This is a genomic window from Deltaproteobacteria bacterium (assembly GCA_019310525.1).
Taxonomy (GTDB): Bacteria; Desulfobacterota; DSM-4660; order Desulfatiglandales; family HGW-15; genus JAFDEE01.
This window is the reverse complement of the sequence record JAFDEE010000038.1, coordinates 1-45,832: the sequence shown is the minus strand read 5'-3', so window position 1 is coordinate 45,832 and position 45,832 is coordinate 1. Positions and strand designations below refer to the sequence as shown.

General features: G+C 56.0%; 38 protein-coding genes and 2 riboswitches. Of the genes, 20 read left to right on the top strand and 18 right to left on the bottom strand.

Annotated elements, in window-relative coordinates; all coding sequences use genetic code 11:
• Positions 1-404: 404 nt before the first annotated feature.
• The gene (locus tag JRF57_09060; GenBank protein MBW2303847.1) at positions 405-3,947 is read left to right on the top strand and encodes a DNA polymerase III subunit alpha; all 3,543 of its coding nucleotides are present in this window, start codon (positions 405-407) and stop codon (positions 3,945-3,947) included.
• Positions 3,904-4,434: an NUDIX hydrolase gene (locus JRF57_09055; GenBank protein ID MBW2303846.1), complete on the top strand. Its 531-nt coding sequence runs from the start codon at positions 3,904-3,906 to the stop codon at positions 4,432-4,434. Before JRF57_09060 ends, JRF57_09055 begins: the two co-directional genes overlap by 44 nt.
• A gap of 14 nt (positions 4,435-4,448) precedes the next feature.
• Here the strand turns inward: JRF57_09055 and JRF57_09050 are convergent, their stop codons facing one another.
• The 3 genes from JRF57_09050 to JRF57_09040 form a co-directional block, all read right to left on the bottom strand.
• Complete coding sequence (locus tag JRF57_09050) at positions 4,449-4,637, bottom strand: hypothetical protein (GenBank protein ID MBW2303845.1); 189 nt, start codon at positions 4,635-4,637, stop codon at positions 4,449-4,451.
• Between the two features lie 31 nt (positions 4,638-4,668).
• Positions 4,669-5,175 carry a hypothetical protein gene (locus tag JRF57_09045; protein ID MBW2303844.1) on the bottom strand — a complete coding sequence of 169 codons (507 nt, stop codon included), beginning with the start codon at positions 5,173-5,175 and terminating at the stop codon, positions 4,669-4,671.
• Positions 5,176-5,600: 425 nt separating this feature from the next.
• Entirely contained in the window at positions 5,601-7,505 is a 1,905-nt protein-coding gene (locus JRF57_09040) for a DUF4445 domain-containing protein (GenBank protein MBW2303843.1), read from the bottom strand.
• A 466-nt stretch (positions 7,506-7,971) separates the two neighbouring features.
• Between JRF57_09040 and JRF57_09035 the strand changes: the two genes are divergently transcribed.
• Positions 7,972-10,470 (top strand): vitamin B12-dependent ribonucleotide reductase, encoded by a 2,499-nt coding sequence (locus tag JRF57_09035; protein ID MBW2303842.1) that lies wholly within the window; start codon positions 7,972-7,974, stop codon positions 10,468-10,470.
• Between the two features lie 35 nt (positions 10,471-10,505).
• Here the strand turns inward: JRF57_09035 and JRF57_09030 are convergent, their stop codons facing one another.
• The 5 genes from JRF57_09030 to JRF57_09010 all read right to left on the bottom strand — a co-directional run bounded on the left by JRF57_09030 (position 10,506) and on the right by JRF57_09010 (position 14,144).
• Entirely contained in the window at positions 10,506-11,252 is a 747-nt protein-coding gene (locus JRF57_09030; GenBank protein ID MBW2303841.1) for a ubiquinone/menaquinone biosynthesis methyltransferase, read from the bottom strand.
• Between the two features lie 111 nt (positions 11,253-11,363).
• Positions 11,364-11,648: a hypothetical protein gene (locus JRF57_09025; GenBank protein MBW2303840.1), complete on the bottom strand. Its 285-nt coding sequence runs from the start codon at positions 11,646-11,648 to the stop codon at positions 11,364-11,366.
• A gap of 2 nt (positions 11,649-11,650) precedes the next feature.
• Positions 11,651-12,763 carry an AI-2E family transporter gene (locus tag JRF57_09020; protein ID MBW2303839.1) on the bottom strand — a complete coding sequence of 371 codons (1,113 nt, stop codon included), beginning with the start codon at positions 12,761-12,763 and terminating at the stop codon, positions 11,651-11,653.
• A gap of 85 nt (positions 12,764-12,848) precedes the next feature.
• Positions 12,849-13,199 (bottom strand): hypothetical protein, encoded by a 351-nt coding sequence (locus tag JRF57_09015; protein ID MBW2303838.1) that lies wholly within the window; start codon positions 13,197-13,199, stop codon positions 12,849-12,851.
• 261 nt (positions 13,200-13,460) lie between these two features.
• On the bottom strand, positions 13,461-14,144 hold the full coding sequence (locus JRF57_09010; protein ID MBW2303837.1) for a metal-dependent hydrolase: 684 nt from the start codon (positions 14,142-14,144) through the stop codon (positions 13,461-13,463).
• 339 nt (positions 14,145-14,483) lie between these two features.
• Positions 14,484-14,863: riboswitch (cobalamin riboswitch) on the top strand.
• Positions 14,864-14,996: 133 nt separating this feature from the next.
• Between JRF57_09010 and cobT the strand changes: the two genes are divergently transcribed.
• The 15 genes from cobT to cobJ all read left to right on the top strand — a co-directional run bounded on the left by cobT (position 14,997) and on the right by cobJ (position 30,930).
• Positions 14,997-16,058 (top strand): nicotinate-nucleotide--dimethylbenzimidazole phosphoribosyltransferase, encoded by a 1,062-nt coding sequence (gene cobT, locus JRF57_09005; GenBank protein ID MBW2303836.1) that lies wholly within the window; start codon positions 14,997-14,999, stop codon positions 16,056-16,058.
• An 86-nt stretch (positions 16,059-16,144) separates the two neighbouring features.
• Positions 16,145-16,363: riboswitch (cobalamin riboswitch) on the top strand.
• A gap of 315 nt (positions 16,364-16,678) precedes the next feature.
• A complete protein-coding gene (locus tag JRF57_09000) occupies positions 16,679-17,656 on the top strand; it encodes a sirohydrochlorin cobaltochelatase (protein ID MBW2303835.1) in 978 nt (325 codons plus the stop codon).
• 56 nt (positions 17,657-17,712) lie between these two features.
• On the top strand, positions 17,713-18,714 hold the full coding sequence (locus JRF57_08995) for an iron ABC transporter permease (protein ID MBW2303834.1): 1,002 nt from the start codon (positions 17,713-17,715) through the stop codon (positions 18,712-18,714).
• On the top strand, positions 18,707-19,504 hold the full coding sequence (locus JRF57_08990) for an ABC transporter ATP-binding protein (GenBank protein MBW2303833.1): 798 nt from the start codon (positions 18,707-18,709) through the stop codon (positions 19,502-19,504). Before JRF57_08995 ends, JRF57_08990 begins: the two co-directional genes overlap by 8 nt.
• Positions 19,501-20,469 (top strand): ABC transporter substrate-binding protein, encoded by a 969-nt coding sequence (locus JRF57_08985; protein ID MBW2303832.1) that lies wholly within the window; start codon positions 19,501-19,503, stop codon positions 20,467-20,469. The genes JRF57_08990 and JRF57_08985 overlap by 4 nt, the downstream gene beginning before the upstream one ends.
• Positions 20,466-21,182, top strand: a complete 717-nt coding sequence (cobI, locus tag JRF57_08980) for a precorrin-2 C(20)-methyltransferase (GenBank protein MBW2303831.1) — start codon at positions 20,466-20,468, stop codon at positions 21,180-21,182. Before JRF57_08985 ends, cobI begins: the two co-directional genes overlap by 4 nt.
• Complete coding sequence (locus JRF57_08975) at positions 21,179-22,252, top strand: nucleoside recognition protein (protein MBW2303830.1); 1,074 nt, start codon at positions 21,179-21,181, stop codon at positions 22,250-22,252. The genes cobI and JRF57_08975 overlap by 4 nt, the downstream gene beginning before the upstream one ends.
• A 40-nt stretch (positions 22,253-22,292) precedes the next feature.
• Positions 22,293-23,792, top strand: coding sequence for a cobyric acid synthase (locus JRF57_08970; protein ID MBW2303829.1), 1,500 nt, complete (start codon positions 22,293-22,295; stop codon positions 23,790-23,792).
• A 20-nt stretch (positions 23,793-23,812) separates the two neighbouring features.
• A complete protein-coding gene (locus tag JRF57_08965; GenBank protein ID MBW2303828.1) occupies positions 23,813-25,255 on the top strand; it encodes a cobyrinate a,c-diamide synthase in 1,443 nt (480 codons plus the stop codon).
• Positions 25,200-25,853, top strand: coding sequence for a precorrin-8X methylmutase (locus JRF57_08960; protein MBW2303827.1), 654 nt, complete (start codon positions 25,200-25,202; stop codon positions 25,851-25,853). The genes JRF57_08965 and JRF57_08960 overlap by 56 nt, the downstream gene beginning before the upstream one ends.
• A gap of 3 nt (positions 25,854-25,856) precedes the next feature.
• Positions 25,857-26,966, top strand: coding sequence for a cobalt-precorrin-5B (C(1))-methyltransferase (locus tag JRF57_08955; GenBank protein ID MBW2303826.1), 1,110 nt, complete (start codon positions 25,857-25,859; stop codon positions 26,964-26,966).
• 20 nt (positions 26,967-26,986) lie between these two features.
• Entirely contained in the window at positions 26,987-28,180 is a 1,194-nt protein-coding gene (cbiE, locus tag JRF57_08950; protein ID MBW2303825.1) for a precorrin-6y C5,15-methyltransferase (decarboxylating) subunit CbiE, read from the top strand.
• A gap of 21 nt (positions 28,181-28,201) precedes the next feature.
• The gene (gene cobM / locus JRF57_08945; GenBank protein ID MBW2303824.1) at positions 28,202-28,966 is read left to right on the top strand and encodes a precorrin-4 C(11)-methyltransferase; all 765 of its coding nucleotides are present in this window, start codon (positions 28,202-28,204) and stop codon (positions 28,964-28,966) included.
• 156 nt (positions 28,967-29,122) lie between these two features.
• A complete protein-coding gene (locus JRF57_08940; GenBank protein ID MBW2303823.1) occupies positions 29,123-30,175 on the top strand; it encodes a cobalamin biosynthesis protein in 1,053 nt (350 codons plus the stop codon).
• A complete protein-coding gene (cobJ, locus tag JRF57_08935; protein ID MBW2303822.1) occupies positions 30,076-30,930 on the top strand; it encodes a precorrin-3B C(17)-methyltransferase in 855 nt (284 codons plus the stop codon). Before JRF57_08940 ends, cobJ begins: the two co-directional genes overlap by 100 nt.
• Before the next feature lie 128 nt (positions 30,931-31,058).
• Here cobJ and JRF57_08930 read toward each other — a convergent pair whose 3' ends face one another.
• Positions 31,059-32,366 carry an ATP-binding protein gene (locus tag JRF57_08930; protein MBW2303821.1) on the bottom strand — a complete coding sequence of 436 codons (1,308 nt, stop codon included), beginning with the start codon at positions 32,364-32,366 and terminating at the stop codon, positions 31,059-31,061.
• 283 nt (positions 32,367-32,649) lie between these two features.
• The gene (locus JRF57_08925; GenBank protein MBW2303820.1) at positions 32,650-34,431 is read right to left on the bottom strand and encodes a motility associated factor glycosyltransferase family protein; all 1,782 of its coding nucleotides are present in this window, start codon (positions 34,429-34,431) and stop codon (positions 32,650-32,652) included.
• A 357-nt stretch (positions 34,432-34,788) separates the two neighbouring features.
• Between JRF57_08925 and JRF57_08920 the strand changes: the two genes are divergently transcribed.
• Entirely contained in the window at positions 34,789-35,277 is a 489-nt protein-coding gene (locus JRF57_08920) for a CBS domain-containing protein (protein ID MBW2303819.1), read from the top strand.
• A gap of 16 nt (positions 35,278-35,293) precedes the next feature.
• Positions 35,294-35,863, top strand: a complete 570-nt coding sequence (locus tag JRF57_08915; GenBank protein MBW2303818.1) for a bifunctional (p)ppGpp synthetase/guanosine-3',5'-bis(diphosphate) 3'-pyrophosphohydrolase — start codon at positions 35,294-35,296, stop codon at positions 35,861-35,863.
• Between the two features lie 6 nt (positions 35,864-35,869).
• Here the strand turns inward: JRF57_08915 and hisF are convergent, their stop codons facing one another.
• The 8 genes from hisF to JRF57_08875 form a co-directional block, all read right to left on the bottom strand.
• Positions 35,870-37,441 carry an imidazole glycerol phosphate synthase subunit HisF gene (gene hisF / locus JRF57_08910; protein ID MBW2303817.1) on the bottom strand — a complete coding sequence of 524 codons (1,572 nt, stop codon included), beginning with the start codon at positions 37,439-37,441 and terminating at the stop codon, positions 35,870-35,872.
• A 149-nt stretch (positions 37,442-37,590) separates the two neighbouring features.
• Positions 37,591-38,598: an ornithine cyclodeaminase family protein gene (locus tag JRF57_08905; GenBank protein MBW2303816.1), complete on the bottom strand. Its 1,008-nt coding sequence runs from the start codon at positions 38,596-38,598 to the stop codon at positions 37,591-37,593.
• Positions 38,599-38,691: 93 nt separating this feature from the next.
• Positions 38,692-39,879: an HDOD domain-containing protein gene (locus JRF57_08900; GenBank protein MBW2303815.1), complete on the bottom strand. Its 1,188-nt coding sequence runs from the start codon at positions 39,877-39,879 to the stop codon at positions 38,692-38,694.
• An 84-nt stretch (positions 39,880-39,963) separates the two neighbouring features.
• Positions 39,964-40,602 carry a transporter substrate-binding domain-containing protein gene (locus tag JRF57_08895; GenBank protein MBW2303814.1) on the bottom strand — a complete coding sequence of 213 codons (639 nt, stop codon included), beginning with the start codon at positions 40,600-40,602 and terminating at the stop codon, positions 39,964-39,966.
• Positions 40,603-41,175: 573 nt separating this feature from the next.
• Positions 41,176-42,105 (bottom strand): 3-phosphoglycerate dehydrogenase, encoded by a 930-nt coding sequence (locus JRF57_08890; GenBank protein MBW2303813.1) that lies wholly within the window; start codon positions 42,103-42,105, stop codon positions 41,176-41,178.
• A 120-nt stretch (positions 42,106-42,225) separates the two neighbouring features.
• On the bottom strand, positions 42,226-44,112 hold the full coding sequence (gene mnmG / locus JRF57_08885; protein MBW2303812.1) for a tRNA uridine-5-carboxymethylaminomethyl(34) synthesis enzyme MnmG: 1,887 nt from the start codon (positions 44,110-44,112) through the stop codon (positions 42,226-42,228).
• 77 nt (positions 44,113-44,189) lie between these two features.
• Entirely contained in the window at positions 44,190-45,485 is a 1,296-nt protein-coding gene (locus JRF57_08880; protein ID MBW2303811.1) for an adenylosuccinate synthase, read from the bottom strand.
• An 84-nt stretch (positions 45,486-45,569) separates the two neighbouring features.
• A partial coding sequence (locus tag JRF57_08875) for a type II toxin-antitoxin system HicB family antitoxin (GenBank protein MBW2303810.1) occupies positions 45,570-45,832 on the bottom strand: 263 nt, incomplete at its 5' end.

Here is a 45,832-nt window from a genome sequence, read left to right as displayed (position 1 = left end):
ACCTTTGAAAAACGCCCCCTTTTGCTCAATTTCTGCGCCTGCCTGTGCCGGGCCTATCTGCCATTCCAAGGGGCAGGCAGGCACGGCAGACAGGTCAGACTCAAATTTTAATCCTCGAAATACTCAATGTATTCCTGTGGTTAAAATTTTCGTCTTCCTTGATCTTGAACAAAATCGAACGTTTTTCAAAGGTCTCTCTTTGGGGCCTTCCATAAGGGGGATCTAGCCGGATGCTTCGCCCCGAACCCTCTGAAAAACGGGCATTTCTCAAAGGTCACGCCCCATTGCGGGACTCCGGTGTCCCGGCGGTTCCCTCACCACCCCCTGGAAAAGGGGCTTGATCGATAATCGAATCTTACCGTATCATACTTGACTGAAACCAAACAATCCCCAAATCGGCGAGGATGACGACCAATCGAATACCAGGTAAGGAAGTGAATCAAACTTCAAATTTCACCCATCTTCATGTCCATACCGAATACAGTCTTCTTGACGGGGCGATCCGGATCAAGCAACTCCTCAAGAAATCCGCCGCCCTGGGGATGGAGGCCGTGGCCGTTACGGACCACGGCAATATGTTCGGTGCCGTCCAATTGTTCCGGGAGGCTTCAAAGACGACCGTAAAGCCCATCCTGGGCTGTGAAGTTTATGTAGCCCCCGGGGACCGCAGGGATCGGACCCATTACCGGGACGGGGGGCCGAATGCCTATCACCTTGTCCTTCTCGTGATGAACGATGAGGGGTACCGAAACCTGTGCAGGCTCGTCACCCTCGGGCACCTGGAGGGATTCTATTACCATCCCCGCGTGGACATGGAATTGCTCAGGCAATACAACGCCGGGCTCCTGGCCCTTTCAGCCTGCTTGAAAGGAGAGGTGGCCTATCTGATCAATAGGGGCCGCATTGATCAGGCCAGGGAGAAGGCCAGAGAGTTGGCTTCTATTTTTGACAAGGAGCGGTTTTACCTTGAAGTCCAGGCCAACATGCTCCCCGAACAACAGGAGGTCAACAAGGTCCTCAGGGAACTGGGGCGGGAACTTTCCCTTCCCCTCGCCGCGACGAACGATTGCCATTACCTCGAGAGGGAAGATGCACAGGCCCATGACGCCCTGCTCTGTATCCAGACGGGAAAGACCCTGGAAGATCCGAATCGCCTGAAGTTTTCCAACGACGAATTCTATTTCAAATCTAGGGAGGAGATGATTTCTTCCTTCGGGGATGAAGACTTCTCCGAGGCCTTGGATAATACCATCGATATTGCGAAGCGTTGTCACTACGAGATGGAATTCGGCAATTACAAGCCTCCAGTATTCCAGGTGCCGGAGGGAACCAGCCTGAACGATATGCTGGCGGAAGAGGCCCGCAAGGGACTGCAGAGGAGGCTTGCCCGGAAGGAAGCCGAGGAGGAGGGGCCTCTTTCAGAGGAAACCGTGGGGGAATACCGGGACAGGCTCGAGTACGAACTGGATATCATCATCCGGATGGGATTTTCCGGCTATTTTCTTATTGTCGCAGATTTCATCGATTACGCCAGGCGCCATAACATCCCGGTAGGGCCGGGAAGGGGGTCCGCTGCAGGGTCCCTGGTGGCTTATTGCCTCACTATCACCAACATCGATCCCTTGAAATACGGGCTGATCTTCGAAAGATTCCTGAATCCCCAGCGGATCAGCATGCCGGATATCGACATCGACTTCTGTATCAAGGGCAGGGACGAAGTGATCCACTATGTGGCGGAGAAATACGGCAGGGAAAACGTGGGCCAGATCATTACTTTCGGGACCATGAAGGCCAGGGCCGTAATCCGGGACGTGGGACGCGTCCTGAATATTCCTTATGGAGAGGTGGATCGGATCGCCAAGATGGTTCCCGCCGGTCCCAACGTGAGCCTGGAAAAGGCCATGAAAGAAGAGCCGGAGCTCAGGAAGCTGGAAGAGGGGGAAGAGTCCCACAAACGGCTCCTAAGGATCGCCCGTTCTCTTGAGGGCCTCTCCCGGCACGCTTCAACCCATGCTTCGGGTGTCGTGATTTCCGACCGACCCCTGGTTGAATACCTGCCTCTCTTCAAGGGGGCCAACGATGAAATCATGACCCAGTTCACCATGGATCAGATTGAGATGCTGGGTCTCATCAAGTTTGACTTTCTCGGCCTCAAGACCCTCACGGTCATCCGCCAGGCCCTTGACCTGATCGAGAAAAACAAGGGGGTGCGGCTGGACATCGACAAGCTTTCCCTGGAGGATGAGGCTACCTACCGGCTATGCAGTGAAGGGAGAACCACCGGTGTCTTTCAGCTGGAAAGTTCCGGGATGAAGGAACTGCTCCGCCGTCTCCGGCCCGAGGTCTTCGAAGACCTGGTGGCCCTGGTGGCCCTTTACCGTCCCGGTCCCCTGGGGAGCAACATGGTGGAAGATTTCATCGGCGGAAAGCACGGTTCAAAGAAGATCACCTATATGCTCCCTCAACTCGAACCCATCTTGAAGGAAACCTACGGGGTGATTTTATACCAGGAGCAGGTCATGAAGATCGGCCAGGTCCTGGCGAATTACACCATGGCGGAGGCCGATGAGTTGAGGAAGGCCATCGGTAAGAAAAAACCGGAAGTCATGGCCAGACACAGGGAGCGGTTCATCGAGGGAGCGAGCCGTAACGGGGTGGATCCCAAGACCGCTGAGACCCTCTTCGACCTCATCGACAAATTCGGAGGATACGGCTTCAACAAGTCCCACTCGGCGGCCTATGCCCTCATCGCCTATCAGACCGCCTACCTGAAGGCCCACTACCCCGTGGAATTCATGGCTGCATTGTTGACCCAGGACATGGGGAACCAGGATAAAACCATCAAGAACATCGCCGAGTGCCGTGAGATGGGCATCCCGATCCTCCCCCCCGACCTCAACGAGAGTCAGGCCGATTTTGCGGTGGTCGGGGAGAGCATCCGATTCGGGTTGGCGGCTGTAAAGAACGTGGGGCTCAAAGCCGTGGAATCCATCATCGAGGAACGGAGCCGGGGGGGACCCTTCAAAGACTTGGTGGATTTTTGTAACAGGGTGGATGGGAGCAAGGTCAACAGGAGAGTCCTGGAAGGGCTTGTGCAGTGCGGCGCCTTCGACTTCACAGGAATAGAAAGGGCCAGGCTCTTTGCTTCACTGGACCGGGTCACCCGGTTCTGCAGCGCGAATCACGACACCAGCCAGCTGAGCATCTTTTCGGCCCTCAGCAAGGATGAACTCAATGGGTGCGGCACATTGGATCTTCCCGAGGCTGAGCCTTGGGGTGAGAAGGAGAGGCTGAGGAGGGAAAAAGAGGCCCTGGGTTTTTACATCACCGGCCATCCACTGGATCGATACACGGAAGAAGTCAGCCGACTCGCAAGCTGCTCCATCCAGGAGCTTCCGAACCTCCCGGACAAGAGCAAGGTGGACGTGGCCGGTGTCATTGAAAAGATCAAGATCAAACGGACGAAAAAGGGAGACAAGATGGCGGTTCTGTCTTTCGAGGACCCCACCGGTTCCGTTGAGGTGGTAATTTTCCCCGATACCTTCAACCATTACACCCATCTGCTGAAGAGCGAGGACCCGTTACTGATCCGGGGCACGGCGGAGGTGGAGGAAAATTCGGCGAAGATCATCGCCCAGGAAATCCTCTCCATGGATAGGGCCCGCCAGGACGCTGTAAAGGTGGTGGAATTAACGCTCCGACAGCCGGTCCTTAAGAGGGAGAACCTGGAGGAGGTCAAAGAGATTCTTTTTAAGTACCCCGGTGAGTCCAATGTCCTTTTCAGGGTGGATCCGGGTGAAGGCAGAGTCTTTGTGGTATCGGCGCCCTTTTTCAAGGTATCGCCCAGTGCCGATATGATCAGGGAGATGGAAAACCTTTTAGGAGAGAAAGTAATCTGCAGATATGGAGAAAAAAATCACCACCCTGGGAACGCTAAGCACCCATAGCTTCACCGTGGCCCTGGACGAGGTTCGCCTGCGGAACGGAGCGACCGGCAAGAGGATCAAGATAGATCATCCCGAGGCGGGGGCTGTGGTCCCCTTTCTCTCAGAGAAGAAGATTCTCATGGTCAGGCAGTTTCGGTACGCCTTGGGACGCGAGACCCTGGAAATCCCGGCCGGAAAGGTCGACCCGGGGGAGAGGCCGGAGGATTGTATCCGCCGGGAATTAAGGGAGGAGACAGGGTACGAAGCCGGAAGGATCGAGTATCTTTATACCTATGCACCAGCCATCGGGTACTCAAACGAACGGATCCATCTTTACTGTGGGTATAATCTCGAACAGGTGGAAAGAACCATTGATGAGAGGGAGATCACTTCTGTGGAGCCGATCGGTGCCGAAGCCTTGGAGGTCTTGGTCAGGGAGGGTCGAATCCAGGATGGAAAGACCCTCCTCGCTCTTTTTATGTCGGGATTCCTGAGAAGACCCCTTTAACGGCCCTCTCATGTCTATTTTCCTTCGCCTTCCTCCTGGAGGAGGGTTTTCAACCCCTTGGTGATAGTGACAGGCACAGGCCCCGATCGGGCGTAAAGTTTCAAGAGATCATGGGAGACCTTGATCTTTTCTTCGACCTTTTCCCAGCCGATCCCTTTTTGTTCCACTTGCTCCATGAGTTGAATCAGTTCTTCGGATTCCATCGCTTTCATCCTTTCCAATACCGGATATAGACTATTTTTTCTTGGGTTGCACCAGATCCGGGGGGTAGATGTATTTGGCGTCGATTTCGTAAGTCCAGGGAAGACCCCAGAATTGCCATCCGTAATGGCGCCGGTGCCCAAACCCGTAAATATTGTTGCTCTTGGCCAGTTGCCGGTAGAATTTGTCCCGGTTGTCGTCTTCGAAGGAGGGAAACTCGGGACCCTCGAAACCGTCAGCCACGTTGAATACCTTTTTGAAGCCTGCATTGACCAGTTCTTTAGCGGCCAAGGCGCTCCGGGTGCCGTCCCGGGAGATGATGAGGAGGTTGTCCGTTTTTTTGAAGACCTTGCTGATCTGTTCGATGAACGCCTTGTTTTTTTTGGTCGGAAGGTAGCCCGACTGTCCATTCTCTTTCACGAATCGGCCCGTAAAGAACATGTATGGGAAGAGGTAGGCCTTGTATGGATGGCCGACGAACTGGTATTCCGCCCTGGTCCTCACGTCGATAAGATAGGTGTCCGGGACCGTATTGAGCATATCGTAGGCCTCAATGCTCAGGATCTTTTTCGGCTCCTGAGCATTGGCCTCCCCAGGTGCTGGGAAGATCATGCACGGCAATAAAAGAAACAGCACGCATAATGGACGGAAGGGTAAATTCATCATGGCGCGTTCAACCAGGGTTCAAGTTGCCCCGGCATGGCCGGGGGAAAAGGTTTTTGGTTGGAGTCTCCCGCAAAATCCCTAACTTTGCCCAATCTCAGTTAAAGTCTGGAATTTCAAAAAGTTAATAATTCATTCCCCTTTTGTTTGTCAACGGAAAAAAACCCGGGGGAAAAGGAGACGTTATGGATGGCAGTCATCAGCCGGCATCTCCTGTTGCAGCGGCAGGGGATGGACATGAAAAACAAAGCCGGTTACCTCGTTACCTCCTTCATACGTTGGTGAAATCCTCTCCTCTTTGGTCAGTACCGAACGGAAGGAAACAGTCTCCGGTCGGTGTGAGGTAGGAAAAGGGCGGCGATATACTCGTCCATATAAGGCTGGTAATTGGACAGTTCAATGTTGGTCATGGAGCGGGAGACCTCCAGGCATCTTTCAAAAGCCGCTTCCGAGACAAGGGCCATTCTTGCCCCCGTCAATGAGCTGTTGCCGATGAACTTGATCTTTTCCTGGGGAATGTCCGGCAGCAGCCCGATGGCAATAGCCTTTGCGATATTGAGGTAATTTCCGAAACCTCCGGCCACGTAAAATGTCTCCAACTGGTCGAAACCCAGGCCGATGAAGTCGACCAGGGACTTGATGGCCGCAAATACCGATCCCTTCGACTTGATAAGGTTATCGATATCCGATTCCGTGAAAACGATTGCTTCTCCCTTTTCCGTCTCTTCGGGCCAGGCGATGATATATTGAGGAATGCCCTCCTCGTAAGTCAGCCTGGGATCCTCCCGGTCCTGGTTGAATTTTCCTTCGGCCCCGATTATCCCGTTTTTGACGAGTTCGTAGATGCAGTCGATGAGCCCTGATCCGCAAATCCCCAAAGGCTTGGCCCCGCCGATGGTCTGGTAGGTGACCCGGCCGTCCAGGATCTCCACCTTTTCAATGGCCCCCCGGATGGCCCGCATCCCGCAACGGGTGCCCCCTCCTTCGAATGAGGGGCCTGCCGAAGCCGAGCAACAGACCAACCATTCATTGTTGCCGACGGCGATTTCCCCGTTGGTTCCGATATCGATCAGGGCCTGTACCTCCCCGTGGTCGGCGATGCCGCAAGCCACGACTCCGGCCACAATGTCCCCGCCAACGTAAGAGGCCACGCTCGGAAGCGTCTCCAGCACCCCACGCGGATGGATATGAATGCCGATATCCCGGGCCAGGATTTGGGGATAGACGTCGGCGGTGGGGACGTAAGGCTCCAGCCGGATGAAACAGGGGGTCAGGCCCAGAAGAAAATGGCTCATGGTGGTGTTGCCCGCCGCCACGACGATGCCGATATCCTCGGGTTCCAGTCCCTGTTTTCGGGTAAGGCTTTCTATCAACTGGTTAATGTTGGTTACAACGGCTTCCTGGAGGGGCTGGAGGCCGTTCTTGTTGCAAGCGAAGATCATCCGGGAGATCACGTCCTCTCCATATTGGGCCTGGAGATTATGGGTGCCTTCCACCCCCAGAACGGACCCCAAACGCAGGTCGACGAGCTGGGCGACGATCGTCGTGGTTCCAACGTCCACGGCGATGCCGAAATTCTTGGTGGAGGTGTCTAACGGCTCGATCTTCTGTATGCGGTATCTGTCCTTGTCCTTGACCACCGTGGTGGTCACCTTCCAGCCGTTGTCTCTGAGCCTGTCCGAGAGGTTTTGCAGGCAATAGAGATCAATGTCGTAGGAATGCCATCCCAGCTTTCGCCGGAGTTCCCGGGAAATCCGTTCAATGTCGGTGATATTGTCTTCAAGGGTCGGCTCTGGCAGCTCCAGATATATTTTTCGAGCCAGAGGTTTAAGAGGGAAAAAAGAAAGGGCCTGGTCCGGCTGATCGGAAGGGGTGCCGGCCTGTGCTTCTCCTTCGGTCATGATCTGTTCTTCCTCAAGTCTGGATTCCGGGGGAATCTCGACTTCCAGGTTGTCGTGGATTTCCGTCTGACAGGCCAGGACAAAACCCTGCTCCAGTTCGCTCTCGGAAAAGAAGGCCGTAGAGCTTTCATCAGCTTCGGCCGATCCTTGCAAGATCTGGACACGGCATTCGCCGCAAACGCCTTCGCCACCGCAAAGATTATTGATGTAAATACCTGCCCTTTGGGCGGCTTCCGCAATCGTCGTTCCCTCTTCAATATCGATGGATTTTCCGTCCGGTTGGAAGGTCACCCGGTAGATCGTCATGTCCCTCTCCTCTCAGATTCCAGTATGGAGAAACCTCTCGATGTGTTTCCCGTCCGGCAGCCTCCAAGAGACCTTTGAAAAACGCCCCCTTTTGCCCAATCTCTGCGTCAGACTCAGATTTTAATCCTCGAAATACTCCAATGTATTCCTGCGGTTAAAATTTTCGCCTTCCTTGACCCTTGGACAAAATTGAACATTTTTCAAAGGTCTCTCCAATTCACTCTTACATGGCATTTAAAGGGGTATCATTTTTCTATAGCATGATTCCTAAGATTATAACATAGGGATCATGGAAAGATTTTTCCAGCATAAATTCGTCGGGACACTCGATAATCAGGGTGTAGGGAAGAAGGGATAAGAGAGGGCTGAATTTTTATTGACCTACCATATCTGGTGCCATAGAATAATCAATTACCTATATATTCCGGTAATCCTGAAAGGGAGAGTACTCAATAGAGGGCAAGTCATGGGTCAGAAAAGGAAAATCAAGGAAGGCGAGGAGAAGACCTTCGACCTCGCAACCTACAAGTGGGACGACCGCGTCTTTTCAGACCTGCTGACGCGGGAAAACCTTCTCGACTCGGATCAGGCCCTGAATATCAGCCGTTCCCTGCGAGAGGAAATCCGAAAAAGGGAACTCCAGGTCCTCACCATACCCTTACTTGAAAGGATCATCGAGGATAAGCTTGCGGAGTACGGTATCGGCAAGGCTACCCCCTTGAAGCTGGAAAGCGCTCCCTTTCTTCGAAAAGAGGGGCCTGTCCTCTCGGAAAACGCCCGGACGGTTCTTGAAAGACGTTACCTCAAGAAGGATGCCAAGGGCCGTGTGATAGAGACCCCGGAGCAGATGTTTCGAAGGGTGGCGAAACACATCGCCAGGGCGGAGGAAAAATACGGTCATCCGGAGAGGGTGCCGGAGATGGAAGAGCGTTTCTACCGGTTGATGACCGATTTCCTGTTTCTCCCCAATTCACCCACCCTCATGAACGCGGGTCGGAAGCTGGGACAACTGGCTGCATGTTTCGTGCTCCCTGTGGATGACAGTATGGAAGGCATCTTCGATGCCTTGAAGAACGCGGCCCTGATACACAAGTCGGGCGGTGGAACGGGTTTTTCCTTTTCCAGGCTCCGGCCTAAAAACAGTAAGGTGGGCACCACAGGGGGAGTGGCCTCCGGGCCCGTCTCCTTTATGAAGATCTTTAATACCGCCACCGAGCAGGTCAAACAGGGGGGCACCCGCAGGGGGGCCAACATGGCCGTCCTACGGATCGATCACCCGGATATCATGGAGTTCATCTCCTGCAAAAAGGACCACAAGACCCTTAACAATTTCAACATCTCCGTGGCCGTGACGGATGCCTTCATGGAGGCCCTGTCCCGGGATGAATCCTATGATCTCTATGACCCACGGGACAACCGAAAGACCGGTCAACTGAAAGCCAGGGAGGTCTACGAGGCCCTGGTCCGTCATGCATGGGAAAGCGGGGATCCCGGTGTCATCTTCCTGGACAGGATCAACCGGGACAATCCCACCCCGGATCTGGGGGCTATTGAGAGCACGAACCCTTGCGGCGAACAGCCCCTGTTGCCCATGGAGGCATGTAACCTGGGCTCCATCAACCTGGCCAAGTTTATCAGGGAGGGAGAAAGGGGGGCGGCGATCGACTATGGGACCCTCAAGGAGACGGTGCATCTCGCCGTTCGCTTCCTGGACAATGTGGTGGACATGTCTCTGTATCCTCTTCCTGAAATCGAGCGAATGGCCAAGGGCAATCGCAAAATCGGGCTCGGTGTAATGGGTTTTGCCGATATGCTTTACCAGCTTCGCATCCCCTACGACTCGGAGAGGGCCCTCACCGTGGCGGAAGAGGTCATGTCCTTCATCCAGGAGGAGTCCCACGAGGCCTCCAGGATCCTGGCGGAGGAGAGGGGGGTTTTCCCCAATTTCGAAAAAAGTGTTTTCAGGAAAATGAAGAATGCCCGGTTCAGAAACGCCACCACCACGACCATCGCTCCCACCGGTACCCTGAGTATCATCGCCGGGTGCTCCAGCGGAATCGAACCCCTCTTCGCCCTTCACTTCGTCCGCAGGGTCATGGACAACGACGAGCTGGCCGAGACGAATCCTTACTTCGAAAAGGTGGCCCGGGAGATGGGATTCTATTCCCCGGAACTCATGGAAGAGATCGCCCGGGCGGGAAGTCTCCGAGACATCGAGGGAATACCTGAAGAGGTCAAGTCGGTTTTTGTCACGGCCCACGACGTGTCTCCGGAGTGGCATGTCCGGATGCAGGCCGCCTTCCAGAAGTACACGGACAACGCCGTATCGAAAACGGTCAACCTTCCCAGAGATGCCACCCCCGATGACGTTCGGAAGGTCTATGAGCTGGCATACCGCCTGGGGTGCAAGGGTGTCACCATTTACCGGGACGGCAGCAAGTCCAACCAGGTGTTGAGCGTCGAAAAAAGGGAGGAGCCCGGGGTGGGTGGGGTGGTTCCCCTTGTCAAGGAACGCCCGGAGACCCTGGAAGGGTTCACCACCAAGATCGCGACAGGCATGGGGAATCTCTATGTTACCGTAACGGAGTTCGAAGGCAGGCCCTTCGAGGTCTTCGCCACCATCGGAAAATCGGGAAAATCAACGATGGCCAAGACCGAGGCCATCGGGCGCCTGGTCTCCCTCGCCCTGAGATCGGGCATCACGGTGGACAAGATCGTTGACCAACTAAAGGGGATCTGCGGCGAGTATCCGGTTTTTCAAAAGGACGGCATGGTCCTCTCTATTCCCGATGCCATCAGCAGGGTCCTGGAAAGGCGGTATCTGAAGGACCGGCCGAAGGAAGGCAGGCGGGGGAAGAGGGAAAACACTTTACTGGGCACAGGGTGCCCCGAGTGCGGCCAGCCATTGAGCTTTGCTGAGGGGTGCATGACCTGTCACTATTGTGGTTACAGCCATTGCGGGTAATGCCTGAACCTTCACACGCTTTGCGCCCTCGCTTTTCATCCGGGTTTGTGACCCAGGTACAGCCAGGTCACCCCGAGGGTGAGGGGATAGGCCGATAACCTCACAAGGCCCGCTTCCTTCATCAGGACCTTGAAGGCCTCGGGCCCCGGAAAATTCATGACCGAGTCCGCCAGGTAGGTGTACGCGCCGGGGTTGGGAGAGAAGAAACGGGCCAGGAAAGGCAGGAGGGCGTTGAGGTAGACGCGGTATAGGGGCTTGAAGAATGGGGTCTTGGGGAGGGTGAATTCCAGAACCAGGACCTGGCCTCCCGGGACGACGACCCGGCGCATTTCCTTCAGGGCGTGGATTTTCTCCGGGATGTTCCGGATGCCGAAGGCCACTGCTACCACGTCAAACGCGTTGTCCCGGAAAGGCATCTGGAGGGCGTCGGCCTCCAGAAGACGGATACATCTCCCGTACCCCTTCATTTCCGCCTTTCTTCGTCCCACTTCCAGCATTTCCCGTACAAAATCCAGTCCCACCGCCTCGATTCCGGGGTGCCTTCTCACCGCCTCGATAGCCAGGTCCCCTGTACCCGTGGCCACGTCCAGGAGACGCCGGGTCATGGGAAATCTCATCTTCTCGACGCAACGCCGCCGCCAAGCGATATCCCTTCTAAGGCTGAGGAGGTGGTTGAGGAAATCGTACTTTCCGGTGACGGTGGAGAAGATGTCCTTGACCCATTGGACCTGCTGGCTTCCGGACATTTCCTTTACTGAAGGATATTTTTTCATGATGGTCATGGTGAGATCTTTGAAAAACGCCCCCTTTTGCCCAATCTTCCGCCTTCGCTATGGCTACGGCGTGACAAGCCCGCCAGACAGCCGGCGGACAAGCGGCGTCAGGCTCAGGGTTTAATCCTCGAAATACTTCAATGTATGGTGCCTGCCGCTTGGTATTCTAAGCGGGATGGTTAAAATTTTCGTCTTCCCCTCCGGGGCGTAGGCCTTACGGGCCGGTGGCTTGATCTTGAACAAAATTGAACGTTTTTCAAAGGTCTCATGGTATAAGAAATACTCCCTTCTAAGATTGAGGGGCTTTGCTGACAGCTTCCTTCCTCTAGCTTTTCCCGGCCTGCCAGCCTCTCCCTCCAGCCCCGGGTCCCCGGTGGCGGCATGAAGTTTGTTGAAACCTGGCAATGTCAAGGTTCTTCTTTTTCCAAACCTTCGGGATTTTCTGAAATCGCGTCCGGGGAGGCCTGAGGACCTTTCCTTTTCCTTGTCCAGGCCCTTAAAATGGCCTGGACAAGGGTGGCCAATGGAATGGCGAAAAATACTCCCCAAAAACCCATGGTACCGCCGAAAACCAGGACCGCCACGATAATCGCCACGGGGTGGAGATTGACGACCTCCGAGAAAAGGATGGCCACGAGCACGTTTCCATCCAGTATCTGGATCACCGTATAGGCCAGGACCGTGTATGCGAACTGAGAACTCCACCCCCATTGGAAGTAAGCCATGGATGCCACGGGAAGGACCATGAAAACGGCACCGAAGTAAGGAATGAGGACGGAGAGGCCCACAAAAAGACTCAAGAGCATAGCGTATTGCAGTTTAAGAAGGGTGAAGGTCAAGAAACTGGCCGACCAAACGATGAGGATCTCCCAGCATTTCCCCCGCACATAGTTTCCAATCTGGGTGTCCACTTCGTGCCAAATTTCAGAAACCATCCCCCTTTCTTTGGGAAGAAAACCCCCGATCCATTCCAGGATGCGTTTCTTGTCTTTCAAGAAGAAAAACACCATGAGCGGAACGAGGAAAAGATAAACGAGTATTGTAAAGAGGCTCCGTGCGGAGGCCAGGGAGTAAGAGAGGACCTTCTGGCCGAGAAAGCTTAATTCGGAGCGGAGGGCGGCGATCAGGTCCAGGACCTGCCGCTCGGATATGAAACCGGGAAAGCGTTCAGGCAGGTGCATCAATTCCCGTTGAACCCAGGAAATCATGTTGGGAAGTTCATGGACCAGTTGCCCGATCTGTCTCCAGAGGAGAGGGAACAGGCCGAGCAGCAAGAAGAGAAGAAATCCGGTGAAGAGCAGAAACACGAAAACCACTGCAAGCAATCGAGGGATCCTGCGCCGCTCCAGGAAATCCACCAGGCCTTCCAAGAGGTAGGCCATGATGAGGCTGGCGAGCACCGGTGCGAGAATGTCCCCGAGCATCAGGACGCCTGCGGCGCCGATCGCGAGCATGAGTGCCAGGATGACCACCTGGGGATCCGAGAAGTGATGTTTGAACCAGTTGCTGATTAAATTCATGTGAAATCTAGGTCAGTTTTTTTCGAAGGCCCCTGGGATTGCATGATCCACGGGGATGAGGTTTCCCTGGGTAGAAACAAAAGTGTCATCCTTTGGAAAACCACCGGTATATGATCAAGAGAGCAAGAAGTAAAAAGATGCCCCATTCGCTCGGATGCAGGTTTTCCCGGTAGACGACCACCCCGTAAAGGCTTCCGCCCAGGATCGAAATCGCCCCCATCATCAGTATACCACGTGAGAGGTTTATCCCTGTGGAGTAAAGGGCGAAGAGACAGGCGAAGGAGAGAAGCCCGATGAGCAGGCACCCGAGAAACCGGTTGGAGAGCAGGACCTGCAGGAGATCGCCCCCACCGCCGGCCGTTTTCTTGAGCATGAGGTTGAGAGTGACGTTCAGCACTGAAACCGCAACGATCAGCAGGATGGATAGGAGCTTCATGTCTCTCCTTAAATAGGGAATGCTTGTGAATCTTGCATATTCGGTAAGCCCGACCCTCGTAAGATTCAGGAAATTGAAAGGGATCGGAATACCCGATCCGCCGCCTTTACCGTTTTTGCTCTAGGGACCTCCCGGGAGAAGAGTAAGCAGAATTCGTCCTGCAGAAGATATGAGCCCGTAAGGAATCCGCACTCCATCCGGAAGCAGATAAATTCAGAGCGCAGGCGGCTTTTGGAAATCGCCGGAATGGGAAAGGGAGGCTCAAAGCCGGATCCGCTCTCCCGGGTTCATCACTGTTACGGGTATGCCCGTCTCCTTCTCTGTCTTCTCTTTCCAGGCCTGGGGATCCTGCCGAATCACGTCGAAGGTGTTGTAATGGATGGGGATGACCTGTTTCGGCTGGATCAGTTTTACGGCCCGAAGCGCATCTTCAGGGCCCATGGTGAAGTTGTCTCCTATGGGCAGGATAGCCAGGTCGATTCCCTCCTCACCGATAAGCTTCATGTCGTAGAAGAGACCTGTATCGCAGGCATGGTAGATCTTTTTCCCCTGGATATAGAGGAGAAAACCACATGGGTTCCCCCCGTAACTTCCATCCGGGAGTCCCGAGCCGTGGTGAGCGATGGTCAATTTGACCCGGCCCCAAGGATAATCAAAACCGCCGCCGATATGCTGGGGATGGACCTTTTCGAGCCCCTGTCCGATAAGCCAGTTGTGAATCTCGAAATTGGAGATGACCGTAGCTCCGGTTCGCCTGGCGATGTCCACGGTATCCCCAAGGTGGTCCCCGTGGCCGTGGGATACAAGAACATAGTCCGCCTGGATCTCCTCGGGACCGATGGGGGCGGTGGGATTTCCGGAAAGGAAAGGATCGATGAGAAGATGGGCTTCATCGGTCTCAACCAGGAAGCAGGCATGTCCGTACCAGGTCAGTTGGATTCCCATGTGACGCTCCTTTCAATCTTCTGGTTTTGTCCGCTCCGGGCAGTAGATTCTTCCGGCCCGGGTCCGATAAAAAATGAAGTGCCGACCTTCCCAGGGATGACCCACTGGAGATGAAAGAAAGCACTTTGATTATATCCTAAATTGAGCGTTTCAAAATTTGATGATTTGAAAAATATACATATGCTATGAGACCTTTGAAAGACGTTCAATTTAGGTATATATCATGAATGGGAGATCATGGGTACCCTTCTTCACGCTTTGAGGCCTTTGAAAAACGCCCTATCGGCCAAGACCCGGGGTGGGAAATAGCTGTTGACAATCCCATCCCCTCCTGGTAGGAAATTTCGGCAAAAGAAGGGTGACAAGGTGCCAATGTAAGGGAAGACGGTGCGAATCCGTCGCGGTCCCGCCGCTGTGATCCCTCCCCACTCCAAAAAGGGGCGTTTTTCTGAAGGTGAGACCTTTGAAAAACGTTCAATTTTGAGTCTGACCTGTCTGCCGTGCCTGCCTGCCCCTTGGAATGGCAGATAGGCCCGGCACAGGCAGGCGCAGAAATTGAGCAAAAGGGGGCGTTTTTCAAAGGTTTCAAGGTTCCGAAGGGAGATGTGGGGAACCCTTTCGGCCTTGTGAGTCACTGTTTCTCTTTAGGGGAATGGGAAGGCCGCCGAAAGGGGGGGAGAGCCAGAAGACCTATTGGCGCCTTTTCTGCTCGGAACTCGATGGTAAAGGGCTCCGGCTCATCACAGGATGTGCCAGGGCCCTTTTTTTCATTAGGGCCCAAGGATTCAAAGGTTGCAGGGATCACCCGCAGAAGACGGGAGGAAAAAAACGAAAAAGGGAGGAAGAAGAAAAATGGCCGACAAATTGGACAGAACCATCTCGAGCATCAAGGAACCCAGCCGGGAGGCCATGGAAAGGGCCAGGATTCGTCAGGACCAACTCACTAAGCCCCAGGGAAGCCTGGGAAGGCTGGAGGAGATTTCCATCAGGTTGGCCGGCATCCAGGGGAGGGAGCGGCCGGTAATAAGAGAGAAGGCCGTCATTGTCATGGCAGGCGATCATGGTGTGATCGAGGAGAATATCGTTGAATGGCCCCAGGAGGTCACGGCCCAGATGGTGCTCAATTTCCTTAATGGTGGTGCCGGTATCAACGTCCTTTCCCGCCATGCGGGTGCCCGGGTCGTGGTCGTGGACATGGGGGTTGCCACGGATATCCCGCCCCACCCCGCGCTCCTGTCCAGAAGGATCGACAGGGGCACGAAAAACATGGCCCTGGGACCGGCCATGACCAAGGGGCAGGCCCTGGCGGCCCTGGAGACCGGGATCGAGGTCCTGGAGGCCGAGGTGAAAAGAGGCCTTGACATCGTGGCCGCGGGGGACATGGGGATCTGTAATACCACCCCGAGCGCCGCCGTCTGCTCGGTGATAACCGGCAAGCCGGTAAGGGAGGTCACCGGCAGGGGAACGGGCATCGATGAGAAGCGCCTCGAGCATAAGATCAGGGTGATCGAAAAGGCTATCTCCTTGAACCGTCCCGACCCTAAAGACCCGATCGATGTGCTCTGCAAAGTGGGAGGGTTCGAGATTGCAGGCCTTGCCGGGGTTATGCTGGGAGCGGCTGCCAGCGGCATACCCGTCGTGGTGGACGGGTTTATTTCCGGGGCCGCAGCCCTGGTGGCCGCAGCCCTGGCTCCGGGTGTCAGCCGGTACATGTTCGCGGGGCATGTATCCACGGAACCGGGTCACCGGGCCATGATGACCCACCTCAACCTTGAGCCCATCCTGGACCTGAACATGCGCCTGGGAGAGGGGACGGGAGCGGTACTGGCCTTTTTCATCATTGAGGCCGCGGCGAAAATTCTCTCCGAGATGGCCACCTTTAAGGAGGCCGGGGTGTCCGAAAAGGAAGAATAGGGGGTGATGGGACCATCCAGGGCGGACCTTCGGGCTTTTCACGAAGCCGTCAGAATTCAATTGATTTCGACCGGGGTTTCTTGTTATAGAGAAAAATACATTCAGGTGCTCATTATGAGCCTAACAGGGAACCCCGTGAGAATCGGGGGCGGGCCCGCCGCTGTAATCGGGGACGAAAGCCGCATAAGTGCCACTGTCTTGATCCGCCCGGCCATTCTGGGAGATGCCCGGGGCGGTTGATGGGAAGGCGCGGCAAGTAGGATGATCCGAGAGTCAGAAGACCTGCCTGGATGTGGACCGTGACCTTCGTGGACAAGAGGCGCGGCTGTAAGGATCTCGAGGATAAAAGAGGGAAATCCCCGGATCGGATTCATTCGATCCGGGGATTTTTTTTGGGGGAACCGGCCGCCTGGTGAGAGTATTGAAGCAGGAAAGGGGCGCGATTCCTCCCCGAAGGCCGCAGCGGTCCGGAAACGGCGGAAGGAACTTGGCCCGATCCAGGAAGATAATCCTGATAAGAATTCGATCCCAAGACCTCTTCTGCCACACTCAGGGCAGGGACGAATGATGCGAGGGGGCCCGCACCGGATTCCAGGGCAAAAAAACAAGGAGGAAAAGGAATGAAAAGGCAGATGTTGGTAATGGTGCTGGTGTGTATGCTTTCTTTGACCATGGCCGTCCCTTCTTTCGCTATGGGCGGGCAAAAGGACAAAAGGGCGGTCGTACTCGCGGCATTCGGAACGAGTTACCCCTCGGCCCTGAATGGCATCTTGAACATCCGGGAACAGATCCAAAAGGCCTTTCCCGGCTTGGAGGTCAGGCTCGCCTTCACCTCCAACATAATCCGTAACATCTGGCACGAGCGGCAGAAAGACAAACAGTTCATCGGGAAACACCCGGATATCCCAAGGGATGTCTTGTTCGTCAAGGGGCCCCTGGCCGCCATCGCCGAACTGCAGGACGAAGGCTATCGAACCATCATCGTCCAGTCGACCCATATATACGACGGGGAGGAGTATACCGACCTCTGTTCCTACCTCAGAGGACTGAACAGCATCCGGACCATCAAGGCCAAGTACAGGCCCTTTGAAAAGCTGGTGGCGGGCAGACCGGCCCTCGGCAAGAACGGGCCGGAACCCGACTACCATGAGGACATGGCGGAGGCGGCAAAGGCCCTTCGGGCCGACGTGGAAATGGCGAAGGAGAGGGGAGCCGCCCTCGTCTATATGGGTCACGGGAACGAGACATACAGCACCGGTGTCTATGCAGAATTCCAGAAGGTCATGCGAAAGACCTACCCCGGTGTCGGGATCTTCGTGGGGACGGTGGAAGGTTTCCCTTCCAGGGAAGATGTCCTCTTTTCCTTGAAACACGCCGGGATAAGGAAGGTGATCCTCAAGCCTTTCATGGTCGTGGCCGGAGATCATGCCAGGAACGATATGGCAGGAAGCGAAGAGGACTCCTGGAAGAGCGTTTTTGAGAGGGAAGGCATCCGAGTGACCTGCGTCATCCAAGGACTGGGAGAAAACCCGGAGTGGGCAAAGATTTATCTCAGACACATGATGGATGCAGCTCGGGCGAACGGGATATCTCTCTAGGAGAACCCGGGAGCAGGGGCGGCTTGAGATCGCCGGAAACGGAGGCCGGGCATTTCATGCTCCTGGCCTTCGTACTCCTGCTGGTTATCCTGGTTTCCACCGCAATGGGGTACATGGAAATCCCCTTTCCGGGAGTCATCAAGACGATCGCCGCAAAGATCAGCGGCGATGATTCCCTGCTCCGGGACTTGAAGGGTGCCGTTCCCTATGTCATCTGGGAGGTAAGGCTGCCCCGGGTGCTCACCGCAGCTGCGGTGGGTGCGGGCCTTTCAGTTTCGGGGGTGGTGTTTCAGGGGATCCTGCTCAATCCCCTTGCCGATCCTTACACTCTGGGCATTTCGGCCGGCGCGGCCTTTGGTGCTTCCATCGCCCTCATCCTGAACCTTTCCTTCCTCGGACTATACACAGTCCCCTTTTTCGCCTTCCTGGGGGCTCTGGGAACGCTCGGGGTGGTGATCTTTCTGTCCTCCTTTGAAGGCGAGATGTCCTCCAACAGCCTGATCCTTTCAGGGATCATCGTGGCGGCCATCCTATCGGCGGGGATCAGTTTTCTTAAATACGTGGCGGATGAGCAGGTCTCGGTCATCATATTCTGGTTGATGGGGAGCTTCGCCTCCAAGACCTGGCCCGAGGTGTTACTTGCCCTGACCTGCGTGCTTGCCGGATTTTTGGTGGCCCTCTATTTCGCCCGGGATTTGAACATCATCTCCCTGGGTGACCGGGCCGCCGATTCACTGGGTGTTTCATCGAGCAGGGTGAGGATGTCCCTGCTGGTGGCGGCCTCTTTCATGACGGCCGTTTGCGTATCCGTCTCCGGGATCATCGGTTTCGTCGGTCTCATTGTCCCTCACCTTCTGCGGTTTCTGGCAGGCGCTGACAACAGGAAGCTTCTGCCCGCCTCGGCCCTGGCCGGAGCGATCTTGTTGCTATCGGCTGATACAATAACGAGGGCCATACTGCCGAGGGAGATCCCCATCGGGGTGTTGACCGCGCTCATCGGCGGGCCCTTCTTCTGCTACATCTTCAGAAAAAGGGGGACTCGAGGGATCCATGCATGAAAAATCCCTGTTTGAGGTCGAAGACGTCTGCTTCTCCTACGGCAGGGAGCCCGTACTGGAACACCTTTCCTTCACCATCGATCCCGGGCTTTTCTATGTGATCGTAGGGCCGAACGGATGCGGCAAGACCACCCTGGTGGATCTCCTTACCGGTCGAAAAAGACCAGCGTCCGGCACGATCCGGTTTCGCGGGCGCAGGGTGGATTCTTACAGGAAAAGGGCCCTCGCCCGAATGGTGGCGCTCGTTCCCCAGGACTTTCAGGTCTACTTCGATTTCACCGTCCAGGAGGTAGTGATGATGGGGCGGCATCCCTTCATCAAGCGATTCGAGGCCCCCTCCGGCGAAGACCTGAGGATCGTGGGGGAGGTCATGAGGGAAACCGGCGTGTATGGCTTCAGGGACAAGCTCATCACGGAGCTGAGCGGCGGGGAAAAGCAGCGCGTGGTGTTCGCTCGCGCCCTTGCCCAGAGGACTCCGGTCCTGATCCTGGATGAGGCAACGTCTAACATGGATATCCGGTTTACCCTCGACCTTCTCGATCTCGTATCGAAAAGGGTGAGAGCGGAGAATCACACCGTTGTAGCCGTAATGCACGATCTGATCCTGGCCTCCCTGTATTCGGACCGAATCATTTTCATGAAAGGGGGCAGGGTGTTCGCGGAAGGAGATACGGACGAGGTCCTGAGCGAAAAAAACATCGGAGAAGTTTTCAACGTGGAGGCCAGGGTAACGGTTGACGCCGCCACCTGTTCACGGCATGTGATCTTCAAGAGGAGGGGAACGTTATGAAAAGACCGGCCCTTCATTTTCCGTGCCCGGTTTTCCTCCTTTTGCTTTTGGCTTTACCCTTTAGCGGATACGCAGGCGGGCCGGAGACCGGGCCGGAACGGGACTTTCCCGCCGGGAGGCCTTACAGGCGGATCATATCTCTGTATCCCGCCCACACTGAGAACCTGTTTTCTCTCGGTCTCCGTAAGGAGATCATCGGGGTCTCGAAGAAAGAGGCCTGTCCGCCGGGGGCGGGGGTGAAACCCCTGTTCAGTTACCACGATGATCCGGAGAGATTACTGGCCGCCAAGCCGGACCTGGTGCTCATCAGGCCCATGATCGAGCATGGGTATCCCGGACTGGTCTCCAAGCTGAGGGGCGCCGGTATACGGGTGGTGTCGATTCAACCGAAGAGCGTGGAAGAGATGTTTCGCTACTGGAAGGAACTGGGGACCCTGACAGGCAGGGAGCGGGAGGCCGCGAGGATGATCGATACATTCAAGAGGGGGCTCCAATGGGTTGCTTCCCGTTTGGATACGGTTCCCCCGGGACTGCGAAAACGGGTCTACTTCGAGGCCATCCACAGCAAGATGAAAACCTTTTCGCCCTCTTCGATCGCTATGTTCGTCCTCAAGAGTGCAGGGGGGATCAACGTGGCCGGTGACGCCCGGACGGTGAGACAGACGAATATCGCGGCCTATGGGAAGGAACGCATCCTATCCCATGGTGATGAAATCGATGTCTATCTAGCCCAGCATGGGACCATGAACCCTGTCACCATCCGGCAGATTATGGAAGAACCTGGGTTTAGGGCCATCAGGGCGGTGCGGGAAGGAGAGGTGTACCTGGTGGATGAAAAGATCGTTTCCAGACCCACCCTGAGACTCCTGGAAGGTATTCGGGAGATAGCGAGGATCCTTTATCCCGATCGGTTTGAGGGGCCGGGCGAACCCGCCGCCGGGGGAGAGGAGACGGATAACCGATGAAGACGGGAACGTTTTATGGAATCGGGGTGGGACCCGGAGACCCTGAGCTTGTCACCATGAAGGCCGTAAGGATTTTGAGAAAGGTGGATGTCGTGTTCGCCGCGTCCAGCACCAAGAATGAGGGGTCTTTGGCCGCTGAGATCGTGTCTCGATACCTGAAGAAAGACATCCCCGTAAGACTTCTCGGATTTCCCATGACCCGCAGGAGGGAAACCCTGAAGGAGGCCTGGCGGGAGAACGGACGGAGGCTCCTGGACGTCCTGCTTGCGGGCAAAGACGCGGCCTTCGTTACCCTGGGGGATCCGACCACTTACAGCACCTTCGGATATACGGCGGGGGCCATCCGGGAGGCGGCGCCCGAGATCCCCATCGTCGTGATTCCGGGCATCACGTCTTACCAGGCCGCCACGGCCGCAACCTGTCGTTCCCTGGCGGAGGCGGAGGAGTCCTTCACCGTGGTTTCCGGGGCCCTGGGCGCAGACAGGCTCAAGGAAGTGATTCACACGACCGACAATGTCGTGATTCTCAAGGTATACCGAAATTTCAGGGAGATAAGGGAAGCCCTCGAAGAACTGGGTCTGACCTCAGGGTCCATCCTGGTATCCCGTTGCGGACTCGAGGGGGAGGAGATCGTGTATGATTTAAGGAAATATCCGGACAAGACCCCTCCCTATCTTTCTCTCATCTTGGTAAGGAAAAAAGGTGTGGGATGAAGAAGAAAATTTCTTACCTCCCCTATGTCCTGGTCTCCCTCTTGGCGGTCGCGGCCTTCGCCGGTCTTCTCGCCGGAGCGCTGCCGGGCGGTGTATCTCTCCAGGACTTCAGGTCGTTCCTGGATGGGGTGGTCCGCCCCCTGTTGAGGCTCACTCTTTTCATATCCGCCGGCCTGGCCGTGGGTTACTTTGTCGAGATGGCGGGGTGGACGGATCGAATTTCCGTAATGGCCCGCCCCATCATGAAATGGGGGCACCTGGATCACCATGTGGGAGCCGCCTTTACAACGGCCTTCTTCTCGGGCACCTCATCCATCTCCATGCTCATGTCCTTTTACCGGGAGGGAAAGATCGAGCGGAAGCAGGTGATTGTGGGGGTGCTCTTGAATACCTTCCCCTCTTTTTTTCTTCACCTGCCCACCACCTTCTTCATCCTGGTGCCCCTTGCGGGGAGAGCCGGGGCCCTGTACCTGGGCCTGACCTTCGGCGCAGCGCTCCTGCGGTTGGCAGCGGTATTGTTCTATGGACGCTTCTTTCTTCCGAAACCTGGAAGACCTTTTCACAATGACAGGGAGAGAAAGCAGAGGGATTGGTATGGGCTTTTGCTGGAACTCCGAAAAAAATTTCTTAACCGATTACTTCGGGTCATGGTAATCGTTCTTCCCGTGTATTGCGTCATCATGTGGATATCAGGCATCGGGTTCTTTGAGTGGGTCAGAAAAGGCCTTGCCAAGGGGATCGGATCCGCATTGATCCCGGTGGACGCCATGTCCATCATCATCGTGAGCCTGGCCGCTGAATTCACATCCGGGTACGCCGCAGCCGGTGCGATGCTGGACTCCGGGACCCTGAATGTCTCCCAGACCGTGCTGGCCCTGCTGGTGGGAAACATCGTGGCCGCTCCCGTGAGGGCCTTTCGCCACCAGATGCCTGTTTATATCGGCGTGTTCGGCCCAGGCTTGGGCGGCACCTTGATGTTCGCCACCCAGGCCTTTCGGTTGATCTCCCTGATTGCGGTGGGGACGGTGTTTCTCGGACTGGTCTCGGCCCAGGGGGCCTTGGGCGGGTGATGGTGAAACCGGCCCCCCACTACTCAATAAGGAATGTCCAATGGCCAAAGGCATAATGTTCTTGGGAACCGGAAGCGACGTGGGAAAGTCCATTGCCGCCGCCGCATTCTGCAGGATCCTCCGGCGAAGGGGTTACCGGGTCGCTCCCTTCAAGGCCCAGAACATGTCCAACAATTCCTACGTGACCGTGGAGGGGGGTGAGATCGGCAGGGCCCAGGTGGTCCAGGCCGAGGCTGCAGGGGTGCTCCCCTCGGTACACATGAATCCGATACTTCTCAAGCCTTCCAGCGGTCTGGGGGCCCAGGTCGTCCTGCAGGGAAAGGTCCTGGGCCGGATGGGAGCGAAGGAGTACCACGAGTTCAAGCCGAGGTTGAAAGAGGCCGTAATGGAATCTTACTCCCTTCTTGCCCGAGAATACGACTTCATCGTCATGGAGGGCGCGGGGAGTTGCTGCGAGATGAATCTGAAGGAAAACGACCTGGTTAATTTTTCCATGGCCAAAGCGGCCGGTGCCCCTTGCATCCTCGTGGCGGATATAGATCGGGGCGGGGTTTTCGCCCAGATCATTGGGACCTTCGCTCTCCTGGACCCGGAGGAAAGAAACTTGACGGCGGGCTTCCTGATCAACAAGTTCAGGGGCGATCCCCGGCTTTTCGATTCCGGAATCGATTTCATCGAGAAGAGGACTGGAAGGCCGGTGATGGGCCTGGTTCCTTTCTTCAACGACATCTTCATCGATTCGGAGGATTCCGTGGCGGTCCAGGAGGACAAGCGGACCCGGAGGCCCATCGGCCCGAACACCTTGAATATCGCTGTGATCGGGCTCCCCGCGATCTCCAATTTCACAGACCTGGAGATCCTCGAAAGGGAAGAAGACGTTGTGGTCAACTACCTACGGCGGCCCGCTGAACTGACCTCGGGGTACGATTGCGTCATCATACCTGGGACCAAAAACGTCATGGAAGACGCCCTCTGGCTCGGAAAGAGAGGATGGAAGAAAAGGATACGGGACTTCACCGGGGCAGGCGGAGTGGTTCTCGGCCTTTGCGGTGGGTATCAGTTGCTGGGGAAGCGGATCGCCGACCCTGGGGGAGTGGAATCCAGCCGGGAGAAGGTGCGGGGTCTCGATCTGCTTCCCCTGGAGACCGTCCTGGAGAGCGAAAAGGTGGTTCAAAAGGTAAGCGGGATGTGCCTCTGGAACCGAAAGAGGGTGAGCGGCTATGAGATCCACATGGGGCGCACCAGGCCCCTGAAAAAGGCGGGCGGCCCCTTTCTCCGAATCCACAGGCCCGGTGAGGGTTTTTCGTGGGAAGAAGGGTGGATCGGGGAGAAGGGCCGGGTGATGGGAACCTATGTGCATGGGCTCTTCGATCGGCCAGGTTTCCGCGCGAGCTTCCTTAACAGGCTGAGGCGGGCGAAGGGGCTCAAGGAAAGGCGTCCGAAGCAGGGCCGCCTAAGCCGTTTTCACCAGTACGATCGTCTCGCGGATCATTTCGAGGCCCATTGCGACTGGGAAAGGATATTGGCAGCGGCGCGATGATGTTAAGGGAGGAAAAAGGGATGGGAATCCCAGCCTTTGTCATCGCCGGAACCCACAGCGGGTGCGGCAAGACCACCGCAGCATTGGGGATCATGGCCGCCCTGAAGGCCAGGGGCCTGAGGGTTCAAGCCTTCAAGGTGGGTCCGGATTTCATTGACCCGGGTCACCACCGGCGGATTACGGGGCGCGCTTCCCACAACCTGGACGGCTGGATGATGGGCGCGGATTACAACCGTGGGATCTTCGGCCGGTACGGGCGGGACGCGGATGTCGTGGTGGTGGAAGGGGTCATGGGGCTCTTCGACGGGTTCTCGGGCAGGGACGATGCCGGATCCACCGCCCAGATGGCCAAGTGGTTGAACCTCCCCGTGATCCTCGTCATCGATGCCGGGGCCATGGCGCGCTCGGCAGGTGCTGTCGCTCTGGGCTTTTCGCGGTTCGATCCCGCGCTGTCCATTAGAGGTTTCATTTTCAACCGCGTGGGGAGCCAGGGGCATGGGCGGATGCTGGAGGATGCCGTTCGTTCGATTACTGCACCGCCCGTCCTGGGATGCCTGCCGACCTGCAGGGGCCTGGAGATCCCTTCCAGGCACCTCGGACTCGTGACGGACGAGGATTTCCGTATGGATGAAGACGCGGCCCGGAGACTGGCCGACTGGATCGAGGAGAATTTGGACCTTGACGGTCTCTTGGGGTCCCTGGAGCCGGTCGAGATGGCCTTGTCGGAGACAATAATGGGCGGGGATGGGCCGGAGAGAGCGGAGTCGAGGATCCGCATCGCTGTGGCCCTGGATGAAGCCTTTTGTTTCTACTACCCGGAAAACCTGAGGCTCCTGGAGGAAGCCGGGGCGGAGCTGGTTCCTTTTTCACCCCTGCGATCCGAGCACCTGCCAGAAGATCTCGACGGCTTGATACTCGGCGGAGGGTATCCCGAGCTCCACTGCGAAGCACTTTGCAGCAACCGGACCCTGATGAATGAGATAAGGGACTTTGCCCTGGACGGAGGTCCGGTGTACGCGGAATGCGGGGGATTCATGTATCTCATGAGGGAGATCAGGGACCTGGAGGGCCGCTCTTTCCCCATGGCCGGGGTGTTTCCCGTGTCCGCATGCATGGAAAGACGCTTGAGCGCCCTGGGCTACAGGGAGATCATTACCGGCAAGGAGAGCCTGCTGGGGCCCCCGGGCACCCGGGCGAGGGGCCATGAATTCCACTATTCCCGAATCGTCGGGGAGGACGGGCTGCCGGAGCGTATCTACTCCGTGAGAGGCCGAAAGTCGTTCCTCAAGGCTCAAGAGGGTTATTCCATACGCAGGGTCCTGGGTTCCTATATCCACCTGCACTGGGGATCCAACCCGGAGGTGGCGGGCCATATCGTGGATTACTGCCGCACTTACAGGGGGGGACATGGAGAGAGAAAGAACACCGATGGATCCAGGCGAAATAGAGAAGAGATCCTTTGAGATAATCGAATCGGAGGTGCCGGAACCCCGGCCTTTCAATGGAAGGGAGTGGCTGATCGTAAGGAGGATGATCCATACTTCGGCCGATTTGGATCTCCTCTCACTGGTTCGGTTCCATCCGGATGCCGTGAGGCATGGCATGGAGGCCCTCAAAAAGGGTTGCCTGATCGTTACCGATACACAAATGGTGCGGATGGGCATCACCCGGGGCCGCATGGAGCGGCTTGGCTGCGAGGTGGCCTGTTACATAAACGACCCCGAGGTCCGTGATAAGGCGGCAAGGGGCGGGCGGACCAGGGCCGCCCTGGCCGTGGATCGTGGCATTTCCCGGCTTGAGGGATCCCTGTTCGTGGTTGGAAACGCCCCGACGGCCCTTTTAAGAATCCTGGAGATCCTGGAGGACAATGGCCCCACGCCCGCATTGATCGTCGGGATGCCGGTGGGGTTTGTCAGTGCAAAGGAGTCCAAGGATCTGCTCATGGCCCAGGAAACCGTCCCTTATATCACCGTCGAGGGCCGAAAGGGAGGATCGGCCCTTGCCGCCACCGTGGTGAACCAGTTGGCAGAGATGGCCCTTGAAGAGCAAGGGAAGGGTTGACCCATGCCCGGGAAGCGCCTTCGCCATGGGTTTACCACAGGGTCTGCGGCGGCGGCAGGCGCAAAGGCGGGTGTCCTGTTCCTCGGGGGAGGGGCCCGGCCAAGGGAGGTGGAAATCCCGCTCCCTGAGAGGGGAAGGCTCAGGGTGCCCATCGCGGGGATATCGGGCCGTGGAACCGGGGGGTGTACTGTCACAGTGGTGAAGCACGCAGGAGACGATCCTGACGTCACCCACGGAGCGGAGATCAGGGCTGTCGTGCGCCTTTGTCCCGGGGCCGGAAACAAGGAAGTCACTATAAGGGGAGGAAAGGGGGTCGGCAAGGTCACGAGGCCCGGCCTCCCCGTGCCCGTCGGGGAATGGGCCATCAACCCCGCGCCCCTCAGGCAGATCAGGGCGGCGGTGTTGGAGGGCCTGGAAGAGACCGGGATCAGGAGCGGGGTTTCCGTAACCATCGAGGTCCCGGAGGGTGAAAGGATAGCCCAAAGGACCCTGAACCCGCGCCTGGGAATCGTGGGGGGTATATCCATCCTGGGTACCAGGGGGACGGTCAAGCCTTTCTCCCACGAGGCCTATCGGGTGACCGTGCAGGTGGCAATGGATGTGGCGCGGGCCGCCGGGCTTGCGACCATTGCCCTTTCCACGGGGGGAAAAAGCGAGCGATACCTGAGGAAACAGAGGCCGGATCTCCCGGAGGAGGCCTTCATCCAGGTGGCCGACTACTTTGCTTTTTCTCTCAGGGAGGCGGCCTCCAGGGGGTTCGGGGAGATTCTTTACGCTTGCTTTTTCGGAAAGCTCGTCAAGGTGGCCCAGGGCCATGCCCATACCCATGCCGGAAGGTCGAAGATCGACTTCGGCCTTCTCTCTTCATGGGCCCTTCTCGCGGGTGTGGAGAGAGAAAGGGCCGGGAGGATCGCCGGGGCCAACACGGCCAGGGAAGCGCTAAAATGGATCCTCGGCGACGAGCGAGGGGGGCGCTGCCTGGAGGAGATCGCAGAAAGGGCCCTGGCCTCGGCCAGGGGGTATGGGGGGAGGGCGCCGGGTATCACCCTGTATCTTTTCGATTTCGAGGGCGGTCTGCTTGCCCGCAAAAGGGATGGAGGATCACGCTCATGAAACCGATCCACGTGCTCGGAATGGAGCCGGATTCAAGGGAGCTTGCACCCCGGCAGGCCCAAAGGATTGCCTCCGCCCAGGTGCTGGTCGGAGGTGAGAAACTGCTGGGGCGGTTCGAGGGACATCCGGCCCGGAAGATCCCTATCCGAAGCCCCTTGGGGGAGGTCCTTGAAGTGGTCAAGAAGGAAGCCGGCCGGGGAAAAGATGTGGTGGTATTGGCCGACGGGGATCCGGGGTTTTTCGGGATCGGGAGATCCCTGATCGACGCCCTTGGAAAAGAGGCCGTGGTTCTGCACCCGGCTGTCACCACTCTCCAGGCGGCCGCCTCCAGATTGAAGATTCCCTGGCAGGATATCCAGGCCGTTTCCCTTCACGGCAGGACCGACATGATGCCCCTTCTGAGGCTCCTGGTGCGCAAAGACAAGGTAGCCGTTTACACAGGACCGGACTTCGGGCCGGGCCGGGTGGCGGAGGAACTGTTGCGGAGGGGCGTGGATACCTTCCACATGCATGTTTTTGAGAACCTGGGTGAAGAATCGGAGCGAATGAGGTGCCTTGACCTGAAGAAAGCGGCCGGGGAGCGTTTTTCTTCGCCGAACTTTGTAGTTTTGGAGCGAAGGAAAAGGCCCGGAATCCCCCTTTGCCTGGGATTGGACGACGAGCGGTATCTGCACCAGCGGGGGCTCATCACCAAGCGTGAAGTGCGCGCGGTAGGACTTTCCGCCCTTGAGATCGAGCCGGTTCACACGGTCTGGGACCTGGGTTCCGGGTGCGGTGCTGTGGCCATTGAGGCCTCTGTGTTGGCACATTGTGGAAGGGTCCTGGCCGTTGAAAGGGATTCGGAAAGGGTTGGGTTCATCCGGGAAAACATTCGCCGCACGGGAGCATACGTGGTTGAGGTCGTCCAGGGGGAAATGCCCGAATGCCTGGGATCGCTTCCCGACCCTGACCGGGTTTTCATCGGTGGAGGCATGGGCAAGGGAGACGGGCTCCTGGAAGAAGTGATGAGGAGAGTCAAGCCGGGAGGGAAAGTGGTCCTTCACCTGGTGCTCCTGGGGTCCCTCTCAAAGGCAAGGGATCTCCTGGGCGCACAAGGGTGGCCCTTTTCTATCACCCAGGTTCAGGCAGGCAGATCGAAGAGCCTGGCCTCGGATCTGCGGTTCGAGGCCTTGAACCCGGTATACGTTGTGAGGGCCACCAGGCCGTTGGACTGAAGTTCGCAAGAGGATCAGGAAATGAAAGAGAAAAAATGCCAGGTTTATTTCGTGGGGGCCGGGCCGGGAGATCCGGAGTTGATCACGATCAAGGGCCGGAAGTGTATCGAGCAGGCGGATCTGGTCCTTTATGCCGGCTCCCTGGTGCCCGGGGCGGTGGTGGCATGGGCGGGGAAAGGTGCTGAGGTGCGGGATTCATCATCCATGACCCTGGATCAGACCCATGCCCTCATGGTTGAAACCGTGCGAGGGGGGGGAACCGTGGCACGGGTCCACACGGGTGATCCATCCCTCTACGGCGCGGTAAGAGAACAAGCGATCCTCCTGGAGAGGGAAGGCATCCCCTATGAAATCGTTCCCGGCGTCACCGCGGCGACGGCGGCGGCGGCCTCCGCAAGGGTCTCCTTTACGCTCCCCGAAAAGGTCCAGACCCTGATCATCACACGGCTTGAGGGCCGAACCCCCGTACCTGAAAAGGAGCGGTTGAAAGAACTCTCCCGCCACAATGCATCGATGGCCCTCTATCTCTCGGCATCGGATCCCGAGGGGATAGCAGAAGGGCTCCTTGCCGGGGGATACGACGCGAAGACCCCGGTGGTTACAGCCTACCGGGTGGGGTGGCCCGATGAGTTGATCCTTCGGTCCAGGGTTTCAACCCTGGTGGAAACGGTCAGGACCGCCGGCATTCGAAGACAGGCCGTGTTTCTGGTGCTCCCGGGCCAGGAGGAGGAACCCGTTTCTTCCAGACTTTATTGCCCGGACTTTTTACATGGATTCAGGAAATGAGTTGGATCGTTTTTTTGAGTAGGGTTCAAGGATTCAAGGGGTCCAGGGTTTGAGTGAGAAATCGGGATTTAATGAAAAAATGATTTTCACTTGACCCCTTGACCCCTAAAGCTATCGACTTCAGCCGATAGTATTTTGCCGGGTTCAAGATTGTTTATGCAAGATCCAGGGAGACAGACGGCCATATACGCCCTGACCCCACGGGGAGGACGCCTCGGGAGGATGCTGGCCCACGGGATGAATGGAGATCTTTTCATGCCTTCACGCCTTGCCGAATCCTATGGAGCCGTTCCCTTCGAGGGGCTGCGAGAGGCCGTGGCAGCTAATTTCAGGCGGTATCCCCGCCAGATCTTCATCTCGGCCGCCGGGATCGTGGTACGGGTCATCGCTCCCCACCTCAGCTCCAAGGATAAGGACCCGGCGGTGGTGGTTCTGGACCAGGAGGGGCGATATGCGGTCAGCCTGCTTTCGGGACATCTTGGAGGAGCCAATGAATTGGCCGGGGAAGTGGCCTCCCTTACTGGCGGCCGGGCGGTCATCACCACGGCGACCGATGCCGCGGGCCTTACGGCGATCGACGTCCTGGCAAGGGAAAAGGAGATGGCCATCCTGAACCTCGGCGGAGTAAAGGCCGTAAACATGGCCATACTGTCCGGCGAGCCCGTTCAGGTGTTCGATCCCGAAGATCGGCTTTTTTTCGGGCAAGGTGGAAAGATCCCTTTTCCCATGATGAGAATCGCCGAGGAGAAGGAGTGGGTAAAGGGACGTCCAGGGGTCTGGGTCACCTGGAGACGCAAGGAGCCCGAGACCACGATGATGCAGTTGGTCCTCCATCCAAGGTGCCTGATAGCGGGAATCGGTTGTAACAGGGGAACGGAAGGCCGTGAGATCATAGATTTGGTGGTAAGCACCTTTGAGAGATATTCCCTTGCCATGAAAGCCCTGAAATGCCTGGCCAGCATCGAAGCCAAGCGGGACGAGGAAGGGCTCAAAAGGGCGGCCGAGGAACTGGGGGTGCCTGCGGTTTTCGTGGATCTTTCCGAGATCCGCTCCGTTAGCGTCCCTCACCCATCGGTGATGGTTGAGAAACACATGGGAGTACAGAGCGTATGCGAAGCAACGGCTATAGTGAAATCAGGCAACGGAAGGCTCCTGATTCCCAAAACGAAAAGCCGGAATGCAACCCTGGCCGTGGCCCTGGAAGGTTGACCGTCGTAAGCCTCGGTCCCGGCTCTTCCCTGTACCTGGTCCCAAGGGCAAAGAGGGCGCTTGAGCGGGCGGAAGTGGTCGTGGGATACAAGACCTACCTGGAACTCATCGAACCGGGCCTTCTCGCGGGCAAAAAAATCATCTCTTCCGGCATGAGACAGGAGATTGCCAGGTGCCGGGCGGCCGTCGAGGAGACCCTCGGGGGGCGGGAGACCGCCGTCGTCTCCAGCGGTGATGCCGGGATCTACGGCATGGCCGGGCTTATCCTGGAGATCCTGGCCGAGGAGGGTTTTTTGGGATCCGTGGAAGTGGAGGTGGTTCCAGGTGTTCCGGCCTTTTCAGCCGCCTCTGCGCTCCTGGGCGCTCCCCTCATGCATGACTTCGCCGTGATCAGCCTCAGTGATCTCATGACACCGTGGGAGATGATTGAAGCCAGGGTGGAGGCCGCGGCAAAGGCGGATTTCGTCCTGGTCCTATACAATCCAAGGTCCAAGAGGAGGGATTGGCAACTGGGCTGCGTGAAGGAAATGATCCTGAAGTACCGGGGAAAGGACACGCCCGTGGGGATCGTGAGAAACGCGGCCAGAGAGGGGGAGTGGGTGCAGATCACCTCCCTGAGTGAACTGGATGAAACCGTCGTTGATATGCTCACGATGGTCATCATCGGCAATTCGGGTACGCGGGTTCTGGGAGGGAAGATGGTTACCCCAAGAGGCTATCACACGAAGTACCCAACTAGAAAAGAACATCCGTGACTTGCAGCTTTAATCTTTTTAGAAACAATCTTGAAGCTGTTGACTGCTTTCGGAGTTTATTCAATGCCTCAAGATACTGCCCCACCCCATCCTGTCCATTTGTGAATGGGGTGTTGGAAGGGCACATCTCATATAAGGCCGGAAATACCCCATAGCCAAGCAGGCAGAATTTTTATGCTGCCTGCTTCTGTTTCCACATCTTCCTCATGGTTAAGGGTGATAATAACGGCATTGTTTATGCCTGTTTCTTTCATCGCCTCCTCAATCCCCTCTAACTCCCGTTGCCGCGTAAGAGGCCTGGCGATTTCAGCGGCCACCTGGATGAGGGCTCGGCGGCCCTGTATGTCCGTCACGAGGAAATCCACTTCACGTTCCCTTGTGGTCTTATAATACTCAATGGTCTGATAGCTCCTTCTCAGCTCCATGAACACAAAATTTTCCAACAGATGCCCCCATTCAGGTCTTGGGCTGCGGGAGCAGGCATTGATGAGACCTGTATCAATCACATATATCTTCCTGGGATTTACCATCCGTGCCCGCTCTGATTCAGTGTGAAGGAATACCTGAAACACAAGATAGGCATCAGAGACGTAATCCAGATATTCATGCAAGGTGTTCTTGCCGCACGAAATACCCTGGGATTTTAAGTCATTGAAAAACTTGTTGACACTAAAGAGGGCCGCTGGTGAGTTCATGAAGTGTCTGATCAGATAACGAAGCGCCACTGTATTGGATATCCCATAACGCTCTATTACATCCCGTAACACCACAACGTTCAAATAGTCCTGGAGAATCCTGACCCTGTACTCATCTTCCAAATCCTGGACCTCTGGAAATCCCCCCTGCAGCAGATAAGCCCTGAATCGGTTCTCAATGTAAGCCCTGGTTTTTGCGCCGGGACGTCTGCCTTTTTCCACAGTTATCCCTTGATGTTGAAGAGCCTCCATAAAACTGAATGGGAATATTTCGGTCGCGATGGAACGCCCCCTCAGGCTCGTTGCTATTTCACGGCTTAGGAGTCTGGCCGAAGATCCTGTAAGGCAAATATGGACGTTTTCGCTGTCAAGCAGACGTCTGACAAATACTTCCCACCCCGGGACATTCTGGATTTCATCAAAGAGGAACGTGCATGGTTGATCCTTGAGGCCGGGGTAGCGTCGAAAATAAATATCAGGTATCAGATGGAGGTCTGATGCCCTTATGGGCAGAAGCCGCTCATCCTCCAGGTTCAGGTAAAGGATGGATTCCTTGGGAATTCCTTTACTTATGAGTTCAGAAATGACCTGGTAGAGAAACCATGTCTTGCCCGACCTGCGCATACCCACAACCGTATCAACTTTACCGGGCAGCCACGGCAATCTTACGTGGCGGCGGGTGAGGGGAGGAAGGGGCCGTTCATGAAAATTCGCAATAAGCTGTTCAATGATAGATTCCATAGATAAAATTTATCTCATAACGAAAGACATATCAAGGGCTATTTATCTTTTCGCAAAAGACGAATGTAGATCGGCGTTTTCCCCCGGTGGAATAATAAGATTCCACTGGGGCAGGCATGCCGCCCGGGAATTGGGGGGAAATCTCCCGCTTTCAGGCGAAGACTTCAGTTGGATCGTTTTTTTGAGTAGGGTTCAAGTGGCCGAATGATTGTTGAAGGACCGAATAAGCCGGCCTCAATGCATTTCACTTGGCCCCTTGACCCCTCAAGCTATTTGCTGAACCCTATAGTGGTTTACTCCTTGCCGTTACTTGGCCTTTCACCCCTGCTGCCACACTTAAAGCAGTATCCATTTCCCTTGTCTTTCTTTTGATATTCTTGATGATTTTTTTTGTGTAAACAAAATCGGCAGGTGAATAATTGCTTTTTATGAATGCCATTTTCGCCATTTCAGCTATGTCATTTGAAATGTACGGCTGGTATAAGGGGTGCTGGTTCAAAAATAAATATATTTCCCTGAATGTGGCGTTTATCTCTAATGCATTTTTTGATGGTTTTTTGAAAAGTTTTTCCAACCTTTTCTGCACATGATTCAGAGAGCTGTTCCAAGCCTTGAACTGTAAGGGCAGGGCAGGAATCGGTCTTGGTTTTCTGCAAAGAGCGAGTTCTTTTAAAAAGGAGGTAAGCTTTGATTTTTGAGTGTTATTGGAAAGCTCATCTTTCATTTCATCCCAAGTAATTTCGATGGTCCCCACAATATTCACGCCACCCCCGTAAAGGTTGTACACTTTAATATCTGAATTTTTTATCTCCTGTTCTATCTTGCGTGCGGCAGATAAATGAGAAGCAGTAGAATAAATCGTTTCCCCTCGCCGGTTTTTCAGTCGTGCATGAATTTTAGGATCATATCTGAATTGAAGTTTATTTGCATGATGACCGCTTACATGGGTTTTACTGTCCACCCAGGCAAAATCCTGTCCTACCAAAAAGAATTTTTTTATGCCGAACAACTTGAACAACCTGATCAACGCAACGCAGACATTTCCTCCAGAATCAATCACTATATCGAGGTGATCCTTTATGTAGGTGCCGAGCCCTCCTATGGTCCATATCGGGAACCTGGGGCCGGGATACCTTCTTACCACCCCTGGTGATGCTTTTACTGAATAGATGAGAGGAATGTTCTTGAGCCGTTCAGAATCTACGCGCTTATAAATATCTATCAGGTTCTTTGAGTAATCAATGAGCATTGACAGTGATGGAGTAAAGCCAAAACCTTCAAGGGCCGGGAGTGTTTGAAACGATGTCAGGAAAAGAGCTGAATCTTCAAATTCCTTTAAAAGACCTATATAATGTTCCAGGGATGGTCCTGCTCCAAGTATTATTGCTTGCAGATCCATGGAATCACATTTCAGGGGTAAAAGAGAGCCATCGGAAAATGCGGAACTGAAATTTTCCATTTCATTTTTTACGACTTCTTCTTGTATTTTTTTTGTTGTGGTGACATTTAATTTCATGTCAGCAAGGATCTCTTTAATCCTTTTTCCCCAATGCTCGTATTCGGGTCCGATCGTGGAACTCGGAATATCAACCAGGATTTTGATCTTGGAATGGAAAATATATAATTCCAGTTGACTTAAGAACTTGTTCAAAAAATTTATATCAGGATGCAGAAATGCGAGCCTGTTTTGTTTGATGAAAGGGGAGTAATCCGTAAGGCCAAGGCATGCAAAGAGGATTTCCGCACTCGGTTCCAAAACCAAGACCTTAGTCGACGGATCCGCTTTTTCCAGGATCAGATTCAGGCCGTATCCTAAATTTGTGCCGATGACTATGTAAACTTTGACGTCGCGGTCTCTGAGCCAGATCTGATATGAGTTGAGGGAGAAATTTTCCATCAGGAAACCGGGGCCCACCGAGATGTCGGTAATCCCGTTTTTGTTTTTTGATATTTTCGCCCTCACTTCAACCGCTTTCTCGCTGTTTTTATCCAGCCATTCCCTGACGTGTGGATTGAACCGCTTTAATGCTTCTAAATTTTTTCCCAGAAAAGACATTTCAACCATGCTTTGTTCCTCGAAATGAAATGACAGCTTAAGTTTTGTGCGAAGGGAGACCTTTCCTTAACCCTTATAAAACCTGTTCCAAGGTTTTATCAATTTGGTAAAGGGTCCATCCACTAAGGTAGAAAGAATCATGAATGATTTCAAAGGAAAAAATAGATTTAAGGGGTGTTGATCAGCTCATTCGTCTCCTGGGTCAATTATGGCGGTGATGTCGGACCGGGCAGGAGCCCTCCGGCAGCCAACGTCAGCCGATTTGAAACTGCGCTTCCAGCCGGTCTTTCATGCTGATATAATAAGATTTATATCCGGCTGAATATCAGTGACGGGATATCCGGGCGGCATGAAAGGAGGAGATCCATGAAAGAAATCCATGCCAGGGACATCATGGTTCAGGATTACGGGAAAATTCGGCCTGAGGCCTCCGTGAGGGAGGCGGTTCGTATGATCTTTCAGGGCAAGGTGAGGGAGAGCGGTTACAAACCTTTTGGAATCCTTGTGATAGATGAAATAGATCGGCTCGTGGGGATGGTATCCATGCATGACATCCTCTATCATCTCAGGCCGCCTTACCTGAACTATGCCTTCGACAGTTTTCACGTATGGGAGGAGGATATCGACCAGCATCTTGCCCAGTTCAATGACCTGAAAGTGGAGCAGATCATGAGCGCACCGGTCATAACCGTTACACCTGAAGTCCCCCTCATGACCCTGGTGGACCTCATGGTCAAAAAAAGGGCGCGCCGCCTTCCGGTGCTTGAAGGCGAAAAGGTCCTGGGTGTCGTCTACTTGTCCGACGTGTTTTTCCACCTTTGCAAATCATGGCTGGATGCCTCCGACATGCTGTGAATGGAGAACAGTGACCATGAAGCTCACCCTTATTGAACTTGCAATTGAACTGGCCTGCCGTGCCCATCGGGACCAGGTACGAAAGGGAACGGACCTTCCTTACATCAGCCATCCCTTTGGGGTGGCTCTTCTGCTCTGCCGGGCGGGATGTGACGAGGAGATGATCGCCGCGGGAATCCTACACGACACCGTGGAAGATACCAGGGTGACCCTTGACGAAATCCGCAAGACCTTCGGGAACAGGGTAGGAGACATCGTGGAGGGGTGTTCGGAACCCGAGAAATCCAGGCCCTGGGAGGAGAGGAAGGCCCATACCATCCGGTTCCTGAAGGATGCCCCCCTGGATATCAAGATCGTTTCATGCGCCGACAAACTTCACAACCTGAGAAGCATCGCCGCGGACCGCAGGAGGGTAGGGGAGTCGGTTTGGGACCGTTTCAACAGGGGCAGGGAGAAGCAGGCCTGGTATTACCTGGAGATCCTTAGGAGCCTTGAAAGCCGTCCGGAAGACCTCGACGATCCTGCCTTTTCGCAGATTCTCGATTCATTCCGCAAAGAGGTGAAAAGCCTGTTTCCTGAAGATTAGGGAAGGCTATGTTCGAATCTCCACCTTTCCCTGCAGGAACCTCTTTAGTTCCCCGATGGGGACCTCCTTCCGGTGAAAAATCCCTGCGGCAAGGGCCGATTCGGCCCCGGTTTCGGTGAAGACCTCCAGGAAGTGCTCCGGGCGGCCGGCTCCGCTGGAAGCGATTACGGGGATGGATACCGCTCCTTTTACTGCATTGATCAGCTCAAGGTCGAAGCCGAGGTTGGTCCCGTCCCGGTCGATGCAGTTGAGGAGGATCTCGCCGGCCCCCAGGTCTTCACATGCCCTGGCAAGGGTGACCGCGTCCAGGTCCCGGCCTTCCCGCCCACCCATGATGGTGCACTGGTACCAGCAATACCTTTCCCCTTTGGGGCCCGGCAGGGATGTTCGGATGCAGGGGTGGGGGGTTTGACCGGGGGAATGAACGTACACCCTGCGAGGGTCGATGGAGACCACCACTGCCTGGTTCCCGTACACGCGGGAGATTTCCTCGATGGCGCTCTTCCCGGTCTTTTTGCCCGTCCGAAGGTATTCCTCGGCGATCAGGACGGCGTCGCTCCCGATGGAGACCTTGTCCGCCCCCGATCGGAAATACTCCGCGGCGACCTCCAGGGCCGAATAGCGGCGGCCCGTCTTTTCCCGGTAACCGCGTATCCCGCCACCGATGGTCAGGGGAACGAAGACATTCCGGGAGGTCTGCCGGAGCACCTCGAGCATGGGCAGGTCCTGGAGGGGAAAATCCCGGAAGCCCGTGATGTTCAGGAAGGTGATCTCGTCGGCTCCTTCCTCGTAATATCGCCGGGCCAGCTCCACGGGTTTCCCGAGGTTACGGACGAGACCTTTCTCTCGCACATCGTACTGGTCCCCCTTGGTGACCACCAGGTCTCCATCGTCGTTTGCCCGGACATCCAGGCAGGCAATGATACGCTTGGCGAGCCGGGTCGGGGTCGGACTCTCCCCGGGAAGCACCGGAGGAGTTCCCGTATCCAGAAAGTTCTTCAGCAAACGGAGGCCGGTTGATCCGCTTTTTTCCGGATGAAACTGGGTGGCGATGAGGTTCCCCGTCTGGACGGCGCTTGTGAAAGGATATCCGTAGTCGGTCCGGGTGAGCACCACCGTGTCGTCCTCCGGAACCACGTGGTAGGAGTGGACGAAGTAGAATTTTTCGTCCCCCCGCAACCCGTTGAAGATCCGGGATGGACGGGCCACAGAGAGCCCGTTCCAACCTATGTGGGGGACAGAAAGATCCGTATCGAACCGTTTCACCCGGCCCTTCAGGATCCCGAGTCCCTTGAGCCCCGGGGCTTCGTCGCTCTCTTCAAAAAGGACCTGGAGCCCAAGGCAGATCCCCAGGAACGGGCGGTTCGAATGGAGGTAGGCCTTCAGAGGTTCCACGAAGCCTTTCCGATAGAGGACCTGCATCACTCTTCCAAAGGCTCCCACCCCGGGAAAGATAAGCTTATCGGCCGAGAGGATATCATCGGCGCTCCTCACGGTCCTGACCGTTTCTCCCAGGCTCTCAAGGGCGTTGAGCACGCTTCGGACGTTTCCTGCCCCATAGTCCAGCAGGGTAATCATATTCGTTTCCTATTCGGCAAACTAGGCGCTTGCAAGATTCTGGTTGAAAAAACCGGGATTCCCGGTCGGCTGCAGGGGTTGTGTCAAACTGGAGCCTTTTTTTAATGTCCCATTCTTGTCCCATTCTGGGAATGGTGACTCCCCGCTCCTCATGCATTTCCTTTCCTGCTCCCTCCCAGTTCAAGGGCGGTCCCCGCGCCCTTTTCCATCGCCTGGACATAGATGTGCCTGGCCGCCGCCAAGTCTTCTACGGCGAGTCCAAGGGATTCGAACAGGGTGATCTCCTCGTCGGTCCTTCTGCCCTGAATCTTGCCCTCAAGGATTTCCCCGATCTCTCCCTGGATGTGGTCATCTCCGATGGCCCCTTCTCCCTTGGGGATCAGGAAGTCCCCGGCCTCGTTCAAGGTCGACTCCCGGCGGTCCACGAAGAGCCTGGATTTTACCACGGCCTCGGTATCCAACTCGCGGCTGGTGGGTATGCAGGCCCCGATCGCATTGATGTGGGTCCCTTCCCGAATCCATTCACCCAGGAGAACGGGATCCGTGGAGGAGGTCGTGGTGCAGATGATATCCGCTCCCTGGACGGCATCAAATGCCGTGGCCATGGGCTCGACAATGATACCGTGCCTTTTGGACGCCCTCTCGGCGAATTCCTCCGCACGCTCCGGGTGAAGGCTCCAGACCCGGACCCTGCGCACCGCTCGCACTAGAAGCATTGCTTCCAGGTGGGCATGGGCCTGAGTCCCCGCCCCCAGGATGGCCAGGTCCCCGGCGTCCTTGCGGGCCAGCAGATCCGTGGCCACGCCCGATACGGCCGCAGTCCGTATGGCGGTGATGGCACTGGCCTCCACTATGGCCAGGGGCTGACCGTGTTCCGTATCAAAAAGCATGACGGCCCCCTGGTGGGAGTCGTAATCAGTGCCCACGTTTCCGGGAAACACACTGATGACCTTGAGACCCATGACCTTGAGATTCTGCATGTAGCTCGGCATCATCCCTAACGCCCCGGTCATTTCAGGGAGCCACATGACGGAGCGGAGCGGCATGTGGGCGTCTCCCCGCTCCAGGGCCCTGAGGGCCTCCGACATCTCCTTCATACATGCTTTCATGGAAAGGAGTTCCCTCACCTCTCTCTGGTTGACGATCAACACTTCCATCTTGACAATCTCCTCTCGGGTTAGGTTGTTTAACGGGTTGAACAGATAGGATAGAAGAGGCTGAAATCCGGACGCGGGCTGGCCGCTCTCCTCTCAACCTTCCGGAGTGGTCATCCTGGAAAGGGCTGCTTCCAGTCTCCGGGTTTCCTCCAGTATGAACTGGGCGTATTTCCCCCCTTCGCTTGATGGATCCAGGGTGGAGGCGAGCCTCTTGGCGAATCCCCCGACGGCCACGAGGGGATTTCGTATTTCGTGGGCAACGGCCTGGAGGGTGCGTGTGACTACGAGGGCCCCTTCCTCCTGAAGGCTTTCAAAGGAAGGCAGCGAGGTCTTGGAGGGCGTTTTCTCTTTGTCCGACAGGTGGTCTGAGATGCGGCTCAGGGCCTGGTTGGCCCGTTCCATGAGCCCCAGCAGGTCTTTTTCTCCGTCCAGGGCCAGACGGAGCTGATCAGCGATCTCTTGTACCTGGGTGAAGGTCTCCAGGAGGATATCGTTAAGGAGATCCGAGTCCAGGCCACCGCAACGTTTCGCTTCCGCAAACAGGGAGGGAAAATCCGTCCCTTTTCGAAGAAGAAGCCCGCCGAGGACCCGTCCCAATTCACAGACCCTGGCAAGGGGCGGCGCTTCCTCGGCCAGGGCCTCTTTCCCGTAAAGTCGCTGGCAGGCCAGGATGGATTCGGGAAACTTCCAAAACGATAAGGCTGCTTTTCCCACCTCTCGGTGGTTAATGCCGAGGCGATCCTCCTCCCACGGCAGGATTCGCTCCAGGTCATCCGGGTCTCCTGGGAAAGGCTCTGGCTGGGAGGTAAAAAAAATGTCAAAGAGGATGAGAAATCCGATCTCCAAGGTGAGCGCACCCACGAAGGCCTCATCCGGGTTGCAGTTTCCCCGGTGCTGTGCCAGGGATTTGGCTATTATGGCCCTGTAAAGGGAGGAACGCCAGAATCGCTCGTAGTCCATGGCGCCGACCTTTCCCATGGGGAAGGTGTCCCGAAGGGAAAGGGACAGGCCCATCACGCGGATCCGCTGGAAGCCCAGCTTGACAACGGCCTGCTCCAGAGTGGAGACGGGTTCCCCGGACTGGAAGAAGGCGCTGTTTGCAATCTTGAGCAGGCGGACGGCCAGGGAAGGATCCTTCCCGATCAAGTCGGCCAGATCCTTGGCCGAAGAGCTGTCGTCCGAGGCCATCTCCACCAGCTTGAAGGCCACTGGGGAGAGGGCAGGAAGATTGTATCCCGCCTGTAGTTCTTTAAGGATGCGGTCCCTTCCGTCCTTTTCCACGGTTTTTTGACTCCGTCCTTTTTGGATCAGAGGAGAGTACTCCAGGGAGTGTGGGCTCAGGGTTCTTGACCTCTGTTATCCTGATTAGCATGATTTGTTTATAAAGTAAATTCCCGAAACCGTTACAAGAAGAATTCGAATGGGGACGGATTCATTTACCCCTGGATTCCCTTCGCAGCACGCCGCTCCCGCGCCGCGGACCATCTCTTCATAGGTGGAAAAGGGAACGGTCGATATATTCGGATACCGCGTCTCGATAAATTCCTGAGCGTAATCTCCCTTCACTACACCGACCTGAAACCCGGTAAGATCCTCCAATCCCTTGATCCCATAAAGGTTGCGGTGGAAAAAAAGGCTCGTCGACATGGTGAGAAAGGAAGGTGAGAAATCAAAAAGCCGCGCCCTTTTTTCGCTGTAAAAGATGTCAGCCACCACGTCGGCACGGCCCGTAAGTACGGCATTAATGGCGTCGGACCAGTCCATGCACCGGTAATCCACAGGAATACCGGTCTTCCGGGACCACAAGCGCCAGATGTCAACCATGATGCCTCGGGCCTTGCCTTCGTTGTCCAGGAATTCCATTGGAGCGTAACTGCGGTCCCCAACAACAATAAGGGGTTTTTTGTCGGCATGGGCAAAGGAAGACAGGAGAAGGATTAAAACAGGGGTCAAAATCCGGACGATGGGCAAGAACCTTTCAAGAATCCCGGGACATCTTGCCACAGGTTTTATTCGTTGATAACCCATTGAAAGGCCGTATTATTCATGGATAAAACTTCATGGAGAACGGTCTGGCGACCATCTATAATCTTATATGGTTAATCATGTTTTTATGCACAATTTGTACCGGATTTGTTTTTGGGGGCAGGCCACTATAGTGCCTGTCCGCCGGTGTCTGGCGGGAGCGGAGCCATGGACGGCGGAGCGCCTGCCCGCCGGCTTTCTGGTGGGAACGTTAGCGAGGAGAACATCCGCAGCCTCTGCTTTCTGGTGGCCTGCAAAAGAACCTGAATTTGACAGGAAACCTTATGTATGGCTATCCATCTGATTTTATTGTTAATGAATAGCAAACAATCCTATTTTAGACAGCAATGGGGGCAGACGCAGTTTTCCTCCCGGAGTCGGAAGGTGGATGTTATTTGAACGGATCTACAGTTTCGAGTTGGGAAGAGACTGAGAGGAAAAGATCGGGAGGTAGGCCTCCGACCCTGATCCCGACAGGCCTTGATTCAACCCTTAAGGGGCAAGGCCCTGCCGGGAGCAGGGATTCCGTCGGGCATTATGAGATGGGGGCCTTCAGGGGTTTACCCTGTTTAGAATCTTTCCTTCCTTGAGGTAGTCGATCACCTGCTGGGCGGCGGCCAATCCGGCGTTGGTGTTTGCCTCCAGGGTCTGGGCCCCCATTTTTTTGGGTGTGAAGAAAACGCGGTCAGGGAATTTTTCAAGGAGGATGTCGGCATTTTTCGGGGCGATATCCGAAGCATATTTGAACCCGGGACGTTCCTCCATGATCCTCAGGAGATCCTCTTCGTGGATCACCTCGGCCCGTGCCGTGTTGATGAGCGTAGCGCTCTCCTTCATGCGTGAAAGGATGTCGTAATTGATGGACTGGACCGTCTCTGGAGTTGCCGGGATGTGCAGGGAGACGTAGTCGCAGCATGCATAGAGGTCTTCCCTGCAGCTCATGCATTCCACACCGTTTTCATCAAAGACGCATCGGTCGATGAAGGGATCAAAGGCACAGACTTCCATACCGAAACCCTTTGCCAGGGAGGCGACGATCTTCCCGATGTTCCCGTAAGCATGGACACCGAGCTTTTTCCCCCGCAGTTCAGTGCCCGGCTTGCCGCTGTACTTCCCGCGGGCCATCATCACCATGAGGCCGATGGTCAACTCCGCAACGGCGTTGGCGTTCTGGCCGGGCGTATTTTCAACGATGACACCGCGCGACTTGGCCGCCTCACAGTCCACATTGTCATAACCCGCGCCGGCCCGCACCACCAGCTTGAGTTCCTTTGCCGCGTCGAGTACTTCTTCCGTCACCTTGTCGCTTCGGATGACCATGGCGGCAACGTCCGACACGGCGGAGAGCAGTTCCCCCGGATCCTCGTATTTTTCAAGTACCACGGGTTCAAGTCCCGCTTCCTTGAACATCTGGACCATGGTGTTTCTGGCGGATTCGGCGAAGGGTTTTTTCGTGGCGATCAAGACCTTTTTTGTTGTCATGGGCAACCTCGCTGGATGAATTTTGGGGCATCATACTGTAGAACCATGCCGGATTCAAGTCCGTCCTGGACGAACTTTTGAGTGGGAGGCAGGAGAAGGGTTCGTCATCCTTAATGGCTCTTAGGTCGAATCCCGGGCGAGAAGGGTACGCTTGAGGTGAACCTGGAGGGCCATGAGGGCCGCCGGGGTTATCCCGGAGATCCTGGATGCCTGGCCGAGGGAACGGGGCTTCACCTTTGTGAGCTTTTCCCTGGCCTCCCGGGTGAGTCCGTAGACGGCATTGTAGTCCAGGTCTTCAGGCAGCCTCAATGCCTCCATCCTTTTGAGCTTTTCCACCTGCCGCTCCTGCCGCTCGATGTAACCCTGGTACTTGATCCGGGTTTCCACCTCTTCGGCCACAGCGGGATCCAGGTCGGCGAGTTCCGGGTCGAAGACCTTCAATTGTTCAATGAACACTTCGTTTCTGCGGAGAAGCTGGGCCAGGGATGTGAGGTTCTTGATGGGTGGGGTGTTCATTTCTTTCAGCCTGTCCAGGACCGAAGGATCGGGGCGCAGGGTGAACCCTTCAAGGCGTCTGAGCAGTTCTTCGGTCTTCTCCCGTTTCCTGCAAAACTCCTTGTAGACCTCGTCCGACACCAGGCCCAGTTCGTGACCGAGGTCCCTTAACCTGAAATCAGCGTTGTCTTCCCGCAGCAAGAGGCGGTATTCGGCCCGGGAAGTGAACATCCGGTAAGGCTCGCGGGTCCCCCGGGTCACCAGGTCGTCGATGAGCACGCCGATATAAGCCCGGGACCTTTCCAAGATGAGGGGTTCTTCCCCCCGAACCTTAAGAACCGCATTGATCCCGGCCAGGAAGCCCTGGGCCGCGGCCTCCTCATAACCGGAGGTGCCGTTGATCTGCCCGGCGTGAAAGAGCCCCTCCACGAGCTTGGTCTCCTGGGTGGGCAGGAGTTGGAGGGGGTCTACATAATCGTATTCGATGGCGTAACCCGGGCGAACGATCTCAGCCTTTTCCAGGCCTGGAATGGAGCGGACCATCTTGACCTGGATGTCTATGGGAAGGCTGGTGGGGATACCGTTGGGATAGACCTCCAGGGTGTCCAGTCCCTGGGGTTCCAGGAATATCTGGTGTCTTTCCTTTTCAGGAAACCGGACCACCTTGTCTTCGATGCTGGGACAATACCTGGCCCCTGTGCCCGTGATGATCCCGGCATAGAGGGGGGATCGGTCCAGGCCCGAGCGGATGATTTCGTGGGTTTTTGCCGTAGTATAGGTGATATGGCAGGGCACCTGGGGCAGGGGGATTTCCCGGGTGGAAAAGGAGAAAGGCCGGGGAGGGTCGTCTCCCGGTTGGACCTCAAGGCCGCTGAAATCGATCGTTTTCCCGTTGAGGCGTGGGGTGGTGCCGGTCTTCAACCTGCCCACCTCGAACCCCAGTTCCAGGAGCTGCTGTGAGAGTCGGTTGGAAGGGGGATCTCCCATCCGCCCCGCGGGGAAGTGGTCCAGTCCCACGTGGATGAGGCCCCTCAGAAAGGTGCCTGTAGTGAGGATCACGGTCTTTCCCAGGAATTGCTCGTGGATGTTGGTTTCCACTCCCTGGATCTTCCCGTCCCGCACAAGGAGCCGGTCCACCATGGCCTGGCGTAGATCCAGATTGGCCTGAGCCTCCACCACTCCCTTCATGCGCTTGCGGTAAAGGTCCATATCATTCTGGGACCTGGATCCCTGAACGGCCAAGCCCTTCCGGGTGTTGAGGCGGCGGAATTGAATGCCCGTCTGGTCTGCGTTTTGAGCGATCTCCCCTCCCATGGCGTCGATCTCCTTGACCAGGTGACCCTTGGCCAGGCCGCCGATGGCAGGGTTGCAACTCATGGCGGCGATGTGGTCGACGTTGATAGTCAGCAGCAGGGTGGGATGACCCATCCGGGCCGCTGCAAGGGCGGCTTCGCAGCCGGCATGGCCCGCCCCGACCACGATGACGTCATAGATTTTGTCATAAACGGGCATAGGTTTGAATCATCGTTCACCGGGCCCGCACGCCTTGGGCCGGAAAATGGGCACAAGCCCTGGGGGAAGGTTTTTCGTCATCCTTCGAAGGGGTCCCGCAACAAGATGGTCTGGTCACGTCCCGGGCCCACGGATACAATGGAGAGTGGCACGCCGGTGATCTCTTCGATTCTTTTCAGACAATTCCGGGTCGGCTCCGGCAATCGGTCGAAGGTTCTGGCCGATGAGATATCCTCCTGCCAGCCGGGCAACTCCTCGTAAACAGGAACACACTGAGCCAGTTTTCTCAGACTGGCCGGTCTGGAATCCAGCCTTTCTCCCCGGCAATCGTAGGCCACGCAGATCCGGAGTTTTTCAAGGCCTGTAAGGACGTCAAGTTTGGTGATCCCGAGGCTGGTAAGGCCGTTGAGCCTGGCCGAGTCCCGGGCCATGACGAGGTCCAGCCACCCGCATCTTCGGCGCCTTCCCGTGGTGGCGCCGAATTCCGCCCCCTTTTCCTGGATGTAGTCGCCGATCTCGTCCGTAAGTTCGGTGGGGAAAGGCCCTGAACCCACCCGGGTGGTATAGGCTTTCAGAATCCCCAGCACGTGGTGCAGCTTGTCCGGGCCGACCCCGGCCCCGACGCAGGCGGCCCCCGAGACAGGATTAGAAGAGGTGACAAAGGGGTAGGTCCCATGGTCGATATCCAGGTGGGTTCCCTGGGCGCCCTCAAAGAGAATGCGTTTGCCGGCCTTGGTCTCCCTGTCGATTTCGACCGAGACGTCGGTAAGATAGGGCCCCAGGATTTCGGCCATGGCGGTATATCTTTCAAAGATGGACTGGAAATCCAGGGTCTCTGCCCCCAAGTGTTCCTTGAGGATGAAATTCTTTTCAACCAGGTTACTCCGGATCTTTTCCTCCAGGGTGTCGGTTTCCAGCAGGTCCACGGCCCGGATCCCGGTTCGGGCCGCTTTGTCCTCGTAACAGGGACCGATTCCACGGCCTGTGGTGCCGATCTTCTTTTTCCCCTTGGCTGCCTCCCGGGCCAGATCCAGGGCCTTGTGGTAGGGCATGATCAAGTGGGCTTTCTCGCTCAGGGCTAGGTTCTCGGGACCCACCCGGACCCCCTTTCCCTTCAAGGTCTCGATTTCATGGATGAGGACCTCCGGGTCCACTACCACGCCGTTTCCGATCAGACACCTTTTCCCATCGTGAAGGATACCAGAGGGAACAAGGTGGCAGATGGTCTGTTCCCCATTGACCACCAGGGTGTGTCCGGCGTTATTTCCCCCCTGAAAACGGACCACCACGTCAGCCCTGGAGGCCAGCATATCCACCACTTTTCCCTTTCCCTCGTCACCCCACTGGGTTCCCACCACGACAACGTTCGACATCGGTATCTCTCTCTTCTTTTTGGATGAATTCTTTAAATGGTTTCAGTGTGTCCAAAAAATACGTAGTTATCCGTCAGAAAAAATTCAAGTGGATGTGTCGGACTGGATCGATTGAATAGCATTCTGAGCAGCATGAACTAAGAATGACGATCGTGACATACCGCGTTTTTTAGCAGCAGCATCGATCTGTTTCAACGTCATTTCTGGTACGGTAACATTCACTCTGACCATACGGGGTTTGGCGTCAGGGACTGAAACGACCAAATAGGCAATCGCATCGGCGTAGTCGGGATCGCTCATGATATCTTCGAGCCGGGAGGGAACAGGCAACTGGTCGCCGTCCTCGA

Excerpts from the sequence above, each read along its gene's own strand:
- JRF57_08955 (MBW2303826.1), top strand. The coding sequence starts at position 25,857 with ATGCCCGGGAAGCGCCTTCGCCATGGGTTTACCACAGGGTCTGCGGCG.
- JRF57_08960 (MBW2303827.1), top strand. The coding sequence starts at position 25,200 with ATGGAGAGAGAAAGAACACCGATGGATCCAGGCGAAATAGAGAAGAGA.
- JRF57_08915 (MBW2303818.1), top strand. The coding sequence starts at position 35,294 with ATGAAGCTCACCCTTATTGAACTTGCAATTGAACTGGCCTGCCGTGCC.
- JRF57_08880 (MBW2303811.1), bottom strand. The coding sequence starts at position 45,485 with ATGTCGAACGTTGTCGTGGTGGGAACCCAGTGGGGTGACGAGGGAAAG.
- cobM (MBW2303824.1), top strand. The coding sequence starts at position 28,202 with ATGAAAGAGAAAAAATGCCAGGTTTATTTCGTGGGGGCCGGGCCGGGA.
- mnmG (MBW2303812.1), bottom strand. The coding sequence starts at position 44,112 with ATGCCCGTTTATGACAAAATCTATGACGTCATCGTGGTCGGGGCGGGC.
- JRF57_08965 (MBW2303828.1), top strand. The coding sequence starts at position 23,813 with ATGGGAATCCCAGCCTTTGTCATCGCCGGAACCCACAGCGGGTGCGGC.
- JRF57_09000 (MBW2303835.1), top strand. The coding sequence starts at position 16,679 with ATGAAAAGGCAGATGTTGGTAATGGTGCTGGTGTGTATGCTTTCTTTG.
- cobI (MBW2303831.1), top strand. The coding sequence starts at position 20,466 with ATGAAGACGGGAACGTTTTATGGAATCGGGGTGGGACCCGGAGACCCT.
- cbiE (MBW2303825.1), top strand. The coding sequence starts at position 26,987 with ATGGAGCCGGATTCAAGGGAGCTTGCACCCCGGCAGGCCCAAAGGATT.
- hisF (MBW2303817.1), bottom strand. The coding sequence starts at position 37,441 with ATGATTACCCTGCTGGACTATGGGGCAGGAAACGTCCGAAGCGTGCTC.
- JRF57_09020 (MBW2303839.1), bottom strand. The coding sequence starts at position 12,763 with ATGAATTTAATCAGCAACTGGTTCAAACATCACTTCTCGGATCCCCAG.
- JRF57_08985 (MBW2303832.1), top strand. The coding sequence starts at position 19,501 with ATGAAAAGACCGGCCCTTCATTTTCCGTGCCCGGTTTTCCTCCTTTTG.
- JRF57_09045 (MBW2303844.1), bottom strand. The coding sequence starts at position 5,175 with ATGCTCAATACGGTCCCGGACACCTATCTTATCGACGTGAGGACCAGG.
- JRF57_08905 (MBW2303816.1), bottom strand. The coding sequence starts at position 38,598 with ATGGAAGTGTTGATCGTCAACCAGAGAGAGGTGAGGGAACTCCTTTCC.
- JRF57_08995 (MBW2303834.1), top strand. The coding sequence starts at position 17,713 with ATGCTCCTGGCCTTCGTACTCCTGCTGGTTATCCTGGTTTCCACCGCA.
- JRF57_08940 (MBW2303823.1), top strand. The coding sequence starts at position 29,123 with ATGCAAGATCCAGGGAGACAGACGGCCATATACGCCCTGACCCCACGG.
- JRF57_08920 (MBW2303819.1), top strand. The coding sequence starts at position 34,789 with ATGAAAGAAATCCATGCCAGGGACATCATGGTTCAGGATTACGGGAAA.
- JRF57_08930 (MBW2303821.1), bottom strand. The coding sequence starts at position 32,366 with ATGGAATCTATCATTGAACAGCTTATTGCGAATTTTCATGAACGGCCC.
- JRF57_09040 (MBW2303843.1), bottom strand. The coding sequence starts at position 7,505 with ATGACGATCTACCGGGTGACCTTCCAACCGGACGGAAAATCCATCGAT.
- JRF57_09030 (MBW2303841.1), bottom strand. The coding sequence starts at position 11,252 with ATGACCATCATGAAAAAATATCCTTCAGTAAAGGAAATGTCCGGAAGC.
- JRF57_09035 (MBW2303842.1), top strand. The coding sequence starts at position 7,972 with ATGGGTCAGAAAAGGAAAATCAAGGAAGGCGAGGAGAAGACCTTCGAC.
- cobJ (MBW2303822.1), top strand. The coding sequence starts at position 30,076 with ATGCGAAGCAACGGCTATAGTGAAATCAGGCAACGGAAGGCTCCTGAT.
- JRF57_08990 (MBW2303833.1), top strand. The coding sequence starts at position 18,707 with ATGCATGAAAAATCCCTGTTTGAGGTCGAAGACGTCTGCTTCTCCTAC.
- JRF57_08970 (MBW2303829.1), top strand. The coding sequence starts at position 22,293 with ATGGCCAAAGGCATAATGTTCTTGGGAACCGGAAGCGACGTGGGAAAG.
- JRF57_09060 (MBW2303847.1), top strand. The coding sequence starts at position 405 with ATGACGACCAATCGAATACCAGGTAAGGAAGTGAATCAAACTTCAAAT.
- JRF57_08890 (MBW2303813.1), bottom strand. The coding sequence starts at position 42,105 with ATGACAACAAAAAAGGTCTTGATCGCCACGAAAAAACCCTTCGCCGAA.
- JRF57_09055 (MBW2303846.1), top strand. The coding sequence starts at position 3,904 with ATGGAGAAAAAAATCACCACCCTGGGAACGCTAAGCACCCATAGCTTC.
- JRF57_09050 (MBW2303845.1), bottom strand. The coding sequence starts at position 4,637 with ATGGAATCCGAAGAACTGATTCAACTCATGGAGCAAGTGGAACAAAAA.
- JRF57_08975 (MBW2303830.1), top strand. The coding sequence starts at position 21,179 with ATGAAGAAGAAAATTTCTTACCTCCCCTATGTCCTGGTCTCCCTCTTG.
- JRF57_09010 (MBW2303837.1), bottom strand. The coding sequence starts at position 14,144 with ATGGGAATCCAACTGACCTGGTACGGACATGCCTGCTTCCTGGTTGAG.
- JRF57_08925 (MBW2303820.1), bottom strand. The coding sequence starts at position 34,431 with ATGGTTGAAATGTCTTTTCTGGGAAAAAATTTAGAAGCATTAAAGCGG.
- cobT (MBW2303836.1), top strand. The coding sequence starts at position 14,997 with ATGGCCGACAAATTGGACAGAACCATCTCGAGCATCAAGGAACCCAGC.
- JRF57_09015 (MBW2303838.1), bottom strand. The coding sequence starts at position 13,199 with ATGAAGCTCCTATCCATCCTGCTGATCGTTGCGGTTTCAGTGCTGAAC.